At 65.0% G+C, this 55841-nt stretch carries 57 protein-coding genes, 1 tRNA gene and 1 pseudogene (1 of these 59 running past the window's edge); 22 read left to right on the top strand and 37 right to left on the bottom strand.

The annotated features are described in order from the left end of the window. The 15 genes from nuoL to CI41S_RS27885 form a co-directional block, all read right to left on the bottom strand. Window positions 1–610, bottom strand: the 5' portion of a protein-coding gene (gene nuoL, locus CI41S_RS27955; protein WP_139862510.1) for an NADH-quinone oxidoreductase subunit L. It extends 1472 nt beyond the left edge of the window; only the first 610 of its 2082 coding nucleotides appear in the window; its start codon is at window positions 608–610; the stop codon falls past the left edge of the window. A gap of 7 nt (window positions 611–617) precedes the next feature. Beyond that, window positions 618–926, bottom strand: coding sequence for an NADH-quinone oxidoreductase subunit NuoK (gene nuoK, locus CI41S_RS27950; RefSeq protein WP_027537255.1), 309 nt, complete (start codon window positions 924–926; stop codon window positions 618–620). Further along, on the bottom strand, window positions 923–1561 hold the full coding sequence (locus tag CI41S_RS27945) for an NADH-quinone oxidoreductase subunit J (protein ID WP_139862509.1): 639 nt from the start codon (window positions 1559–1561) through the stop codon (window positions 923–925). The genes nuoK and CI41S_RS27945 overlap by 4 nt, the downstream gene beginning before the upstream one ends. A gap of 9 nt (window positions 1562–1570) precedes the next feature. Next, window positions 1571–2065: an NADH-quinone oxidoreductase subunit NuoI gene (nuoI, locus tag CI41S_RS27940; protein WP_139483894.1), complete on the bottom strand. Its 495-nt coding sequence runs from the start codon at window positions 2063–2065 to the stop codon at window positions 1571–1573. Window positions 2066–2072: 7 nt separating this feature from the next. Further along, the gene (gene nuoH / locus CI41S_RS27935) at window positions 2073–3143 is read right to left on the bottom strand and encodes an NADH-quinone oxidoreductase subunit NuoH (RefSeq protein WP_139483895.1); all 1071 of its coding nucleotides are present in this window, start codon (window positions 3141–3143) and stop codon (window positions 2073–2075) included. A gap of 10 nt (window positions 3144–3153) precedes the next feature. Beyond that, complete coding sequence (gene nuoG / locus CI41S_RS27930) at window positions 3154–5229, bottom strand: NADH-quinone oxidoreductase subunit NuoG (RefSeq protein WP_139862508.1); 2076 nt, start codon at window positions 5227–5229, stop codon at window positions 3154–3156. Window positions 5230–5236: 7 nt separating this feature from the next. Continuing rightward, on the bottom strand, window positions 5237–5725 hold the full coding sequence (locus CI41S_RS27925; RefSeq protein ID WP_139483897.1) for a hypothetical protein: 489 nt from the start codon (window positions 5723–5725) through the stop codon (window positions 5237–5239). A gap of 8 nt (window positions 5726–5733) precedes the next feature. Next, window positions 5734–7056 carry an NADH-quinone oxidoreductase subunit NuoF gene (gene nuoF, locus CI41S_RS27920; protein ID WP_139483898.1) on the bottom strand — a complete coding sequence of 441 codons (1323 nt, stop codon included), beginning with the start codon at window positions 7054–7056 and terminating at the stop codon, window positions 5734–5736. A gap of 19 nt (window positions 7057–7075) precedes the next feature. After that, on the bottom strand, window positions 7076–7282 hold the full coding sequence (locus CI41S_RS27915; protein ID WP_139862507.1) for a hypothetical protein: 207 nt from the start codon (window positions 7280–7282) through the stop codon (window positions 7076–7078). After that, window positions 7282–7893, bottom strand: coding sequence for an NADH-quinone oxidoreductase subunit NuoE (gene nuoE, locus CI41S_RS27910; RefSeq protein ID WP_139483900.1), 612 nt, complete (start codon window positions 7891–7893; stop codon window positions 7282–7284). Before nuoE ends, CI41S_RS27915 begins: the two co-directional genes overlap by 1 nt. 40 nt (window positions 7894–7933) lie before the next feature. Further along, window positions 7934–9130 (bottom strand): NADH-quinone oxidoreductase subunit D, encoded by a 1197-nt coding sequence (locus CI41S_RS27905; RefSeq protein WP_139862506.1) that lies wholly within the window; start codon window positions 9128–9130, stop codon window positions 7934–7936. After that, complete coding sequence (locus CI41S_RS27900) at window positions 9127–9744, bottom strand: NADH-quinone oxidoreductase subunit C (RefSeq protein ID WP_139862505.1); 618 nt, start codon at window positions 9742–9744, stop codon at window positions 9127–9129. Before CI41S_RS27900 ends, CI41S_RS27905 begins: the two co-directional genes overlap by 4 nt. Before the next feature lie 11 nt (window positions 9745–9755). Next, window positions 9756–10346 (bottom strand): NuoB/complex I 20 kDa subunit family protein, encoded by a 591-nt coding sequence (locus tag CI41S_RS27895; RefSeq protein WP_139483903.1) that lies wholly within the window; start codon window positions 10344–10346, stop codon window positions 9756–9758. Beyond that, window positions 10337–10702, bottom strand: coding sequence for an NADH-quinone oxidoreductase subunit A (locus CI41S_RS27890; protein WP_139483904.1), 366 nt, complete (start codon window positions 10700–10702; stop codon window positions 10337–10339). Before CI41S_RS27890 ends, CI41S_RS27895 begins: the two co-directional genes overlap by 10 nt. Window positions 10703–10916: 214 nt before the next feature. After that, window positions 10917–11432 carry a MarR family winged helix-turn-helix transcriptional regulator gene (locus CI41S_RS27885; protein WP_139862504.1) on the bottom strand — a complete coding sequence of 172 codons (516 nt, stop codon included), beginning with the start codon at window positions 11430–11432 and terminating at the stop codon, window positions 10917–10919. 130 nt (window positions 11433–11562) lie between these two features. Here CI41S_RS27885 and CI41S_RS27880 point away from each other — a divergent pair, with 130 nt between their 5' ends. After that, complete coding sequence (locus CI41S_RS27880) at window positions 11563–12753, top strand: aromatic ring-hydroxylating dioxygenase subunit alpha (protein ID WP_139862503.1); 1191 nt, start codon at window positions 11563–11565, stop codon at window positions 12751–12753. A gap of 45 nt (window positions 12754–12798) precedes the next feature. After that, window positions 12799–14091 (top strand): spinster family MFS transporter, encoded by a 1293-nt coding sequence (locus tag CI41S_RS27875; RefSeq protein ID WP_139862502.1) that lies wholly within the window; start codon window positions 12799–12801, stop codon window positions 14089–14091. Between the two features lie 8 nt (window positions 14092–14099). Here the strand turns inward: CI41S_RS27875 and CI41S_RS27870 are convergent, their stop codons facing one another. Then, complete coding sequence (locus CI41S_RS27870) at window positions 14100–14918, bottom strand: alpha/beta fold hydrolase (RefSeq protein ID WP_139862501.1); 819 nt, start codon at window positions 14916–14918, stop codon at window positions 14100–14102. Window positions 14919–15384: 466 nt separating this feature from the next. On the opposite strand from CI41S_RS27870, the gene CI41S_RS27860 reads away from it, so the two are divergent. The 4 genes from CI41S_RS27860 (at window position 15385) to CI41S_RS27845 (ending at window position 17674) form a co-directional block, all read left to right on the top strand. Next, entirely contained in the window at window positions 15385–15588 is a 204-nt protein-coding gene (locus tag CI41S_RS27860; protein ID WP_139483910.1) for a hypothetical protein, read from the top strand. Window positions 15589–15759: 171 nt separating this feature from the next. Then, on the top strand, window positions 15760–15960 hold the full coding sequence (locus tag CI41S_RS27855; RefSeq protein ID WP_139483911.1) for a hypothetical protein: 201 nt from the start codon (window positions 15760–15762) through the stop codon (window positions 15958–15960). 12 nt (window positions 15961–15972) lie between these two features. Then, a complete protein-coding gene (locus CI41S_RS27850) occupies window positions 15973–16167 on the top strand; it encodes a hypothetical protein (RefSeq protein WP_139483912.1) in 195 nt (64 codons plus the stop codon). A gap of 151 nt (window positions 16168–16318) precedes the next feature. Next, complete coding sequence (locus CI41S_RS27845; protein WP_139862500.1) at window positions 16319–17674, top strand: hypothetical protein; 1356 nt, start codon at window positions 16319–16321, stop codon at window positions 17672–17674. A gap of 18 nt (window positions 17675–17692) precedes the next feature. On the opposite strand, the gene CI41S_RS27840 is transcribed toward CI41S_RS27845, so the two are convergent. Both CI41S_RS27840 and CI41S_RS27835 read right to left on the bottom strand, forming a co-directional pair. Further along, a complete protein-coding gene (locus CI41S_RS27840; protein ID WP_139862499.1) occupies window positions 17693–18862 on the bottom strand; it encodes a glycosyltransferase family 87 protein in 1170 nt (389 codons plus the stop codon). 97 nt (window positions 18863–18959) lie between these two features. After that, window positions 18960–19036: transfer RNA gene (locus tag CI41S_RS27835), tRNA-Asp, on the bottom strand. Window positions 19037–19335: 299 nt separating this feature from the next. Here CI41S_RS27835 and CI41S_RS27830 point away from each other — a divergent pair. Beyond that, the gene (locus CI41S_RS27830; RefSeq protein ID WP_283810789.1) at window positions 19336–19665 is read left to right on the top strand and encodes an HU family DNA-binding protein; all 330 of its coding nucleotides are present in this window, start codon (window positions 19336–19338) and stop codon (window positions 19663–19665) included. Between the two features lie 161 nt (window positions 19666–19826). Further along, the gene (gene pepT, locus CI41S_RS27825) at window positions 19827–21083 is read left to right on the top strand and encodes a peptidase T (RefSeq protein WP_139862498.1); all 1257 of its coding nucleotides are present in this window, start codon (window positions 19827–19829) and stop codon (window positions 21081–21083) included. Between the two features lie 196 nt (window positions 21084–21279). On the opposite strand, the gene CI41S_RS27820 is transcribed toward pepT, so the two are convergent. Then, window positions 21280–22040, bottom strand: a protein-coding gene (locus tag CI41S_RS27820; protein ID WP_172628217.1) for an IS5 family transposase whose coding sequence is annotated in 2 segments (ribosomal slippage) — window positions 21280–21911 and window positions 21911–22040 — 762 coding nt in all. Because the reading frame shifts where the segments join, the coding sequence is not laid out codon by codon here. A 224-nt stretch (window positions 22041–22264) separates the two neighbouring features. Continuing rightward, window positions 22265–22948 (bottom strand): TetR/AcrR family transcriptional regulator, encoded by a 684-nt coding sequence (locus tag CI41S_RS27815; protein WP_139862497.1) that lies wholly within the window; start codon window positions 22946–22948, stop codon window positions 22265–22267. A gap of 211 nt (window positions 22949–23159) precedes the next feature. Between CI41S_RS27815 and CI41S_RS27810 the strand changes: the two genes are divergently transcribed. The 4 genes and pseudogenes from CI41S_RS27810 to CI41S_RS44645 form a co-directional block, all read left to right on the top strand. Then, window positions 23160–24053: an NAD(P)/FAD-dependent oxidoreductase gene (locus tag CI41S_RS27810; RefSeq protein WP_172628227.1), complete on the top strand. Its 894-nt coding sequence runs from the start codon at window positions 23160–23162 to the stop codon at window positions 24051–24053. 61 nt (window positions 24054–24114) lie between these two features. Continuing rightward, window positions 24115–24915 (top strand): SDR family NAD(P)-dependent oxidoreductase, encoded by an 801-nt coding sequence (locus CI41S_RS27805; RefSeq protein WP_139862495.1) that lies wholly within the window; start codon window positions 24115–24117, stop codon window positions 24913–24915. A 200-nt stretch (window positions 24916–25115) separates the two neighbouring features. Beyond that, window positions 25116–25991, top strand: a complete 876-nt coding sequence (locus CI41S_RS27800) for a class I SAM-dependent methyltransferase (RefSeq protein WP_139862494.1) — start codon at window positions 25116–25118, stop codon at window positions 25989–25991. 28 nt (window positions 25992–26019) lie between these two features. Continuing rightward, window positions 26020–26130: pseudogene (locus tag CI41S_RS44645) on the top strand (efflux RND transporter periplasmic adaptor subunit); the annotation flags it as partial. A gap of 43 nt (window positions 26131–26173) precedes the next feature. Here CI41S_RS44645 and CI41S_RS27795 read toward each other — a convergent pair. From CI41S_RS27795 to CI41S_RS27765, 7 genes are all read right to left on the bottom strand, one after another. After that, window positions 26174–26992, bottom strand: a complete 819-nt coding sequence (locus CI41S_RS27795) for a glucose 1-dehydrogenase (protein ID WP_172628216.1) — start codon at window positions 26990–26992, stop codon at window positions 26174–26176. A gap of 19 nt (window positions 26993–27011) precedes the next feature. After that, window positions 27012–28853 (bottom strand): single-stranded-DNA-specific exonuclease RecJ, encoded by a 1842-nt coding sequence (gene recJ / locus CI41S_RS27790; RefSeq protein WP_139862492.1) that lies wholly within the window; start codon window positions 28851–28853, stop codon window positions 27012–27014. Between the two features lie 136 nt (window positions 28854–28989). Continuing rightward, entirely contained in the window at window positions 28990–29709 is a 720-nt protein-coding gene (locus CI41S_RS27785) for a haloacid dehalogenase type II (protein WP_139862491.1), read from the bottom strand. A 117-nt stretch (window positions 29710–29826) separates the two neighbouring features. Continuing rightward, window positions 29827–30825 carry a class II fructose-bisphosphatase gene (glpX, locus tag CI41S_RS27780; RefSeq protein WP_139483924.1) on the bottom strand — a complete coding sequence of 333 codons (999 nt, stop codon included), beginning with the start codon at window positions 30823–30825 and terminating at the stop codon, window positions 29827–29829. A 90-nt stretch (window positions 30826–30915) separates the two neighbouring features. Beyond that, window positions 30916–32235, bottom strand: a complete 1320-nt coding sequence (locus CI41S_RS27775; protein ID WP_139483925.1) for a homoserine dehydrogenase — start codon at window positions 32233–32235, stop codon at window positions 30916–30918. A 22-nt stretch (window positions 32236–32257) separates the two neighbouring features. Further along, on the bottom strand, window positions 32258–33478 hold the full coding sequence (locus CI41S_RS27770) for an LL-diaminopimelate aminotransferase (protein ID WP_139862490.1): 1221 nt from the start codon (window positions 33476–33478) through the stop codon (window positions 32258–32260). A gap of 212 nt (window positions 33479–33690) precedes the next feature. Beyond that, entirely contained in the window at window positions 33691–33993 is a 303-nt protein-coding gene (locus CI41S_RS27765; protein ID WP_347339273.1) for a hypothetical protein, read from the bottom strand. Window positions 33994–34309: 316 nt separating this feature from the next. Between CI41S_RS27765 and CI41S_RS27760 the strand changes: the two genes are divergently transcribed. Both CI41S_RS27760 and CI41S_RS27755 read left to right on the top strand, forming a co-directional pair. Next, entirely contained in the window at window positions 34310–36118 is a 1809-nt protein-coding gene (locus CI41S_RS27760; protein WP_139862488.1) for a PHA/PHB synthase family protein, read from the top strand. A gap of 73 nt (window positions 36119–36191) precedes the next feature. Continuing rightward, window positions 36192–36590: an MAPEG family protein gene (locus tag CI41S_RS27755; RefSeq protein ID WP_139483929.1), complete on the top strand. Its 399-nt coding sequence runs from the start codon at window positions 36192–36194 to the stop codon at window positions 36588–36590. 41 nt (window positions 36591–36631) lie between these two features. Here the strand turns inward: CI41S_RS27755 and CI41S_RS27750 are convergent, their stop codons facing one another. From CI41S_RS27750 to CI41S_RS27730, 5 genes are all read right to left on the bottom strand, one after another. After that, on the bottom strand, window positions 36632–37225 hold the full coding sequence (locus CI41S_RS27750) for a class I SAM-dependent methyltransferase (RefSeq protein WP_139862487.1): 594 nt from the start codon (window positions 37223–37225) through the stop codon (window positions 36632–36634). Window positions 37226–37238: 13 nt separating this feature from the next. Then, entirely contained in the window at window positions 37239–38228 is a 990-nt protein-coding gene (argC, locus tag CI41S_RS27745) for an N-acetyl-gamma-glutamyl-phosphate reductase (protein WP_139862486.1), read from the bottom strand. Then, window positions 38225–38890, bottom strand: coding sequence for an FMN-binding negative transcriptional regulator (locus tag CI41S_RS27740; RefSeq protein ID WP_139862485.1), 666 nt, complete (start codon window positions 38888–38890; stop codon window positions 38225–38227). Before CI41S_RS27740 ends, argC begins: the two co-directional genes overlap by 4 nt. Window positions 38891–39198: 308 nt before the next feature. Continuing rightward, window positions 39199–40188, bottom strand: a complete 990-nt coding sequence (locus CI41S_RS27735; RefSeq protein WP_139483933.1) for an MBL fold metallo-hydrolase — start codon at window positions 40186–40188, stop codon at window positions 39199–39201. Between the two features lie 151 nt (window positions 40189–40339). Further along, window positions 40340–40870 carry a DedA family protein gene (locus tag CI41S_RS27730; RefSeq protein WP_139483935.1) on the bottom strand — a complete coding sequence of 177 codons (531 nt, stop codon included), beginning with the start codon at window positions 40868–40870 and terminating at the stop codon, window positions 40340–40342. Between the two features lie 191 nt (window positions 40871–41061). On the opposite strand from CI41S_RS27730, the gene CI41S_RS27725 reads away from it, so the two are divergent. From CI41S_RS27725 to CI41S_RS27710, 4 genes are all read left to right on the top strand, one after another. Next, window positions 41062–41430, top strand: coding sequence for a hypothetical protein (locus CI41S_RS27725; RefSeq protein ID WP_139483936.1), 369 nt, complete (start codon window positions 41062–41064; stop codon window positions 41428–41430). 122 nt (window positions 41431–41552) lie between these two features. Continuing rightward, window positions 41553–43613 (top strand): DNA topoisomerase IV subunit B, encoded by a 2061-nt coding sequence (parE, locus tag CI41S_RS27720; protein WP_139862484.1) that lies wholly within the window; start codon window positions 41553–41555, stop codon window positions 43611–43613. A 234-nt stretch (window positions 43614–43847) separates the two neighbouring features. Further along, complete coding sequence (locus CI41S_RS27715; RefSeq protein ID WP_139483938.1) at window positions 43848–44639, top strand: outer membrane protein; 792 nt, start codon at window positions 43848–43850, stop codon at window positions 44637–44639. Between the two features lie 286 nt (window positions 44640–44925). Then, complete coding sequence (locus CI41S_RS27710) at window positions 44926–45696, top strand: SDR family NAD(P)-dependent oxidoreductase (protein WP_139862483.1); 771 nt, start codon at window positions 44926–44928, stop codon at window positions 45694–45696. Window positions 45697–45778: 82 nt separating this feature from the next. Here CI41S_RS27710 and CI41S_RS27705 read toward each other — a convergent pair whose 3' ends face one another. From CI41S_RS27705 to CI41S_RS27695, 3 genes are all read right to left on the bottom strand, one after another. After that, a complete protein-coding gene (locus tag CI41S_RS27705) occupies window positions 45779–46555 on the bottom strand; it encodes an outer membrane protein (RefSeq protein ID WP_139862482.1) in 777 nt (258 codons plus the stop codon). Window positions 46556–46758: 203 nt separating this feature from the next. Next, window positions 46759–48003 carry an FAD-dependent oxidoreductase gene (locus CI41S_RS27700; protein ID WP_172628215.1) on the bottom strand — a complete coding sequence of 415 codons (1245 nt, stop codon included), beginning with the start codon at window positions 48001–48003 and terminating at the stop codon, window positions 46759–46761. Window positions 48004–48070: 67 nt separating this feature from the next. Continuing rightward, window positions 48071–49579, bottom strand: a complete 1509-nt coding sequence (locus CI41S_RS27695) for a caspase family protein (RefSeq protein WP_139862481.1) — start codon at window positions 49577–49579, stop codon at window positions 48071–48073. 218 nt (window positions 49580–49797) lie between these two features. On the opposite strand from CI41S_RS27695, the gene CI41S_RS27690 reads away from it, so the two are divergent. The 4 genes from CI41S_RS27690 (at window position 49798) to CI41S_RS27675 (ending at window position 54629) form a co-directional block, all read left to right on the top strand. Next, complete coding sequence (locus tag CI41S_RS27690) at window positions 49798–50754, top strand: AraC family transcriptional regulator (RefSeq protein WP_139862480.1); 957 nt, start codon at window positions 49798–49800, stop codon at window positions 50752–50754. 157 nt (window positions 50755–50911) lie between these two features. Continuing rightward, entirely contained in the window at window positions 50912–51580 is a 669-nt protein-coding gene (locus CI41S_RS27685; protein WP_139862479.1) for a helix-turn-helix domain-containing protein, read from the top strand. Between the two features lie 253 nt (window positions 51581–51833). Continuing rightward, complete coding sequence (locus CI41S_RS27680) at window positions 51834–53306, top strand: DEAD/DEAH box helicase (RefSeq protein WP_139483943.1); 1473 nt, start codon at window positions 51834–51836, stop codon at window positions 53304–53306. A 255-nt stretch (window positions 53307–53561) separates the two neighbouring features. Next, window positions 53562–54629, top strand: a complete 1068-nt coding sequence (locus CI41S_RS27675) for a GGDEF domain-containing protein (RefSeq protein ID WP_139862478.1) — start codon at window positions 53562–53564, stop codon at window positions 54627–54629. 128 nt (window positions 54630–54757) lie between these two features. Here the strand turns inward: CI41S_RS27675 and CI41S_RS27670 are convergent, their stop codons facing one another. Together CI41S_RS27670 and CI41S_RS27665 are read right to left on the bottom strand one after the other, a co-directional pair. Beyond that, window positions 54758–55222, bottom strand: coding sequence for a TfoX/Sxy family protein (locus CI41S_RS27670; protein ID WP_139862477.1), 465 nt, complete (start codon window positions 55220–55222; stop codon window positions 54758–54760). A gap of 301 nt (window positions 55223–55523) precedes the next feature. Continuing rightward, window positions 55524–55841: transposase (locus CI41S_RS27665; protein WP_139862476.1), on the bottom strand; the 318-nt coding region annotated here is incomplete at its 5' end.

Raw genomic sequence — 55841 nt, 5'->3', positions numbered from 1 at the left:
AGCCGATCAGCAGATAGCTTGCGAGACCGACGCCCTCCCAGCCGAAGAACAGCTGCACGAGGTTGTCGGCGGTCACCAGCATCAGCATCGCGAAGGTGAACAGCGAGAGATAGCCGAAGAAGCGCGGCCGGTACGGGTCCTCGTCCATGTAGCCGATGGAGTAGAGGTGGACCAGCGCGGAGACGGTGTTGACCACGACCAGCATCACCGCGGTCAGCGTGTCGATCCGCAGCCCCCAGCTCACCTGCAGCTCGCCCGAGGTGATCCACGGCAGCAGCACGACGTGCCGCACCTCTTCGTGCAAATAGCCGACGTTGACCAGGGCAAACCAGGACAGCGCCGCGGAGACGAACAATAGACCGGTGGTGATCAGCTCGGCCGCCCGCGAGCTCGCGGCCGGCGGCTCGGCGACGTGATGGTCGTCGTGGCCATGGTCGTCGTGCGCGTGATCGTCATGCGCCGCCGACGCATGAGCATGGGCGTCGCCATGCGCATCGTCGTGGTGATCGACGGTGTCGCCACTCGGGTTGCGCGCATGCGCCCCGACCAGCGAGATAATCCCCGCGAGGATGGCGCCCAGCAGAGGCAGGAATACGATTGCCTGGTACATCGGCGCGCTAGCCCTTCATCAGATTGACGTCTTCAACCGCGATCGAACCGCGGTTGCGGAAATACACCACCAGCACGGCAAGGCCGATCGCGGCCTCGGCGGCCGCCACCGTCAGCACCAAGAGCGCGAACACCTGGCCGACGATGTCGCCGAGGAAGGTCGAGAACGCCACCAGGTTGATGTTGACCGAGAGCAGGATCAGCTCGATCGACATCAGGATGACGATGATGTTCTTGCGGTTGAGGAAGATGCCGAGGATCCCGAGCGTGAACAGGATCGCGCCGACCGCCAGATAGTGCCCGAGCCCGATCGTCATTTCACCCACTCCGCCGCATCGGCGTCCGAAAGCCCCTGCCCCGACGCCACCTTGCGCAGCGCCATCGCCATGTCGGGCGTGCGCGCGTTCTGCACGTTGATGTTCTGGCGCTTGACGTTGGCCTTGTGGCGCAGCGTCAGCACGATGGCGCCGATCATCGCGACCAGCAGCACCATGCCGGCGAGCTGGAAGTAATGGATGTACTTGGTGTACAGCACGAGGCCGAGCGCCTCGGTGTTGCTGACATTGGTCGGGATCGCCGCCGTGATCGTCTTGGTGACCTGTGGGTTGATCACCCAGGCGCCGACCACCAGCAGCAGCTCGAACATGAAGATGCCGCCGATCACGATGCCGATCGGCAGGTACTGGATGAAGCCCTCGCGCAGCTCGACGAAGTCGACGTCGAGCATCATGATCACGAACAGGAACAGCACCGCGACCGCGCCGACATAGACCACGATCAGCATCATCCCGAGGAACTCGGCGCCCATCAGGATGAACAGCCCGGCCGCGTTGACGAAGGCCAGGATCAGGAACAGCACGGAGTGCACGGGATTGCGCGAGACAATCACCATCACCGCCGAGGCCACGCAGACCGCGGCAAACAGATAGAAGAACAGCGCCGGAAGGATCATGCCCTCACCTCACCGGTACGGCGCGTCGAGCGCGATCGACTTGGCGATGTCGCGCTCCCAGCGGTCGCCATTGGCGAGCAGCTTGGCCTTGTCATAATACAGTTCCTCGCGGGTCTCGGTCGCGAACTCGAAATTCGGCCCCTCGACGATGGCGTCGACCGGGCAGGCCTCCTGGCACAGGCCGCAATAGATGCACTTCACCATGTCGATGTCGTAGCGCACCGTGCGGCGGGTGCCGTCGTTGCGGCGCGGGCCGGCCTCGATGGTGATCGCCTGCGCCGGGCAGATCGCCTCGCACAGCTTGCAGGCGATGCAGCGTTCCTCGCCGTTCGGATAACGGCGCAGCGCGTGCTCGCCGCGGAAGCGCGGCGAGATCGGGCCCTTCTCGAAGGGATAGTTCAGCGTCGGCTTCGGCTTGAAGAAATAGCGCATGGCGAGCATGAACGCCGAGACGAATTCCGAAAGCAGAAGCGAGCGGGCAGTTGCGTTGACGTTGACACTCATGACGGCCTCACTTCGGCGCGATGCCGGCGAACTGCAGCACGCCGGCCACAATCACCACCATTGCCAGCGACAGCGGCAGGAACACCTTCCAGCCGAGCCGCATCAGTTGATCGTAGCGGTAGCGCGGCACGATCGCCTTCGCCATCGCGAACATGAAGAACATGAAGAACAGTTTCAGCGCGAACCAGACGATGCCCGGGATCCAGGTGAACGGCGGCAGGTTCACCGGCGGCAGCCAGCCGCCGAGGAACAGCAGCGTCGCCAGCGCGCACATCGTGGTAATCGCGACATACTCGCCGAGCATGAACAAGAGATACGGGGTCGAGCCGTATTCGGTCATGAAGCCGGCAACCAGCTCGGATTCCGCTTCGACGAGGTCGAACGGCGGGCGGTTGGTTTCCGCCAGCGCCGAGACGTAGAACACCACGAACATCGGGAACAGCGGCCACACATACCAGTTCAGGATGGTGAGCTGCGGCAGGCCGATCAGGTGCGCGAGCCCGCGGCTGTTCTGCGCTTCCACCACCGCCGACAGGTTCAGCGAACCGGCGCAGAGCAGCACGGTGATGATGACGAAGCCGATCGAGACCTCGTAGGACACCATCTGCGCCGCCGAGCGCAGCGCCGCCAGGAACGGATATTTCGAGTTCGACGACCAGCCGGCCATGATGATGCCGTAGATCGACAGCGACGAGATCGCAAAGATGTAGAGCACGCCGACATTGATGTCGGAGATCACCCAGCCGAGATCCATCGGGATCACGGCCCAGGCGGCCAGCGCCAGCACGCAACTGACCAGCGGCGCCAGCAGGAACACGCCCTTGTTGGAGCCGTCGGGAATCACCGGCTCCTTCAGCACGAATTTCAGCAGGTCGGCGAACGACTGCAGCAGTCCGAACGGGCCGACCACGTTGGGGCCGCGGCGGATCTGCACCGCCGCCCAGATCTTGCGGTCGGCAAGCAGGATGTAGGCGATCGCGATCAGCAGCACGACCAGCAGCAACAGGCTCTCCGCGACCATGATGATCAGCGGCCAGAGGAAGCCGGTCCAGAACGAGCTTGCGAAGAAATCAGCCATCAGGTCACGCTCACTCCGCTGCCGTCAGCAATTTGCCCGATGCCAGCCGCGAGCATTCCGCCATCACGGCGGAGGCCCGTGCGATCGGGTTGGTCAAATAGAAATCCTCGACGGTCGGCTTGAATGCCGCCTTGTCGACACTGCCGCCCTTGCCCGCCAGCGCCTTGACGTCGTCGGCCTTGCCGGCCTCGATCTGGTCGAGCCGCATCAGGTGCGGGGTGGCCTTGAACAGCGCCTGGCGCAGCGCCTGCAGCGAGTCGAACGGCAGCTTCTTGCCGAGCACATCCGACAGCGCGCGGATGATCGCCCAGTCCTCGCGGGCTTCGCCCGGCGGGAAGGCGGCACGGTTGGCGAGCTGCGCCCGCCCTTCGGTGTTGACGTAGATGCCGGACTTCTCGGTATAGGCCGCGCCCGGCAGGATGACGTCGGCGCGATGCGCGCCACGGTCGCCATGGGTGCCGATATAGACCACGAAAGTGCCGTCCGGCACCGTGACCTCGTCGGCGCCGAGCAGGAACAGCACGTCGAGCGTACCGAAGGTGGTCATCTGCGCCGTGGTCAGGCCGCCGGCCGCCGGCGAGAAGCCGATATCGAGCGCGCCGGCGCGCGAAGCCGTATCCTGCAGCACGGCAAAGCCGTTCCAGCCGTCCTTGATCGCGCCGACATCGAGCGCGAGCTTGGCGGCCTGCGCCAGCACCGCCGCGCCATCGTGCCGCGTATAGGCGCCGGCGCCGACCAGGATGATCGGGTGCTTGGCGTTCTTCAGCACGTCGGCGAAGGAATGCTTGCCGGCGGCGAGATCGGCCAGCGTCTCGGTGCCCGCCCCGAGATATTCGTGGGGATAGGTGAACTCGGCCTTGCTGCCGATCAGGCCGACCTTGAGCCCGCCATGGCGCCAGCGCTTGCGGATCCGCGCGTTCAGCACCGCGGCTTCCTTGCGCGGATGCGAGCCGACGATCAGGAGCGCATCGGCCTGGTCGATGCCTGATATGGTCGGGTTGAAGATGTAGGAGCCGCGACCCGCCTTGGCGTCGAAGGCGTCGCCGCCCTGCACCGCCAGATTGACCGAGCCGAACTTCGCCAGCAGCTCCTTGAGCGCGTACATCTCCTCGACCGCGGCAAGATCGCCGGCGATGGCGCCGATCCGCTTGCCGTCGGTGCGGCCGGCCTTGGCGGCGATCGCGGCAAAAGCCTCTTGCCACGAGGTCGGGCGGAGCTGGCCGTTCTGGCGCACATAGGGCCGGTCGAGGCGCTGGGTGCGCAAGCCGTCGACGACGTGGCGGGTCTTGTCGGAAATCCACTCCTCGTTCACCGCTTCGTTGATGCGCGGCAGAATGCGCATCACCTCGCGGCCGCGGGTGTCGACGCGGATCGCCGATCCGACGCCGTCCATGACGTCGACCGACTGGGTCTTGCCGAGTTCCCAGGGCCGCGCCGCGAACGCGTAGGGCTTCGAGGTCAGCGCACCGACCGGGCAGATGTCGACCAGGTTGCCCTGCAGCTCCGAGCTCAGCGCCTGTTCCAGATAGGTCGTGATCTCCATGTCCTCGCCGCGTCCGGTCGCGCCCATTTCCGGCGCGCCGCAGACCTCGGCGGAGAAGCGGACGCAGCGCGTGCACTGGATGCAGCGGTTCATCGAGGTCTTGACCAGCGCGCCGAGATACTTGTCCTCGACCGCGCGCTTGTTCTCGGCGAAGCGGCTGGTGTCGACGCCGTAGCCCATCGCCTGATCCTGCAGGTCGCACTCACCGCCCTGGTCGCAGATCGGGCAGTCCAGCGGATGGTTGATCAGCAAAAACTCCATCACGCCTTCGCGCGCCTTCTTGACCATCGGCGAACGGGTCGAGATCTCCGGCGGCTCGCCCTTCGGGCCCGGACGGCAGTCGCGCACGGCCCAGGCGCAGCTCGCGACCGGCTTCGGGCCGCCCTTCACTTCGACGAGGCACATCCGGCAATTGCCGGCGATCGACAGCCGCTCGTGATAGCAGAAGCGCGGAATCTCGGCGCCGGCCTCCTCGCACGCCTGCAGCAGCGTGTATTCCGGCGGCACATCGATCTCTTTGCCATCGATGATGATCTTGCTCATGTCTGTCTCAGGTCTTTCCGAGCTTGCAGTCGGGCGGTGCAACGCCGGCGGTTTTCAGTGAGGTCTTCACCCATTGCTGGGTCTCGGCGCCGTAGGTCGCGAGATACGCGGGCTGCGCCTGGTTCTTCTCGCAGAGGAACGCCAAATGCGGTTTCAGCTCGTAGTCACAGGATGCCTGCCATTCGCGCTTGTCCGCAAACGCGGCAAAGGTTTCCTCGCAGGCATAGAGGAAATACGAGACGAAGCTCTCATATTGCGACCGCTCTTCGCGGCTGCCGGCCTTGATGGCCTCGTAATCGGGCTGCGCGAATTTCGGGTTCTTGAAGGCGAGATCGGTGTAGCCGAGATACGCCGTGCGCGCAGCGGAGGCGCGGTTCGACCAACGGATCTCGTTGATCTGCAGCAGGACGGCGCCAAAGCCGAGCAGCGCCACGGTCGCGTGCGCCATCTGCGCCAGCGTCCCGTATCTCTGCCACCATGCGGCCTGTTGCGCCATCGCCGTCATTACTCCGCCGCCATATGCATGGGATCTCGAACGCCCTGATCGTCGAGATCGGCCTTGTGCGAATACTGGTCGATGCGCTCTTCAATCTCGTGACGGAAGTGCGCGATCAGGCCCTGGATCGGCCAGGCCGCAGCATCGCCGAGCGCGCAGATGGTGTGGCCCTCGACCTGCTTGGTGACCTCCAGCAACATGTCGATCTCGCGCTTGTGGGCGCGGCCCTCGGCCATGCGGGTCAGCACCCGCCACATCCACCCGGTGCCCTCGCGGCACGGCGTGCACTGGCCGCAGCTCTCATGCTTGTAGAAGTAGGAGATGCGGGCGATCGCCCGGATCAGGTCGGTCGACTTGTCCATCACGATCACGGCCGCGGTGCCGAGGCCGGAGCGCAGCTTGCTCAGCGAGTCGAAATCCATCGGCGTGTCGATGATCTGCTCGGCCGGCACCATGCGCACCGACGAGCCGCCGGGGATCACGGCCTTCAGATTGTCCCAGCCGCCGCGGATGCCGCCACAATGCTTCTCGATCAGCTCGCGGAACGGAATCCCCATCGCCTCTTCGACGTTGCAGGGCCGCTCGACATGGCCGGAGACGCAGAACAGCTTTGTGCCGACATTGTTCGGCCGGCCGATGGCGGCAAACCAGGCGGCGCCGCGGCGCAGGATGTCGGGCGCAACCGCGATCGATTCGACGTTGTTGACGGTGGTCGGGCAGCCGTAGAGGCCGACATTGGCCGGGAACGGCGGCTTCAGACGCGGCTGGCCCTTCTTGCCCTCGAGGCTCTCGAGCAGCGCGGTCTCCTCACCGCAGATATAGGCGCCGGCGCCGTGCGCGACATAGAGGTCGAACGGCCAGCCGTTGATGTTGTCCTTGCCGATCAGCCTCGCGTCATAGGCCTGGTCGATCGCGGCCTGCAGGTGTTCGCGCTCGCGGATGAACTCGCCGCGGACATAGATGTAGCAGGCATGCGCGCCCATCGCGAAGCTCGCGAGCAGGCAGCCTTCGATCAGCAGATGCGGATCGTGCCGCATGATCTCGCGGTCCTTGCAGGTGCCGGGCTCGGACTCGTCGGCGTTGACGACGAGGTAGCTCGGACGGCCGTCCTTGGACTCCTTGGGCATGAACGACCACTTCATGCCGGTCGGGAAGCCCGCCCCGCCGCGGCCGCGCAGGCCGGACGCCTTCATCTCGTTGATGATCCAGTCGCGGCCCTTGTCGATGATTGCCTTGGTGCCATCCCAGGCGCCTCGGCGGCGCGCGCCCTCGAGGCCCCAGTCATGCAGGCCGTAGAGGTTCTTGAAGATGCGGTCCTTGTCGTCGAGCATGCTCAAAACTTTCCGAACATCACCGATTGGCTTGGGAATAAGCGAGCCCGGCGGCGCAGCCGCCGAACACGATGGCCCACAACAGGCTGGATTCCAGCGTGGCGCTCAGGCCGTAGCGCTGCAGCAGGAACATGAAGCCGGCCGCCAGCGCGCTGTGCAGCGCGACGTTGCGCCAGTTCTTCATCGCAGCGCCCGTCCCCGTCCCGCTGACCTGAAAGCCTTGCATCAGGTGACCTCCTTCAGCGTGGTCGGCCCGCCGGCGGGAGCCGAGAACTGACGGTCGACCTGCGGACCCGGCTTCGGCGGATTGCCGGCGGCAAAGCCGTCGAGCACCTTGCCAAAGCTTTCCTTGGTCAGATCCTCATAGGTGTCCTTCCAGATCAGCACCATCGGCGCATTCACGCAGGCACCCAGGCACTCGACCTCCTCCCAGGAGAAGTTGCCGTCCTTCGACAGCTGGAACGGATCGTGATGGATGCGATGCTGGCACACCTCGATCAGGTCGGCGGCGCCGCGCAGCCGGCACGGCGTGGTGCCGCAGACCTGGACATGCGCCTTCTTGCCGACCGGCGAGAGCTGGAACATCGTATAGAAGGTCGCGATCTCCAGCATGCGGATATGCGGCATCTCGAGCAGGTCGGCGACCGCGCGGATCGCCGCCTCCGACACCCAGCCCTCGTGCTGCTCCTGCACGCGCCACAGGATCGCGATCGCGGCCGAGGCCTGACGGCCCGGCGGATACTTTGCGATCTCCTTCTTGGCCCAGGCGAGATTCTCGTCGGTGAACGTGAAGCTCGCGGGCTGCAATTCCTTCGGGGCAAGGCGGCGGACGGACATCGATCAAACTCTCAATTCAGCGGTGCGGATGCGGCCATCATCACCGGTCGACCTCGCCGAACACGATGTCCAGCGAGCCGAGGATGGCGGAAACGTCGGCCAGCAGATGGCCCTTGCAAATGTGATCCATCGCCTGCAGGTGAGCGAAACCCGGCGCGCGGATCTTGCACTTGTAGGGCTTGTTGGTGCCGTCGGCGACGAGATAGACGCCGAACTCGCCCTTCGGCGCCTCGACCGCGGCGTAGACCTCGCCGGCCGGCACGTGGACGCCCTCGGTGTAGAGCTTGAAGTGGTGGATCAGCGCTTCCATCGAGCGCTTCATCTCGCCACGGCGCGGCGGCGCGATCTTGTTGTCCTCGACCACGACCGGGCCCTGCCCGTCCGGCGCTTTGAGCTTCTGGATGCACTGCTTCATGATGCGCACCGACTGGCGCATCTCTTCCATGCGGATCAGGTAGCGGTCGAAGCAGTCGCCGTTCTTGCCGATCGGGATGTCGAACTCCATTTCGGCGTAGCACTCATAGGGCTGCGACTTGCGCAGATCCCAGGCCGCGCCGGAGCCGCGCACCATCACGCCCGAAAAGCCCCACTCCCAGGCTTCCTTCAGCGGCACCACGCCGATGTCGACGTTGCGCTGCTTGAAGATGCGGTTGCCGGTGAGCAGCGTATCGAGATCGTCGACCACCTTGAGGAACGGATCGCACCACGCCTCGATGTCGTCGATCAGCTTCGGCGGCAGGTCCTGGTGCACGCCGCCGACGCGGAAGAACGCCGCGTGCATGCGCGAGCCGGAAGCGCGCTCGTAAAACACCATCAGCTTCTCGCGCTCTTCAAAGCCCCACAGCGGCGGGGTCAGCGCGCCGACGTCCATCGCCTGCGTCGTGACGTTGAGCAGATGCGAGAGAATGCGGCCGATCTCGCAATAGAGCACGCGGATCAGCTGGCCGCGGCGCGGCACCTCGATGCCGAGCAGTTTTTCGGCCGCGAGGCAGAACGCATGCTCCTGATTCATCGGCGCGACGTAGTCGAGCCGGTCGAAATAGGGAATCGCCTGCAGATAGGTCTTGTGCTCGATCAGCTTTTCGGTGCCGCGATGCAGCAGGCCGATGTGCGGATCGACACGCTCGACGACTTCGCCGTCGAGCTCCAGCACCAGGCGCAACACGCCGTGCGCCGCCGGATGCTGCGGCCCGAAATTGATGGTGAAGTTGCGAAGATTTTGCGGTTGCTCGTTCATGCCTTCGGCTCCGCCTTGGCCTTCTCGTCGCCGGGCAGCGGATAGTCAGCGCCTTCCCAGGGCGAGAGGAAATCGAACTTGCGGAATTCCTGGTTGAGCCTGACCGGCTCGTACAGCACCCGCTTCTCCTGGTCGTCGTAGCGAACCTCGACGAAGCCGGTGAGCGGGAAGTCCTTGCGCAGCGGATGACCGTCGAAACCGTAATCGGTCAAGAGCCGCCGCATGTCGGGATGGCCGATGAAAATCACGCCGTAAAGGTCGTAGGTCTCGCGCTCGAACCAGTCGGCTCCCGGGAAGACGCCGATGATCGACGGCACCTGCGTGGTCTCGTCGGCCTGCCCGCGCAGCCGGATCCGCGCGTTCAGCGTCGGCGACAGCAGATGGTAGACGACGTCGAAGCGCTTTTCGCGCGACGGATAATCCACCGCGGTGACGTCGGTGATGTTGACGAAACGGCAGTTCGGATCGTCACGCAAAAACGTAACGACCTCCACGATTCTGCCAATCTCGACATCGATAGTGAGCTGGTTGAACGCGACCGAGTGCGAAGTGGCCGCGCCCGGAAGCGCGCTCACAATCGTCTGCCCAAGGGCGTCGAGCTTGCCGTCGTCCATGACGTAAAACCTTAGCGTTCGATAGTGCCGATACGGCGGATCTTCTTCTGCAGCAGCAGGACGCCGTAGAGCAGAGCTTCCGCCGTGGGCGGGCAGCCCGGCACGTAGATGTCGATCGGCACGATGCGATCGCAGCCGCGCACCACCGAATAGGAATAGTGATAGTAGCCGCCGCCGTTGGCGCAGGAGCCCATCGAGATGACGTAGCGCGGCTCCGGCATCTGGTCGTAGACCTTGCGCAGCGCCGGCGCCATCTTGTTGGTCAGCGTGCCGGCAACGATCATCACGTCGGACTGCCGCGGCGAGGCGCGCGGCGCGAAGCCGAAGCGCTCGACGTCGTAACGCGGCATCGAGACCTGCATCATCTCGACCGCGCAGCAGGCAAGACCGAAGGTCATCCACATCAAGGAGCCGGTGCGGGCCCAGGTGATGAGGTCGTCGGCCGCGGCGACGAAGAAGCCCTTGTCGGACAGCTCGTGATTGACCTCGAGGAAAAACGGGTCATTGGCGCCGACCGGCTTGCCGGTCGACGGATCGAGAATGCCCTTCGGAGCTTGCGCGATCGCAGGCTGCGAGGTTGCGGCGGTGGGGCTCAATCCCATTCGAGCGCGCCTTTCTTCCATTCATACGCAAACCCGACCGTCAGCACGGCCAGGAACACCATCATCGACCAGAACCCGGTTGCGCCGAGCTTTCCGAACGCCACCGCCCACGGGAACAGGAACGCCACTTCGAGGTCGAAGATGATGAAGAGGATCGCCACCAGATAGAAGCGGACGTCGAACTTCATGCGGGCGTCATCAAAAGCGTTGAATCCGCATTCATAGGCGGAGAGCTTTTCCGGATCCGGCTGCTGGAACGCGACCAGGAACGGCGCCACCAGGAGCGCCAGGCCGATCAGGCTGGCGACCCCGACAAAGACCACAAGTGGAAGATAATTCTGCAGAATGCCGGTCATCGGCGATGGCCTTCTTGCTGCGGTTTCGGACGTGCCGCAGATTCGTTGATTGGAATTATTCTGAGGCTTTAGCGCAGCGCAACAGAGGGCGCAAGACAAGCTATTTTGACGCTTTTACCGTCGTCTCCGCGGGCTCGCGGCCTTGTGAGGCGGATGCGCTTGCCTCACGGGGCAACGCCATGCAGGCCATCCGGTGCCCTGCCCCGCCGCCATATCAGCCCAGCTCTTTCTCGTCGGCGAGCATTTCCGCGGCGGTCGCGGTCAGCCGGTCAATATGTCCGAGCAGAACCTCAAGATCCTGGGGATCGAGCTGTTCCAGCAGACGCCGGTTGCGCTCCTGCGCGCCGGCCACAATTGCGTCATGGGCGGCAAGGCCTGCCTTGGTCAGGGAGACCAGGGTTTCCCGGTTGTCGCGCGGGTTGATCGCCTTGGCGACCAGCTTGCGCGCCACGAGCTCGGCCAGTGCCCGGCTGATCTGGCCCTTGTCCATGCCGACGGCTTCCGCCAGCCGCACCACGCTCATCGGCGGTCGCCGGCCAAGCGAGGCCACCAGGCCGAACTCCACCGAGGACAGCCCGGCGAGCCGCTTGTAGCGCAGGATGGCGCCGCGCTTGAGCAGATTGGCCACCACCATCAGCCGCGACGACAGCATCGCGGTGATCGGCGCCTGCTCGGCGTCGACGGCGATCGCCGGCGGCAAAGCCTTCGCAGTCTTCAGCTTCTCGGTCATCGCCAACCTCTGCCAACAAAGCAGCCCGCTGCCAAGCTAAACGAGATAGTTGACATTGTCATCGATCTATCGTTGACTTCATCAACGATAGGCGATCGCGGGCAGCAGTCCGGCGGCGGGAGGAAACGATATGACGATCACCCAGCGGGACCGCGACCTCGGCACGGCCTACGCCATGAAGCCGGCCGCAAGGCGAACCGAGCTGACCTCGGTGGGTCGTGGCACGCCGATGGGTGAATTGCTGCGCCGCTACTGGCACCCGATCGGCCTCGCCGGCGACGCCACCGATATCCCCAGGAAAGTCCGCGCGCTGGCTGAGGACCTGATCCTGTTCCGCGACAAGCATAACCGGATCGGACTGCTGCATGCCCGGTGCTGCCACCGCGGCACCACCCTTTACTACGGCAAGGTCGAGGAGGACGGCATCCGCTGCTGCTATCACGGCTGGAAATTCGACACCGAGGGCCGTTGCCTCGAGCAGCCCTGCGAGCCCGAGGGCGGCCGCTTCAAGGACAAGGTGCGGCAGCCCTGGTATCCGGTGCAGGAGCGCTACGGCCTGATCTTCGCCTATATGGGCCCGGCCGAGAAGCAGCCGGTGCTGCCGCGCTACGAGTGCCTGGAGACCATGGACGACGGCGAGTTCGTCGAGGCCGACGATTCCTCGATCGGCGGCGGCGGACCCGCCGTGATCCCCTGCAACTGGCTGCAGCATTTCGAGAACGTGGTCGATCCCTACCACGTGCCGGTGCTGCACGGCTCGTTCTCGGGCCCGCAGTTCACCACCATGATGGCCTCGATGCCCGAGGTGAAGTTCGAGATGACGCCGCGCGGCGTCGCGGTGCGCTCGATCCGCAACCAGGACGACGGCCGGGTGTTTTACCGCGTCACCGAGGCCGCCCTGCCCACGCTGCGGGTGGTGCCCAACCCGCGGGTCGCGCAATTCGCCCGCGTCGAATCAATCGGCTGGACCCTGCCGATCGACGACACCTCGTTCCGGATCTACGTCGCCGGCCGCGTCAAGAATGCGGGCGACATCGGCCGCATGCGCTCGAAGTTCAACGGCAAGTTCTGGTGGGACATGACCGAGCGGGAGCACCAGCAATTCCCCGGCGACTACGAGGCGCAGGTCGGCCAGGGCCCGGTGACGGTTCATTCCGAGGAGCATTTTGGCCAGAGCGACCGCGGCATCCTGATGATCCGCCGCATGCTCACGGACCAGCTCGAGGCGCTGGCCGCCGGGCGCGACCCGATCGGGGTGTCGTTCGACGCCGCGGCCGAGCCGGTCAAATTCGAGGCGGGGAATTACATTCGCGAGGCCTGACGGCCCGCGCTCACAAACAACAATAAAGACATCGGGGGGAATGCCATGGTCGATCTCGCACCGCAGGCAGCCGCGCCGGCCGAGGCCACAGCCCGGCCCTCGGCCCGGCGCTATTACGTGCTCGCCCTGCTCACCATCGTCTACGCCCTGAACTTCCTCGACCGCACGATCTTCAATGTGCTGATCGAGCCGATCAAGAAGGCGTTCGTGCTCAGCGACACCACGATGGGCCTGCTCGCCGGCTTCGGCTTCGTGCTGTTTTATTCGCTGCTCGGCATTCCCATTGCGCGAATGGCCGACCGCCTCAACCGCCGCAACATCGTTGCGATCGCCTTCGCGTTCTGGAGCGCCATGACCTATCTCTGCGGCCTCGCCATCAGCGTCACCACGCTGGCGCTGGCGCGGATCGGCGTCGGCATCGGGGAATCCGCCGGCACCCCGGCGTCGCAATCGATGATCGCCGATCTCTTCAGCAAGAACGAACGGCCGCGCGCGCTCGGCATCTACGCCATCGGCACCTATCTCGGCGTCTTCCTCGGCTATTTCATCGGCGGCTATGTCAACCAGCACTACGGCTGGCGCACCGCCTTCTTCACCGCTGGCCTGCCCGGCATCGCGCTCGCCGCGGTGCTGTGGCTGACCATCTCCGAGCCGAAGCGCGGCGCGATGGCCGAAACGTTCAAGGCCGAGCCGATCGGGCCGACGCTGCGCTTTCTCAGCCTCCAGCCAAGCTTCGTCATCGTGCTGATCGGCTTTTGTCTCACCACCTACACAAACTACGCCACCGCGGTGTGGATCCCGCCGTTCCTGGCGCGCATCCATCATCTGACCAGCGCCGAGATCGGCACCTATGCCGGTACCTTCAAGGGCCTCGCCGGCATGGCCGGCACCCTGGTCGGCGGCCTCGTGGTGGCGCAGATCAGCCGCCGCGACGACCGCTGGAAATTATGGGCGCCGGCGATCATGTCCGGCCTCGCCGGCCCTGTGTTCGCGCTCTGCATGCTGACGCCGAGCTTTGCGCTGATGGTCGCAACCCTGGCGCTGACCTCGTTCATGGTCGGCTTCCATCTCGGCCCGATCTTCGCGATCGCCCAGACCGTGGCAAAGCCGAGCATGCGGGCGCTGGCCTCGGCGATCGTGCTGCTCACCGCGACCTGCTTCGGCCAGGGCGTCGGCCCGCTCGCCGTCGGTATCATCAACGACGCGCTGAAGGGCGCTTACGGCGTCGACGCGGTGCGCTACTCGCTGCTGTCGGCCGCGGTGACCACCACGCTCGGCGCCCTGCTTTTCGTCTGGGCCGCGCGCTGGATCCGCTCGGACATCGCGCGCGCGAGTTAGCCGCCGTCTCAGCTCGCCATGAACGCGAGCATATCGGACAGCAGGCGCTCGCTGTGCGTCAGCGGCAGCGCGTGCGGGGCACCGGCGTAGACGGTGAGCCTGCTGCCTTTGATCAGCTTGGCCGTCCTCGCACCGGTCAACGGCAACGGCGCGCTGGCATCGCTGTCGCCATGCACGATCAAGGTCGGACGATCGATGCCGACGACCGCGGCGCGAAGATCGGCATGCGCAATGGTCTTGCGGCACGCCAGCACCACCGGCAGCGGCACGCGCAGCATCATCTGGCGGATCCAGGCGCGCGTGATCTCCGGCGTCTCGGGCAGGAAGAACGGCGGCTCGTTGGCCGCGATCCAGGCCGGAAAATCCCGCGCAATCGCGGCGAGGTCGGCCTCGATCATTGCCTTCGGGATCGCGTCCGGATTGTCGTCAGTCGCAACCAGACACGGTGTCGTCGGCGCCACCAGCACCAGCTGCGCAATCCGCTTCGATCCGTAACGCGCCAGATAGTTCACGGCCTCGGCGGTTCCCATCGAGAAGCCGACCAGGGTCACGTCGCGCAGATCGCGCCGCTCGAGCACATCGGCGACGTCGTCGGTCAGCGTATCCAGATCATAGCCATGCGACGGCATCTCGGATCGACCGTGCCCGCGCCGGTCGGGCGCTATGCAGCGAAAGCCCCTGTCGTTGAGTGCTGCGATTTGGCTGCCCCAGGTGCTCGCGTCGAACGTCCACGCCGACAGCAGCAGCACCGGGCGGCCGGCGCCCCAGTCCTGCACGAACAGTTTTGTGCCATCTCTCGCGGACGCGTAGAGCGGTCGGCTGTCCATCACGTATCTCCCTTGCAGATCGATCGGCGCCGTCGCTGCCGATGAGCCGAGCATCGCAAAGGGAGATCACCGGTGCGATTACGCGTCAGGTAACGCGCCGACGTGCCTCGGCGGCCTCGGTGAGGCGGAACATTGGCGGATGGGTTTCCGGCGTGTTGACGCCGAGCTTGAAATCGAACTCGGCCGCGGCAAGGGCAGGTTTACCAAGCATTGCGGCGGCGACCGTCGCGGAGCCCGTTCCCAGCACACCCTGCGGGTCATGACCATTGTTTTCATTACTGTTTTTCTCCCAGGCCCGGTTTGGGCCTGGGCCAGCTGGCGGGCCGCCGGCCGCGCCGGTAAGCCGCCCGCGAAACCAAACCGCCCGCGGGATGAAACCATTTCGGGGAACCCACGAAACGATCCGGAAACAGATGGGCCTTACGAATCCATGCAACAGACGGCGCGTAGACGCCCGGAGGCGATCATGAACCACTCGATCCATTCAGCGGACCGCTCGACCCACCTCAAGATTGTGGTCGTCGCGCTCGTGGCCGGCATCGCGGTTGCAGCTCTCGGCATTTCGGCCCGCAACAACGCGGACTTCACCCAGACCGCGCAGTCCACCCAGGTTATCAAGGCCGGCAAACCGGTCGCGATCACCTCGTCGGGGACCTCGACCGTCCGCTAAACGTTTTCCAGGCATCGGCAGCAGGACGGCCGCCCCTGGGCGGCCTTTTGCGTTTCGCCGGGCGCGACTCTTAACTGCCTCCTAATGCGGTCGCTCGATTGCGATCCACTCCGCGACCCCAGTCTTAAAAGTTGTTCCGTAAGGTTGGCGTCAACAGGGGCTCAGGCCACAATGAATTTGCAGCAGCAAACCATTTCATCCGGTTTCAAGATTGTCTGTACCGATTGCGGCGGCTTGTCGATCAAGGCGACCGATCCGGCGCATACGTCCGACGACACCATCATCGAATGCCGCCGTTGCAGCGCAGTCCGCGGCACGATGGCGGACCTGCATGTGCTGGCGCAGCGCAGCAGCGACCTGTTCGAATTCTAGGACGGACGGACGATGCTGTCAGATCCGAAAGCCGCCCAGCTCAGCGACAACGTGCCGATCGACACGATCTGGTCGATCCTCGATGCCGCCAACGAACTGGGTGACGCGCACACGGTAGAAGCCTGCCGCCGTGCCATCGACGCCAACCTGCGCGGCGATGCCGCGGTGGAAGCCGACCTCGCAGCGATCGCCGCGTTCTTCGCCTGAACTTGTGCGACGATGCGCCGGGTCGCTGCGCGTCGCGCTTCAGTCAGAAACAAATCAACACAGAACGAGACCTAGCTTAACCTGGTTTAACTTGCCCGGTTCCGAGCTTTGCTGACTAGCTGTCACGCAGCTTTCGGAATCGGACCGGCCGATGAAACTGACGCAAGACGACCTGATTGTCGGAAGTTCACTTCTCGGATTTTTCGTCGTCAGCATCGTGTCGATGATCGCCTGCGGGCACGCGTTTCCCGCGATGCATTTCTGGCGCTCCGACAATTTCACTGCGCAGGCCGTGCTCGGCACCGCGATCATGCTCGCCTTCATTCCGGCGTTTGTCGCCGGACGATTTAGCTTCGGCTACATCGTCGCCTTCGCGCTGCTGTCGGCGGTGTTTGGCTTCGTCTGGCTCAGCCATTTCAGCGCGTTCGACTATCCCCATGCGATCGCGCGCTGGGCCATGATCGCCGCGCTGGCCGCGGTGATCATCCCGCTCCTGTTCCAGGATATCCCGATCTGGCGACCCGAGCTGTCGGAAGCCGTGTTGCGTCGCATCGTGATGCTGCTGCTCGGGACGGCGTTCGCCGTGCTGATTGCCGACCTGTCCTACGGGGCCAGCCTCGGCGATCCCTACGGCGCAGCTCGCAACATCGTGACGCGACCGGCGCTGCTGAACTATCTCACCGGGATCGTCATCGGAGCCGTGCTGCCGTATCTGTTCGCGCATTTTGCGACGCGCAGGCAGTCGATGCACGCGATCGGCGTGCTGCTGTTTGCGGTCTGCTTCTATCCTGTCGTCAACAACAAGACCATTCTGCTGTTGCCGATCTGGCTGCCGTTTCTGTTCTGGCTGTTCGGCCGCTTCGACCCGCGGCTCGCAACGGTGCTGGCATTTCTTGTGCCGATCATGATCGGTCTCGCCGCCTTCTTCGTCCTCCCGGACAAGAGCTACGTCGTATTCAGCGCCATCAACCTGCGCTTCATCGCGATCCCCTCGCTGGCGCTTGATCACTATGCCGACTTCTTCGCGCGCCGCGAGCTGACGCATTTCTGCCAGGTATCCGTCCTGCGACATCTGCACGGCTGCGCCTATGGCGAGCTCGGACCGACGCTTGCGGCGGTCTATCGCGACGGCAATTTCAACGCCTCCTTCCTCGCCACCGAAGGCATTGCGTCGGTCGGCATTGCCTTCGCACCGGTCGCAGCGTTCGTCTGCGGCCTGATCCTGTCGGTCGGCTCGATCGCCTCGCGCCATCTGTCGCCGCGCTTCGTCGCGGTCTCGTCCGGCATCGCGGTCCAGGCGATCCTGAACGTGCCGCTCACCACCAGCATGCTGTCGAACGGAGTGGCCGTGCTGTTCCTGCTGTGGTGGCTGACGCCCGAATGGCGTCCCGAAATTTCCCACAGCCCCGAACCGATCGCCCGGCCGATCAGTGCTGTTGGTCTTGCAGCGTCCTGGTCGTCGCCGACGGCGCAGCGGAGTTCTCAGGGAACAGGGATCGGAGCTTGAGTCCACGCCGCCCGAGCTTCACTGGCTGGCGTTGTGAACGAGCACCGGCCGACGGTGAAGCACGAGCACGATCAGCGCCACCGTCAGCAGCGGCGCGGGCCTGCTCACCGGGATCAGAACGGGCGGGCTGACCAATGGCACCAGCCAGATCAATAGCGCCAACGTCCAGCACCACAGCGGCGGGCGCGGCGCATCCAACACCGTCAGCCAAAGGACTGCGGCCAGCATGAGCAGTTCTTGATCGTAGGGTCCGGAGTGCGGCGCCGCGAGCAGCGTGGCGGCCAGAAAGACCGCCATCTTCTCTCTCACGCCCAGCTGAGACCGGAACGCGATCACAACGGAGGCCGCGGCAAACAAGGCTGCGAGCAGCTGGAGCCCGGACGCCAGGCCCTGCGGCGCGCCAAGCAGCATCGCGCACGTATAGACACTGTTGCCCCATATCCTGCCGACCTCGATCCATTTGGTGTTGGAGCCGGTCAGATTCTCGACCATCAGGGGAAACCAGCGCAGCCAGAGCTCCCATCCGAATATCGCCCCGCTCGCAGCCGCCAGGGCCAACGCGGACAGGCCGGCGGCCCAGAAGGCGCGCCATTGCCCGGCGGCGATCAAGGCCAGCGGCACCAGAATGCAGAACTGCGGCTTGAAGGTCAGCAATCCGAGGATCAATCCCCCCAGCACGGGACGAGACTCGAGCAGGCGCAGTCCGCCGACAATCAACGCGGCCACCAGAAAGACCGCTTGGCCATCGATCACATTGATGAAGGCCGCAGGACAGAGCAGGACGATCGCAAGCAGGACTTCGGATGTCGCCCGGTCATCCGCTCTGAACCGCAGCGCGACAGCCAGCAGGCCGGCGGTCGCGAGCTGGAACGCAACATAGGAGGCAAAGAAGCCGAGCGGGGCAAATGGCAGCAACAGCAGCAGAAAGCTTGGCGGATAGGCCCATGGCCGCAGGTCGAGCGGCTTGGAGAGCCAACCGGCAAAAGCCGCGTTGAGGAAATCGGTGAAGCGCTCGGCATCGAAAATCAGCGATGCGTGGCCATCCAGCACCGAGCGGATGGCACCGTAGAACACCATCCAGTCGGTGCCGAGGGTATTGTAGTTGACCCCGATCTTGCCGGGATAGGGAATGGTCGTGAGCAGAACTGTCAGCGCATAGATCGACGTGATCAGTCCGCCGACCAGCACGCCCCTCGGCGGACGCAACACTGTCTGCCTGGCGTCGGAGTGCCCGTCCCTTGTGACACTTCTCAAAGCTGGAACTTGGGCTAAGCCGTTGAAAATATGGCGCGAGAGACGGGACTCGAACCCGCGGCCTCCGCCGTGACAGGGCGGCGCTCTAACCAACTGAGCTACTCCCGCGGATGCCGATCATCGGATTGATCCGCGCAGGACCGAGGGCATAATGGTCCTCATCTCGTTAGTCAAGGACGTTGCGGAAGTCCGCACGGGACAGGCGTTTTTGCGCCGGCGATGCAAGTTGCGCCCTATTTTCGGGCAAAACAGCGGTGTCGGCAAAGCCCCGAATCAAATAAGGCCTGATACGTCTTGGTTTCCTGAGCCGGCCTAGGCGCTGACCCTGTTCATAACTGGTGGTTTCAGGACTCTTGCAGACGGATTTTGCTGACGCGAACGGGTTTGCCATTCGCGCGAAAACACCAATCCAGCCATTCAGCAACGAGGAGGGACACATGGCGAAGAAAGCAGCGACCCCGGCGACGATCACGCTGAAGCATCTGGCGGCGGCGATCGCCGAAGAGCAGGAGCTGTCCAAGAAGCAGGCCGAGGCGATCCTGACCGACATGGTCACGCGGATCACCAAGCACCTGAAGAAGGGCGAGCGGATCAGGATCGTCGGCCTCGGCATCCTCCAGGTCCGCAAGCGCGCCGCCCGCATGGGCCGCAATCCGGCGACCGGCGAGCAGATCCACATCAAGGCCAGCAAGAAGGTCGCCTTCCGTGCCGCCAAGGAGCTGAAGGAAGCCGTCTAGGCTGCTTCACCACCCGCTAAACAAAGCGTCATTCCGGCCCGCGACGCGGCCCCGGAATGGCGCTTTTCTGTTAGAGAGCCGGTATATTCCTGGCTTCGACACGTTTGACGCGAACCGCCTTCGCTCGAAAACGTTACCCCCTCATCCTTTGCGCGGTTTTCATGCTGGCACCGGTCCTCGACTTCAAGCACACCGTCACCGAGCGCTTCCTGCGCTACGTCGTGATCGACACCCAGTCCGATCCCGATTCGCCGACCTGCCCCTCGACCGAGAAGCAGAAGAATCTCGGCCGCCTGCTGGTCGCCGAGCTGCAGGCGATGGGACTGGCGGACGCCCATCTCGACGAGCACGGCTATGTCTACGCCACGATCCCGGCCAACACCGACAAGACGGTGCCGGTGATCTGCTTCTGCTCGCATATGGACACCTCGCCCGACTGCACCGGCAAGGACGTCAGGCCGCAGATCGTGAAAAACTACCGCGGCGGCGACATCGTGCTGCCGGCCGATTCCACCCAGGTGATCCGCGCCGCCGAGCATGCGGCGTTGGCCGAGCAGATCGGCAACGACATCATCACCACCGACGGCACCACCCTGCTCGGCGCCGACAACAAGGCCGGCCTCGCCGAGATCATGGATGCCGCGCATTTCCTGGTCAGCAACCCGCAGATCAAGCACGGCACCATCAAGATCCTGTTCACGCCGGACGAGGAGATCGGCCGCGGCGTCGACAAGGTCGACATCAAAAAGCTCGGCGCCGATTTCGGCTACACCATGGACGGCGAAAGCGCCGGCCATATCGAGGACGAGACCTTCTCCGCCGACGGCGCCAGCATCATGATCGAGGGCGTCGCCACCCATCCGGGCTTCGCCAAGGGCAAGATGGAGCACGCGATCAAGATCGCGGCCGCGATCGTCGACCGCCTGCCGAAGGACACCTGCTCGCCCGAGACCACCGAGGGCAAGGAGGGCTTTCTGCATCCGGTCGCGATCTCGGGCGCGCTGGAGAAGGCGCGGATCGACTTCATCGTGCGCGACTTCACCGAGGTCGGCCTGAAGCAGAAGGAGGCGCTGCTCGAGACCATCGTGAAGGACGTCATGACGGCCTATCCGCGCTCGAGCTATCGCATGGAGGTCAAGCAGCAGTACCGCAACATGAAAGAGGTGATCGACCGCCATCCCGAGGTCGTCGCCAACGCGATCGAGGCGATCAAGCGCGCCGGCCTGACCCCGGTGAAGACCTCAATCCGCGGCGGCACCGACGGCTCGCGGCTGTCGTTCATGGGACTGCCCTGCCCCAACATTTTCGCCGGCGAGCACGCCTTCCATTCCCGGCTCGAATGGATCAGCCGCCAGGACATGGAGAAGGCGGTGCAGACCATCGTCCACCTGGCGATGATCTGGGAAGAGCGGGCCTAGGGCGCGACGAAGTCAGGTTGGAACCAGGGCTGACCGCCACACGCGCTCGCCGTCGCAGGGCGCACCGCCAAACCAGCGAAAACAACCCCATGCAAAGTAGCCGTTCGGGCAAAACAGCGGTATTATTCTACTATTCCGAACCCAGGCTCGCCCCGCGTCCCGCAACCGGGAGAGGCGAAGCGGGCCTGTGGTCCGACTAGGACGTGGACTCATTAACGCGAAGCCATAGCCTGATCGAGGCGAGCTGAACGAAAGCAAGATAGTTCGCTGCCAGCTTGTCATCGCGAGTTGCCACGCGACGGCACTGTTTGATCCTGTTGAAGAACCGCTCGACCTGGTTGCGAGCGCGATAGAGATACGGGCTGAAGCAGATCGGATCGCTGCGATTGCTCTTTGGCTGGATGTTGGCCCACGCCCCCTTCTTCATCGCAAGTTCTCTGATCCAGTCGGCGTCATAGCCACGGTCGGCGAGTAACATTGCCCCGGATTTCAGACGAGACAGCAGTTTTCCGGCTAGTCGAACGTCGTGCGCCTCACCGGGGCTCAGCGCCAGCCGTACCGGCAGACCATTGCTATCGACCACCGCATGAATTTTGCTCGTCGAACCGCCGCGTGACCTTCCCATCGATTGGCGCTGGTTTCTCGTAACGCAGGCTCCATGCTGGTGCACGCGGACAATAGATGTGTCGATCATCTGGACAGCGGCATCATGAGCAGTGGCAAGTGCGTCTATGATGCGGCCCCAGACACCAGCCCGCCGCCAACGGACGAAACGGTTATAGCAGGTCGTGTAAGGGCCAAAATGATCCGGCAGATCGCGCCAAGGTGCCCGGATCGCAGGACCCAGAAGATGCCGTTTAAAACACGTCGGTCGTTTACCCGAGGAACGCCACGAGGCTTGTTTGGCAGCATCGGCTTGATGGCAAGCCATTCATAGTCGGCGAGTTCGTAGCGCATGATTCGTCCCCCCGGTTTGGGAGTTTGAATCATGGGGGGCGGTCCAAGCGCAACGCTTCTGGCCTGGCTCGGCGCTCTCTGGGCAAAGCTTCAGCTAGCGACAGCCCTCGTTGAGTCCGTCGAAAATGACCCAAGCGGACGTTAGTCGGACCATGCGGCCGGCTCGTCAATTTTCATGATCGGCTGCCTGCCTTGACCTGCTGGCCGACTAGGTCACGCACGATTCAAATTTTGTTTTTTGACCTTGAGGCAGGCAAATCTCCGCCCACTTGGTCGTTGTCACGGTGCGCGGCGATGAACATGGCGACGGCCGACCGGCAATAGGATTCGATTTCGTTGTCGTCCTCTGCTTTCGCCTGATCGAAGCGTGCGATCATCAGGAGATCGGATCCTTTGAAAAGCGCGGCGAACAAGCGGGCGGACCGGAGAGGATCGGGCACGTTCAGAACCGCCTTCGCGTGCAACTGACGCAACAGGGCCTCGATTTCGGCGATGACATGGGCGGGGCCGGCTTCGAAATGGAGCTTGCTTAACGCATTTTGACTCGTCTTGTCGGCCGTGACCATGGCTTCGAGGCTGCGGACGTCTGATCTCAACAGCGTGCGAAGCAGTGATGATCCCACCGCCACGAGCTGCTCTTCGACCGAACCGTCGACGCCTTCAAGAAGGGCCTGTGGTGCAAACAACTGATGGCAGCCGGCCGCCATGGCCGCGCCGAACAGCGCCTCCTTGTTCTCGAAGTGCCTGTAGATGCTGAGCTTCGATATCTTCGCTCGCTGGGCGACCTTGTCCAATGTCGTCGCTTGAAAACCCAGTTCCACAAAGAGCTCGCGCGCGGCGTCGATGATGGTTTGGCCAAGCGCCTCGTTGGCGGGCCGGCCGCGCCGGCCCTGGCTGTTTTCGGTCACGGCAATTCCAGTACTTGACAGTATCCTAATTCTTGAATTACGATACCATGAAGTATCTGAAATGTGCAAGCCAGGGGGTAGGGTGACTCCTTCAATGCAACGACGAGCCCTGCTGAAGCTGGCTGCGCTTTCCACCATCGGCCTCGCCCGCGCTCAGGCCGCCGCCAAGTCCAACTCGTCTCCCTCCATCTACAACACGGAGCCCATCACCATGGATGACGTCATCATCATCGGCGGCAGCTTTGCCGGTCTCGCCGGCGCCTTGCAGCTCGGCCGCGCCCGCCGCAAGGTCACCGTTCTCGATACCGGTCTGCCACGCAACCGCTTCGCCGGCCACTCGCATGGACTGCTCGGCCACGATCACAAGCCGCCGCTGGACATCCTGGCGGAGGCGCGTCGGCAGTTGGCGCGTTATCCCGCGATCAAGCTTGTCAGTGCCCGGGCCGACAGCGTCTCCGGCGCCATCGACAATTTCTCTGTCCTTACTGGCGATGGTGAAAGCCTTGCGGCGCGTCGTCTGATCCTGAGCTATGGCGTCGCCGACCAGATGCCTGATGTTCCGGGCTACGCCGAAAGCTGGGGCACGTCCATCGTGCCATGCCCCTATTGCGACGGCTTTGAAGTCGCCGGCCAGCATTGGGGCCTCGTCTGGTCCAGCCCGCAGTCGCACAATCAGGTCAGGCTGTTCCACGATTGGACTGACAAGTTGACGCTCTTCGCCGATGGTCACGACATTCCGCCCGATATCCAGGCCGATCTGGCGCGCCGCAACATACCTCTCGTCGATGGCCGGATCGTCGAGATCGCCCGTCACCAGGGCCGTATCGCCACCGTCAATCTCGATACCGGCCGCAATGTCGCGGTCGACATCCTGTTCGCCAATCCGCGCAACGAGCCGTCCGCAAGCCTGCATGAAGCACTGGGCCTTGCCACCGTGGCTACGCCCGCCGGCATCGTCCTCAAGGTCGACGAACGCCGTCAAACCAGCACGCCTGGCATCTACGCCGCCGGCGACCTCACCACGCCCTTTTTGCCCTCGGTCACCCAGGCATCATCGCAGGGCGCGATGGCGGGTATCTTCGCCCAGCAGTCGATGGTGGTTTGAGAGCGCAGATTCCCTTCTCCGGTTGCCGCGTGCCATCGAATTGGAGTTGAGGAAGAGAACGATGCCGAAAGAACCAATGAACAGCTTCGCCTCAAAATGGGCTCTGATCACCGGGGCGTCGAGTGGCCTCGGCCTCGACTTCGCAGATCTCCTGGCTGCGCAGAAAGTCAATCTCGTATTGGCGGCCCGAAGGCGGGAGTCGATGGAAAAGCTTGCCGCCGATCTCCGCCGCAAATACGGGGTGGACGTGGTGGTCGAGGCGATCGATCTTGCCGCGCCGGGCGCGGCCAGCCACTTGAAAAGCAGTCTCGATGCGAGGTCGGTGACGATCGACGTCTTGCTGAACAATGCCGGATACGGCTTGCACGGCGCTTTGTTGAACACGCCTATCGAGCGCACGACAGACATGATCCAGCTCAACATCACGACGCTCACAGAGCTGACCTACCTGTTCGGCCGTGACATGGCCGCGCGGCGCTCTGGACATATCCTTCTCGTCGCCAGTCTCATGGCCTTCCAAGCCGTTCCTAGCTACGCGGCCTATGCGGCGACCAAGGCATATGTACTCGCCCTTGGCGAGGCCCTGCACGACGAACTCCGCTCGCATGGTGTGGTTGTTACCACTCTCTGCCCGGGGCACACCGCGACGGGTTTCGATGCGGCAGCCGGCGCAGCCACAACGGCCTTGCTGCGCCTCCTCACCATGAAGCCTCGTCCGGTCGCCGCGAGCGGTGTTCGGGCGCTTATGGAAGGAAAAGCCATGGTGATCGCCGGCCTGGCGAACAAGATGGCAGCCTTTTCAAATCGTCTGACGCCGCGATCAATGCAAAGGGCCACGTTGAAAAGAATAGTGGACGGTTAACTGCAGGGGCGCTGGCGTGCGGAGCTCATCGAACAAGCGGTGCTCTGAAGGCTGACGATGCACACGGAGCTTCGATCCGGATCTTGTCGTTCCTCTGAAGGATCAACGGAGAATGGATCGCTTCATCCCGTTCGCCCTCGCTGCTTGCTGGAGACGATGCGCGCTTTGGCATCGGACAGTTTAGAGAACAAGGATATGTCATGGCACAGCACAATGCCGATCGAGCCGCTGGCTGGAATGACCAAAGCGGGGAGCGCTGGGTCGCCCACCAGGCCCGGCTCGACGCCATAGCGGCCGTGTTCGGTCAGGCCGCGATCGAAGCCGCCGCGCCCGCGACGGGCGAGCGCGTGCTGGACGTCGGCTGCGGCGCGGGCGCGTCGAGTCTGGCTCTGACCGACCGCGTCGGCGCGGGGGGCCAAGTGCTGGGCGTGGACATATCCGAACCGCTGATCGCCCGAGCGCGCGCGCTCGCGCCACAGGACGCGCCAACCCTGTTCCGCGTCGCCGACGCCAGCAGCGCCGAGCTGCCCGAGGGGGCGTTCGACATCCTGTTCTCGCGTTTCGGGGTGATGTTCTTCGACGATCCGACAGGCGCGTTCGCCCATATGCGCTGCGCGCTCAAGCCGGGCGGGCGGGTCGCTTTCGTCTGCTGGCGTGGCGCGGCCGAGAACGATTGGATGCGCCTGCCGATGGGCGCGATTAAGGGCATCGTCCCGGCGACCGCGCCGCCCGATCCCGAAACGCCCGGCCCGTTCTCGTTCGGCGACCGGGGGCGGGTGGCGCGCATCCTGACGGGGGCCGGCTTCAACGATATCGCTATCGCGCCCTTCGATGCTTCCGTCCCGTTTGGCGAGGGCGCGACGCGGGACGCGGCGATCGACGACGCGGTGAAGATGACGTTCGAGGTCGGCCCGCTGTCGCGCGCGCTTGTTGATCAGCCCGACGACATCCGCGCCCGCGCCTCGGCCGCGGTTCGTGCCGCCTTCGCGGACTGCCCCGGCGAGCGGTCGGTGATGATCGACGGCGCGACGTGGATCGTCACGGCGCGCAATCCCGCGCAAGCTGATAGCGATTAGCAGGGGGAGACGCCCCTCGCTGGCCTTGATGGCCGCTGCGCTGGCCGGGTGCAAGGACACCGTGGCGCAAAAAGCCGAACCGCCGCGGCCGGTTGTGGTTGCGACCGCGCATTTTGACACCGAGACCCCGGAGCGCAGCACAGCTGCTTAATGAGTACACAGCCTAATTCAGCCGCTTTGTCTCATCGCGCCTGCGGCGTCCGCACCACGCCGCCGGCATTCATGCCGCCGTCGATCACGAGCTCGGTGCCGGTCACGTAGCGCGAGGCGTCGGAGGCGAGATAGAGCACGCCTTGCGCGATCTCGATCGCCTGGCCGGCGCGGCCGAGCGGCGTTGCGAATCTGGCGCGCTCCTCGGGATCGATCGGCGCGTTCTGGCCGGCGCCGGTGGCCGCGGTCGGAATCTTGCCCCAGATCGGCGTGTCGATGATGCCGGGATGCACCGAGTTGACGCGGATGCCGTCGCCGATCTGGGCGCATTCCATCGCGATCGATTTGGCGAACAGCCGCACCGCGCCCTTGGTGGCGCTATAGCCGGCAAGGTTCGCCGCGCCACGCAGGCCAGCCAGCGAGGACATCATGATGATCGAGCCGCCACCATGCTTGCGCATCAGCGGCAGCGAATGCTTCACCGACAAAAACACGCCGTCGAGATTGATCGCGGTCTGCCGGCGCCAGTCCGCCAGCGTCATGTCGACGATCGAGGGCGCGCCGACGCCGATGCCGGCGTTGGAGACCATGATGTCGAGCCGGCCGTAACGCTTGCCGACCTCGCCGACCACCTCGATCCAGCGCTCCTCGCTGGTGACGTCCTGCGGCAGGAAGATCACCTTGCCCCCGGCCTTCGCGAGCCGTGCGGCGAGTTCGGGTCCGTTCAGCTCGTCGATATCGGTCGCGACGACAATCGCGCCTTCCTGCGCCAGCAATTCGACGATGGCCGCGCCGATCCCCGAGGCGCCGCCGGTCACCAGCGCGACCTTGCCTTCAACCTGTCCTGCCATGTCCACTCTCGCTCGTTTCTTATCGGATCACCGCCGGGCCCTGATCCGGGACCGCGACGTCGTGGACACGGAATTGCACACGTTCGGTGCCTTGCCAACGGTCGACTGCGAGCGAGCCCGCGACATGCAATTGCTGACCGCGATTTTGCGTCAAGGCGCTGCCGAGCTTTTGTCCCACCGCACGGAATGCGATCCCGTTGACGATGGAGCCGTCGCCGGACTTGAAGCGCAGCCGCAAATGCGCCTGCCCGACCTCGTCGGCATAGACCAGCTGGTGCGACGGCAGCGCGATCACGGGCTCCGGATTGGCGCTGCCGAATGGACCGGCGCGATTGAGGATCGCCGCGAATTCCGGCGTCACCGCACGCGCGGTCACCGCACCGTCGATGAACAGCTCGTTCTCGTGGCGCGAGTTGGCGACATCCGCGGCGAGCGCGCTCTCCATATAGGCGCGGAATTCGGCGAGCTTCTCCTTGCGCAGCGTCACGCCGGCGGCCATGGCGTGCCCGCCGCCTTTCATCAGCAAGCCGTCGTGCACCGCCTGCCGCACCGCGCGGCCGAGATCGACGCCGCCGATCGAGCGGCCCGATCCGGTGCCGATGCCGCCGGGCTCGAGCGCAATCGCAAACGCCGGCCGCGCGAACTTCTCCTTCAGCCGCGCGGCGACCAGCCCGACCACGCCGGGATGCCAGCCCTCCGCCGCGGTGACGATCACCGCGCCCTTGTCCTCGAGCCCGAGCGAGGCCAGCGCCTCGGCTTCGGCCTGCGCTTCCGCCGCCTGCTCGATCACGCGGCGCTCGGTGTTGAGGCGGTCGAGTTCGGCCGCGATCCGCGCCGCCTCCGACACATCGCCCTCGAGCAGCAGCCGCACGCCGAGATCGGCGCGGCCGATGCGGCCGCCGGCATTGATGCGCGGCCCCAGCATGAAGCCGAGATGCCAGGCCTCCGGCGGGCCATTGAGCCGCGCCACATCCATCAGCGCGGTGTGCCCGACATGGTCGCGGCGGCGCATCGCGATCAGCCCTTTGGCCACGAAGGCGCGGTTCAGCCCGATCAGCGGCGCGACGTCGGCGACGGTGCCAAGCGCAACGTGATGCAGCATGCCGAGCAGGTCCGGCTCCGGCATCTCGGCGGTCCAGAAGCCGCGCTGGCGCAGGTCGCGATTCACCGCCACCAATGTCACCAGCACGAGGCCGACGGCGGCGAGATGGCCGAGCCCCGAGAGATCGTCCGGCCGGTTCGGATTGACCAGCGCGTCGACCACGGGCAGTTCGTCGCCGGTCTGGTGATGATCGATCACGACCACCGATAGGCCGAGCCGCTTCGCTTCTGCCAAAGGCTCGATGCTGGTGGTGCCGCAATCGACGGTGACGAGCAGCGTCGCGCCCTTCGCCGCCAGCGCACGGACCGCCTCGGTGTTCGGGCCGTAGCCTTCAAACAGGCGGTCGGGAATGTGGATCAGCGGATCGAGCCCGCAATGCCGCAGATGCCAGGCGAGCAGCGCCGCCGAGGTCGCGCCATCGACGTCATAGTCGCCGAAGATCGCGACCTTCTCGCCGCGCACCGCCGCGTCCGCGATGCGTTTGGCGGCAGCCTCCATCTCGGTGACCGTGTGCGGATCCGGCATCAGCTTGCGGATGGTCGGATCGAGGAAGTCGGCGACCGCGTCGATCTCGACGTCGCGCCCGGCGAGCACCCGCGCCAGCATTTCCGGCAGATTGTGGCGCTGAACGATCGCGAGCGCCCGCGCCGCCCCGCGCGCATCCAGCCGGTCGCGCCAGAGTTTTCCGGTCAGCGACCGCGTCACGCCGAGGAACGCCTGGGGCGCCTCGACGGGCAATGCGGATGCGTGCAGCGTCATGATTCCTTCCACGGCATGATCCGGAAAAGTGTGAAGCGGTTTTCCGAGAAGATCATGCTCAAACGAACTCCCAAGGCGGTGACGAGTCATCGCCCTGGGAGGGAATCGTAATGCTTCAGATATTCGCGGGCCAGCGCTAGCAGCCCATCCGGTCGGCTATTTCCCCGAAATCCTTGGCGACGATGTCCCACTGCCCCGTGGCCTCGAAATCGTATTTCTGCAGCGGACCGTATTCCTGCGGGCGCACCACGAAGGCGGTCTTCAGGCCGTGCTTCTGCGCATGCTTGAGGTCGTAATTGTGCGCGGCGACCATCATCACCTGCTCCGGCGGCAGGCAGAGCAGCTTTGCCGCGCCGAGATAGGTTTCCGGATCGGGCTTGTAGTGCTCGAACAGCTCCGCCGACATCACGAGGTCCCACGGCAGCCCTGCGAACTTCGCCATGTTGGTGAGGAGCGCGACGTTGCCGTTCGACAGCGGCGAGATGATGTATTTCGTCTTCAGCCGGGTCAGGCCGGCGACGCTGTCCGGCCAGCCATGCAGGCGGTGCCAGCCGGTGGTCAGATGCTGCAGATCGGCCTCGGTGAGTCCCTTGATGTCGAACTGTGCGACCAGCTTCTCCAGCGAGCGGCGGTGCAGCACGTCGAGGATGACGTAGCCGTTCTGCGGGTTCTTGCGCACCTCGTCCATCGAGGCGGCATAGACCGCACGCCAGCCGTCGACCAGCGCGGTCCAGTCGGCCTTGATGCCGCGCGTCTCGCCCCATTTCGAGAAATCGTTGATCAGGCTGGTGCGCCAGTCGACCACCGTTCCGAACACGTCGAACACCAGTGCCTTGACGCCGGAAAGATCGGACATGTTTGGGCTCCCTTTTTTGTTGTTGTTCTTGCCTTGTCGTTCCGGGGCGATGCGAAGCATCGAACCCGGAACCTCGAGATTCCGGGTTCGCGCTACGCGCGCCCCGGAATGACGTCCTCAATCCAGATAAAACTTGTCGAGCTGCCGGTGCTCGGCCTTGATGTAGCGCACGGTGCCGGTGACCGAGCGCATCACCACGGTCTCGGTCTCGATCACGTCCTTCTTGAACTTCACGCCCGACAGCAGCGAGCCGGTGGTGACGCCGGTGGCGGCGAACAGGCAGTCGCCCTTGGCCATGTCCTCGATGCCGTAGATCATCTTCGGATCGGTGACGCCCATCTTGTGCGCGCGCTCCCGCTTCTCCTCGCTGTCGAGGATCAGGCGGCACTGCATCTGGCCGCCGATGCAGCGCAGCGCCACCGCGGCCAGCACGCCCTCGGGCGCGCCGCCGGTGCCGATATACATGTCGACGCCGGTCTCATCGGGCTTGGCGCAGTGAATGACGCCGGCGACGTCGCCGTCGGTGATCAGCTGCACGGCTGCTCCGGTCGAGCGCACGCTGTTGATGATGTCGGCGTGGCGCGGACGGTCGAGCACCAGCACGTTGATCGCGGTGGGGTCGACGCCTTTCGCCTTGGCGAGGCGGCGGACGTTGTCGGCGGGCGGCGCATCGAGCTCGATCACGTTCTTGTCGAAGCCCGGACCGATCGCGATCTTCTGCATGTAGACGTCGGGCGCGTGCAGCAGCGTGCCGCCATCGGCCATCGCCATGGTGGCGATCGAGCCCGGCATGTTCTTGGCGCACAGCGTGGTGCCTTCGAGCGGGTCGACGGCGATGTCGACCTTGGGACCGGCATTGAGCCCGACCTTTTCGCCGATGAACAGCATTGGCGCCTCGTCGCGCTCGCCCTCGCCGATCACGATGGTGCCTTCGATCGGCAGCCGGTTGAGCTCGCGGCGCATCGCGTCGACCGCGGCCTTGTCGGCCGCCTTCTCCTGGCCGTGGCCGCGCAGCCGCGCGGCCGACACCGCCGCACGCTCCGTCACCCGCACGATTTCGAGCGTCAGGATGCGCTCGAGCAACATCTGGGGCGGAACGGAAATATGGGTCGACATCGGCGTACTCCTTAGGCCTCTAGGCGCGGGCAAAGTTGCCCGCCTCAATCGTCTTCACGCGAACCGGTACCCACTTCGCTCGAAAACGCGCTAGTTCTTCTCGATCCGGATCACCTGCGGCCGGCCGCTGATGACCTTGTCGCGCTGCACTGCAGCCAGCGCGCGATGCACGGCATCCTCACTGGTCGCATAGGTAATCAGAATGACCGGGACCGGTGAAGGTTTTTTGGCCGAACCGTTCACATCAACGCCATCCGGATGCCGCTGCACGATCGATTCCAGGGATATCTTCTGTTCCGCCAACCGGGTGGCGATTGTTGCAGCAGTGCCTGCCAGATCGCGCGCCATCAGGCGAATATAATAGCCACCCTCGTGGCGTTCCATCGGCGCCTTGGTGGTATCGCCCAATCGCTCCACCGGACGGCCGAACGGCCTGGCGCGGATGCCGCGCGCGACGTCGGCGATGTCGGCGACCACGGCGGAGGCCGTCGCGCCGCCGCCGGCGCCGGGACCGACCAGCGTGATCGGCGGCATGCCCTCGCCGTCGATCGTCACCGCATTGGTGACGCCCATCACCTGCGCGATCGAGGATGATTTCGGCACCATGGTCGGGTGCACGCGCTGCTCAATGCCCTTTGCAGTGCGTACGGCGACGCCGAGCAGCTTGACGCGGTAGCCAAGCTCGGCGGCGGCCTTGAGGTCTTCCGGCGTGATCGAGGAGATGCCTTCGACATAAACCGCGCTCTCCGCAACCTTGGTTCCGAAGGCGAGGCTGGCCAGGATCGCGAGTTTTTGCGCGGTGTCGTAGCCGTCGACGTCGAACGACGGATCGGCCTCGGCATAGCCGAGACGCTGGGCGTCCTTCAGACATTCCTCGAACGAGATGCCCTCCTGCTCCATCCGGGTCAGGATGTAGTTGCAGGTGCCGTTGAGGATGCCATAGACGCGATTGACGCTGGTGCCCGCGAGGCCCTCGCGCAGCGTCTTGATGACCGGGATCGCAGCGCCGACCGCGGCCTCGAAATTCAGTGCGCCGCCATGCTTCTCGGCGGCGGCGGCAAGACGCAGGCCGTGCTTGGCGATCAGCGCCTTGTTGGCGGTGACGACGGACTTGCCGGACTTCAGCGCGGCCTCGATGGCGGAGAGTGCGGGATCGCCGGCGCCGCCCATCAGTTCGACGAAGCAATCGACGTCGGGATCCTCGGCCAGCGCCTGCGGGCTCTTTGCCCATTCGATGCCGCGCAGATCGACGCCGCGCTTCTTGGCCTTGGAGCGCGCGGTGACGGCGACGACGCGCACGCCGCGGCCGGAGCGCTCGGACAACAGGCGCTGCTGCGTTTCGATCAGACGGACGACGTCGGCACCGACGGTGCCGAGCCCCGCTATGCCCACTCTGAGGGGTGCGACCATGATAATTGGGAACCTGGAAGGATTAGCGTCGGTTGGCGAGAGGAACCACGTTGTGCAACGTTTCGATGCCGCTTTCAAGGAAGCGGCGCACGCCGCGCGCGGCCTGCCGGATCCGCTGCTCGTTCTCCACCATCGCGATGCGGACGTAGCCTTCGCCATGCTCGCCGAAGGCGACGCCGGGCGACACCACGACGCCGGACTTCTCCACCATCAGGGTTGCGAACTCCATGCTGCCGACCGCCTCGAACGCCTTCGGCAGCGGTGCCCAGGCGAACATCGAGGCCTGCGGCGGCGGAATGTCCCAGCCGGCGCGGCCAAATGACTCGACCAGCGCGTCGCGGCGCTTGCGGTAGGTGTCGCGCATCTCGCGGATGCAGTCGTCGGGCCCGTTCAGCGCCGCGGTCGCCGCCACCTGGACCGGCGTGAAGGCGCCGTAATCGAGATAGGATTTCACCCGCGCCAGCGCCGCGATGATCCGCTCATTGCCGACCGCAAAGCCCATGCGCCAGCCGGCCATCGAGAACGTCTTCGACATCGAGGTGAACTCGACGGTGACGTCGATCGCGCCCGGCACCTGCAGCACCGACGGCGGCGGATTGTTCTCGTCGAAATAAACTTCGGCGTAGGCGAGGTCCGACAGGATGAAGATCTCGTGCTTCTTCGCGAAGGCGACGAGGTCCTTGTAGAAATCGAGGTCCGCGACATAGGCGGTCGGGTTCGAGGGATAGCAGACGATCAGCGCGATCGGCTTCGGGATCGAATGGACGATCGCCCGCTCGACCGCCTCGAAGAATTGCGGCGTCGGCTCCGACGGCACCGAGCGGATCACGCCGCCCGCCATCAGGAAGCCGAAGGCGTGGATCGGGTAGCTCGGGTTGGGACACAGTACGACATCGCCCGGCGCGGTGATTGCCTGCGCGACATTGGCAAAGCCCTCCTTGGAGCCGAGGGTCGCCACCACCTGGGTGTCCGGATTGAGCTTCACCCCGAAGCGGCGGGCGTAATAGCCGGCCTGGGCCTTGCGCAGGCCGTTGATGCCGCGCGAGGCCGAGTAGCGGTCGGTGCGCGGCTTGCCGAGGGTCTCCTTGAGCTTCTCGATCACATGCGGCGGGGTCGGCAGGTCCGGGTTGCCCATGCCCATGTCGATGATGTCGGCCCCGGCGTTGCGCGCGGCCGCCTTGGCCTGGTTGACCTTCTCAAAGACGTAAGGCGGCAGACGGCGAATGCGGTAGAAATCTTCCATGGGACCCTTGCTCCGACAACCGCCATGCCAGAATCGACCACCCCGTCGGTTGCCGAAGCCGGAACAGGCCTCATCCGGAAATCGCACTAGATCAATGACTTAGGGCGAATTCAGGCGCGCGATCTGGGGCGACGGCCGGATCTGCGGTTGAATTGAAGTTCTTTTACCACGGACGCTCCGTAGCGCCAGCGCAGATCGGCCCCGTCCGGCGGCTACTTCCCGGCCGCGGCGTTCGCCGCAGCCGCGTCGCCCGCCGCAGCCGCGTTCTGGGCCGCCGCCGTCGCCTGGCGCTCCCGCGCCGCCTTGAGCTCGGCTTCCATCTTGGCCTGATCCGCCGGCTTCATGGTCTGCTCGCTGCGGTCGGGCGGAAGGTCGTGGACCGGCAGGTAGCCGCTCGAATCCCTGGCGCGCGCCGGAGCATCGGCCGGCAGAGTGTAATCCGCGATCGTGCTCGAACAGCCGCCCAGCGCCGCAATCGACGCAAACAGCACTGCGGCCGCAAGGCCTCTTTTCATTCGATCGATCGGCATGTGCCGAAATGTCCCCAACAAGCTAGCGCGCAGGTCGCACGTTGCCGACACGGGTCGCACTGGTACGAGCCTTTGGTACGAGCCTTGCAGCCTCCGCTGCGTCAATTCTCGCCTTGACCGTTCAAACCATTGTCGCCCGAAACGGTTAAAGCGGGAACAGGAAATGCGAGCCGTAAGGCTTCAATATGTCAGAACGAAGATTTTTATCGCGGTGCAACAGAAGGAAACATTGGAATTTGACTGATTATCGTTACCGCACCGCGCGATGACGCCCACCAAACGACGCGATATTGTCCATCAGATGAGCAACGTGACTACCGAACCCGAGACCGCCCCCAAATTCAACGCCGAAGCCTTTGCCATGAACATCGCGCGCGCGATGGAGAGCAGCGGCCAGGCCCTTGCCGCCTACCTCAAGCCGCGCCAGAGCGGCGAGCTGCGCGACAAGACCCCGAACGAGCTCGGCGAGGTCATCAAGACCTTCAGCGTGGTTGCAGAGTACTGGCTGTCCGACAAGGAGCGCGCCTCCGAGCTGCAGATGAAGCTCGGCAAGGACTACCTCGATTTGTGGGGCGCGGCAGCACGCCGCATGGCCGGCGAAGCCGACGCCAAGCCCACGATCGAGCCGGCGCCGCGCGACAAGCGGTTCCAGGATCCGGAGTGGAAGTCGAATCAGTTCTTCGATTTCATCCTGCAGCTCTATCTGCTGACCTCGAAATGGGCGCAGGAACTGGTCCGCAACGCCGACGGGCTCGATCCGCACACCCGCAAGAAGGCCGAGTTCTACGTCCAGCAGATCACCAACGCGCTGGCGCCGTCGAATTTCATCCTGACCAATCCGGAGGTGCTGCGCGCCACCGTCGACAGCAATGGCGACAATCTGGTGCGCGGCATGAAGATGCTGGCCGAGGATATCGAGGCCGGCCACGGCACACTGCGGATCCGCCAGTCCGATCCGACCAACCTCGAGGTCGGCGTCAACATGGCGACGACGCTGGGCAAGGTGATCTTCCAGAACGATCTGATGCAGCTGATCCAGTACTCGCCGGCAACCGAGACCGTGCTGCGCACGCCGCTGCTGATCGTGCCGCCGTGGATCAACAAGTTCTACATCCTCGATCTGCGGCCCGAGAAATCCTACATCAAATGGTGCGTCGATCAGGGCATCACGGTGTTCGTGATCTCCTGGGTCAATCCGGACAAGGAGCTCGGCAAGAAGACCTGGGCCGACTACATGACCGAAGGCCCGCTCACCGCGATGGACGTGATCGAGAAGGCCACCGGCGAGATGAAGGTGCACACCGCCGGCTACTGCGTCGGCGGCACCCTGCTCGCCTCGACGCTGGCCTATCTCGCCGAGAAGCGCCGCCAGCGCGTGACCTCGGCGACGTTCTTTGCCGCGCAGGTCGACTTCACCCATGCCGGCGACCTTCTGGTGTTCGTCGACGAGGACCAGATCTCGGCGCTGGAACGCGACATGTACGAATCCGGCGTGCTCGACGGCGGCAAGATGGCGATGGCCTTCAATATGCTGCGCTCGAACGACCTGATCTGGTCCTATGTCGTGAACAACTATCTGAAGGGCCAGTCGCCCTCGGCGTTCGACCTGCTGCACTGGAATTCGGACGCCACGCGGATGCCGGCGTCCAACCATTCCTACTATTTGCGCAACTGCTACCTGGAGAACCGGCTGTCGACCGGCACCATGGTGCTCGACAACACGCTGCTCGACCTGTCGAAGGTCAAGGTCCCGGTCTACAACCTCGCCGCCCGCGAGGACCACATCGCGCCGGCGGAATCGGTGCTGTACGGCTCGCAGTTCTTCGGCGGCCCGGTGCGCTACGTGCTGGCGGGCTCCGGCCATATCGCCGGCGTGGTCAATCCGCCGGCGTCGAACAAGTATCAGTACTGGACCAACGACAACATCAAGGACGTCAAGCTCGCGGACTGGCTGAAGGGCGCCGAGGAGCACAAGGGCTCGTGGTGGCCCGACTGGCGCGAATGGCTGGCGAGCCACGATCCGGAGACGGTGCCGGCGCGCGATGTCGGCTCGGTCGCGACGCCGCCGCTGGAGGACGCTCCGGGCAGCTATGTCCGCGTCCGCGCGTAGCGAAAGGCCTCCCGCTCAGCTATAAACAGACCATCCCGGCGGTCGGGAATCGAAATCATTTGAGGGGGATACGATGACGCGCGAACTGTTCTGGCTGTCGCTGACGGTAATCCTGACCGGGCTGCTGTGGATCCCCTACATCCTCAACCGCTGTCAGGTGCGCGGCCTCTCCGGCGCCATGGCCAACCCCTCGCGCAACGACAAGCCGCATGCCGAATGGGCCAACCGGCTGATGTTCGCGCACGACAACGCGGTCGAGAATCTCGTGATCTTCGCGCCGCTGGTGCTGATCCTCAACGCCGCCGACTATTCCACCAAATGGACCGTGCTCGCCTGCGCCGTCTATTTCTGGGCCCGTGTCGCGCATCTGATCGTCTACACGCTCGGCCTGCCCGTGTTCCGCACGCTGGCGTTCACGATCGGCTTCCTCGCCCAGGCCGTGCTGGCGCTCGCGATCTTCAAGGTGCTCTGAACCTCCCTTTCCGCCGGTTGCGGCAACGGCCCGACCGGCGGCTACCTCTCCCCCTTGCGCACGACGATATGCAGCATCGTCGCCGGCGCCTCGTCAAAGCTCTTGATCTCGCTGGTGTCGCGCGACACGTCGGTCCACGCCCCCGACGCGGCGTAGGTCGACGCCAGCCAGTCCGGCGAGGGATAATTGTAGTAACGGCCGATGCTGTCGCGGCCGTCGTCGTGGCCGATCTTGTAGCTCGCGTAGAACAGCCCGCCGGGCTTCAACGCGCGGTGGATGCGGCCGAGAATGCCGGCCAGTTCGTCGCGCGGCACGTGCAGCAGACAGGCGCTGGCCCAGACGCCGTCATAGGCCTCTTGGTCCTCGAGCTCGTCGAACCGCATCGCTTCAACGGGATGATTGATGCGACGCGATGCGACCTCCGCCATCTCGGGCGAACCATCCGTCGCGCGCAGCGCAAAACCGTCGGCGAGCATCACCGCGGCATGATTGCCGGCGCCGCAGCCGAGTTCGAGAATCGCGCCGCCGGCCGGGAGCAAGGCCAGAAAGCCTTTGAGCCGGGTGGACGGAGCTTTCGCCCACCCGGCATAGGCCTCGGCATTGCGCCGGTAGAATTGCAGCGTGTCCTCGTCCACGATGCGCGCGGCGTCAGGCGTCGGCCAGCCCGAGCATCAGCCGCATGTTCTGCACGGCCGCGCCCGAAGCGCCCTTGCCCAGATTGTCAAGCCGGGCCACCAGCACCGCCTGATGGTGCTTGTCGCTGGCAAAGACATAGAGCTCGAGCTGGTTGGTCTCGTTGAGCGCTTCCGGCTCGAGCTTGCCGCCCTTGCCCGGCTCGTTCAGCGGCATCGCCGTGACGTACTTGCTGCCGGCGTAGCGCTTCGCCAGCGCGGCCTGCAGGTCGGCGCCGCTGGGCTTGCCCGGCAGCGTGTCGAGCTGCAGCGGCACCGAGACCAGCATGCCCTGCCGGTAGTTGCCGACCGACGGGATGAAGATCGGCCGCCGCGTCAGCCGCGAATAGAGCTGCAGCTCCGGCACGTGCTTGTGCTCGAAGCCGAGGCCGTAGAGCTCGAAGGCCGGCGCCGAGCCGTCCTCGAAACTCGCGATCATCGACTTGCCGCCGCCCGAATAGCCGCTCACCGCGTTCAGCGTGAGCGGATAGTCCGGCGGCAGCAGCCCGGCATCGACCAGCGGCCGCAGCAGCGCGATGCCGCCGGTTGGATAGCAGCCCGGGTTGGAAACCTTCGCCGCGGTCCGGATCTTGTCGGCCTGGTCGGGCGCGAGTTCGGCGAAGCCGTAGGCCCAGTCGGGCGCGACCCGATAGGCGGTCGAGGCGTCGAGCACCTTCGGCGCCGAGTTGCCCATGGTGTCGATCAGCGCCACGGTCTCCTTGGCGGCCGCGTCGGGCAGGCAGAGGATCACGAGATCGACCTCCTCCATCAGCGCGCGCTTGGCGCCGGCATCCTTCCGCTTGTCCTCGGCAATGTGCTTGACCTCGACGTTGTCGAGCAGGCGCAACCGCTCCTGGATGCCAAGCCCGGTGGTGCCGGACGCACCATCGACGAACACGGTCGCCTTGGTCGCACCGCTTTTGGGCTGGTTAACGCTCTTGGGCTGGTTGGTGTCGGTGAGGGTCATGGCACGCTCCTTTCGAGTTCGTTCGCTTGGTTTGCAAAGACGTCCGGCCGCGCCTGCCGCATCAGCTGCGCGATTGCTTGCGCGCCGGCATCGGTCTGCGCGGCAAGGTTGCCCGCGACCGCGGCAAAGTCGGTCTCGGATTTGTGCTGGTTCAGCTTGAAGCTGCCCTCCACCTCTTCCACCGTCATCTCGAAGCCGACGATGGCCTTCTTCATGGCATCCAGCCGCGCGGCTGTCATCTTGGCGGCCGTCCACGGCCTCTTCGGCGCCAGCCGGCTCTCGAACTTGGCGCTCAGCGCCTCGATCTGGGCGGCGAGTTCCTCACCCGACAAGGTCCGCACCGGCCCGGTCAGATGCACGGCCTGATAGAGCCAGGTCGGCACCTGGTCGGGCGACACGTACCAGTCCGCCGACACATAGGCATCGGCGCCGGTGACGGCCAGCAGCCAGGGGCCGGCATCGGCCAGCTTTACCAGCGGATTGTGACGGGCGACATGAAACAGCGCCTGCGGCGTGCCGTCGGCGGCGTAGGTCAGGTAGAACGGCAGCGCGGAGGCGATCGGCCGCGCGCCGTCCCACGCGCAGGCAAGGCCGAAGCCGCGCGCTTCCGCAAAGCCGAGGCTTGCGGCGCGGTCAGGCTTGAATACCGGTGGCGTATACATGGTCGAAACTCCTGCATGACGTAGGAGCCGCCAGATCGTACCGCGTGTCTTTTTTCAGGAGAGCGCCGCGGGACAAGATCCGGCGGCAGAGGCGATGATCGTTAAACGCGAACGACCGCCCGTACCGCAGAGGTACGGCGGCGGCGGGCGATGATGATGGTCGCGGCGTTGATCATGGGCGCGGCTATAAGGCCGCGCCCGTTTCGCGTCAAGATGCTGTCTCGTCATTCCGGGGCGATGCGCCAGCATCGAACCCGGAATCTCGAGATTCCGGATTCGCCCTTCGGGCGCCCCGGAATGACGGGCGGCTAGATGGTCGGATTCCACGCCGCCGGGACGACGCGGTAGCCGTCGCCGTCCTTGACGATGTTGCCGACGCCCGGGAACGGATAGTGGAAGCCCTGCACCTGCAGCTTCTCGGCGACCAGCATGTCGTAGACGCGGCGACGGGTCTTTTCCGCCACGCCCGCGTCCTGGTCGAAGAAGGCGTGCCAGCCGGGATTGGCGGCGAACAGGTTGGGATGGTTGGTGACGTCGGACTGGATGAAGACCTTCGCCGAGCCGGACGACAGCACATAGGAGGTGTGGCCCGGGGTGTGGCCGACGGTCTCGACCGAGGTCAGGCCCGGCGCGATTTCCTTGCCCCATTCATAGGGTGTGACCTTCTTCTTCAGGCCGGCCTCGAAGATGTTGCGGTTGTTCTTGAACAGGCCCTGCATGCGGCCGGCCGGCGCGCGGCTCATCTCGCCGTCGTCCATCCAGAACTTCCACTCGGTGGCCGGCACCAGCACTTCGGCATTTGGGAACGCCGGCGTGCCCTCGGCGGTCAGCAGGCCGTTCACGTGGTCGCCGTGGAAATGCGAGATCACGACCATGTCGACAGCCTTGGGATCGAAGCCGGCGGCGACGAAATTCTCCGCGAACAGGCCGTTGGCGCCCTTGCTGTTGGCCTTCGACGTCGCGCCGTTGCCGGTGTCGATCACGACCAGCTTGCCGCCGGTGTTGAGCACGAGCGGTGCGAAATAGATCGTCATCATGTCAGGCGGCATGAAAGCCTTTTCTAGTGCCGCGTTGACATCCTCGCGCTTCGCATTGGTGACAAAGGAGTCTTCCAGCTTGAAGACGTTCTTGCCGTCGGAGACCACGGTGACCTGGATGTCACCGACCTTGTAGCGATAGAAGCTCGGCGCCTGCTTGTCGGCGATCGGCGCAGCCGCCTTGGCAGAAACGGACGGCAACAATGGCGCAGCGGCGAGGCCGGCCGCGCCGGCGAGAGCGTGACGACGTGTCAATTCCATGTCATGTCCTTCCAGTGAGCGGTAATGGCGCGTGGTGACGTCAGCGCCTGTTGGGCGAGATCTTGGCAGGGTTCAATGGTTCCGCGATGACAGCGACGCAGCCTGCTGTCATCCCGCGTAACCCCTGCATCATAGCGTTATTCCCCACCCGTCACACCGCCCGCCACATCCATTCGGCGGCATGGGCGATGATGTCGCCGAACAGCAGCAGCGCGGCCGACCAGACCAGCGCGGAGACGAAATTGGCGATCTGGAATTGCCAGTACGCCATCTCGAAAATGCCGGCGGCGAGCGGCACCGAGGCGCGCAGCGGACCGAAGAAGCGGCCGATGAAGATGCTGGGCACCCCCCATTTCCTGACGAATTCCTCGCCGCGCGGCAGCAACTCAGGGTAGCGCGACAGCGGCCACATCTGCGCGACATGCTCCTTGTAGCGATAGCCGAACCAGTAGGAGACCCAGTCGCCGAGCGCAGCCCCGATGCCGCCGGCGATCCACACCGGCCAGAAGCTGATGCCGCTGACCCCGATGAGTGCGCCGATCGCGATCAGCGCCCCCCAGGCCGGCACGAGCAACGAGATGAAGGCGAGCGATTCGGCGAACGCCAGCAGCATGACGATTGGAGCGGCCCAGACCTGGTGGTGGCGCACGAACTCGGCCAGGGCGCGCGCAAAATCTTCCATCTCGTCGAGTGCCTTCCCGCTCCGTTGAACGTCCGTGAATGAACCTTTCTAGCGGCCTTCCGCCTAAGAAGAGGTAAGCCAGCCCTCCACGTGACATCAAGTCACAAAGGCGGGGGATCGCACGTGATTTCCCGAAAGACCGCCTCGGTTCAGGCTGGCTGGCATCTCCCCCACAAGAAAAGGAAATACGGATGATCGGATCACTGATGATGTGCGTCAGCGTCGTCGTCTTGCTGTTCGGAATGCTCGCGGGCATCGCCATGGGTATCCAGCACGACTTCACGCTCGGGCCCGCACACGCGCATCTCAACCTCGTCGGCGGCGTACTGCTATTCCTGTTCGGCCTCTACTACCGCATGGTGCCGGCGGCCGGCACCATGCTGCTGGCGAAGATCCAGGGTTGGCTGCACATCGTGGGCGGCATCCTGTTTCCCGCCGGCGTGGCGGTGGTGCTGCTGAAGGGCCCCTCGCTCGAGGCCGCCCCGATCGCCGGATCGCTGCTGGTGGTTCTCGCCATGATCCTGTTTGCGATTGTTGTCTTCCGCACCTCGCGGGCGTAAGCGGACTTCCTATCTGTGGGGCGGCCGGGCGCTGCCTTCGGCCGTCCCCATTTTCAGCCCATCCGTGGCATAGTCAGAAGCAACCGATTCGCGGCGCGGTTTCGCGCCATACTTGAAGAAACATGTCCAAGCCTCAGAAATCAAACACTAAAACGAAGTCAGCCGACGATCTGTTCGGAGCCCCGGAGTCGAAGGGGCGCGCGCCGTTGAAGGTCGCCGCCCGGTCCGGCGGCAGTGCCGAGGACGGCTATACGGCGGCTGACATCGAGGTGCTGGAGGGGCTGGAGCCGGTCCGCAAGCGGCCCGGAATGTATATCGGCGGCACCGACGAGAAGGCGCTGCACCATCTGTTCGCCGAGGTGATCGACAACTCGATGGACGAGGCGCTGGCCGGCCACGCCACCTTCATCGAGGTGGAGCTGACCGCCGACGGCTTCCTCACCGTCACCGACAATGGCCGCGGCATTCCGGTCGATCCGCACCCGAAATTCCCGAAGAAGTCGGCGCTCGAAGTCATCATGTGCATGCTGCACTCCGGCGGCAAGTTCGGCTCCAAGGCCTACGAGACCTCGGGCGGTCTGCACGGTGTCGGCGTCTCCGTGGTCAACGCCCTCTCCTCACGGCTCGAGGTCGAGGTCGCGCGCAGCCAAAAACTCTACCGCATGACCTTCGAGCGCGGCATTCCCAAGGGCAAGCTCGAGGAGCTCGGCAAGATCAACAACCGCCGCGGCACGCGCACCCGCTTCAAGCCGGACACCGACATCTTCGGCGCCAAGGCCGCCTTCAAGCCGCAGCGCCTGTTCAAGATGACGCGCTCGAAGGCCTATCTGTTCGGCGGCGTCGAGATCCGCTGGCGCTGCGATCAGGAGCTGCTCAAGGGCGTCGAGGATGTGCCGCCGGAGGCGACCTTCCATTTCCCCGGCGGCCTGAAGGATTATCTGACGGCGGCGATCCACGCCGACACGCTGGTGCATCAGGATATCTTCTCCGGCAAGTCCGGCCGCAGCGGCTCGCACGGCGCCTGCGAATGGGCGGTGGCCTGGACCGCCGATGCCGACGGCTTCCTGTCGTCCTACACCAACACGGTGCCGACGCCGGACGGCGGCACCCATGAATCGGGCCTGCGCAGCGCGCTGCTGCGCGGTTTGAAGGACCATGCCGAGCGCGCCGGGCAAGGCAAGCGCGCGGCCTCGATCACCTCGGAAGACGTGATGGTCGGCGCCGCCGTGATGCTCTCGGTGTTCGTGCGCGAGCCTGAATTCCAGGGGCAGACCAAGGACCGCCTCGCCACCGCCGAAGCGCAGCGCATCGTCGAACAGGCGATGAAGGATCCGTTCGACCACTGGCTGTCGGGCAATCCGAACCAGGCCAACCGCCTGCTGGATTTCGTGATCGATCGCGCCGAGGAGCGGCTGCGCCGCCGCCAGGAAAAGGAGACCGCGCGCAAGTCCGCCGGCAAGAAGCTGCGCCTCCCCGGCAAGTTGACCGACTGCTCCAACGCCGGCACCGAGGGGTCGGAGCTCTTCATCGTCGAGGGCGACTCGGCCGGTGGCACCGCCAAGCAGGCGCGTAACCGCGAGACCCAGGCCATCCTGCCGTTGCGCGGCAAGATCCTCAACGTCGCGTCCGCCGGCAAGGACAAGCTCACCGCCAATGCACAGATCGCCGACCTCGTTCTGGCGCTCGGTTGCGGTACGCTGACGCATTACCGCGAAGAGGATCTGCGCTATTCGCGCATCATCATCATGACCGACGCCGACGTCGACGGCGCGCATATCGCTTCGCTGCTGATCACCTTCTTCTACCGCCAGATGCAACCGCTGATCGACCAGGGCCATCTCTATCTGGCGGTGCCGCCGCTCTACAAGCTGACCCACGGCACCAAGACGGTGTACGCCCGCGACGACATCCACAAGGATGAGCTGATCAAGGCCGAGTTCCACGCCAACGCCAAGGTCGAGATCGGCCGCTTCAAGGGCCTCGGTGAAATGAACCCGACGCAGCTCAAGGAGACCACCATGGATCCGGCCACGCGCACCTTGCTGCGCGTGAAGCTCTTGACCGAAGACCGCGAGGGCACCGCCGATTCCGTGGAACGGCTGATGGGCACCAAGGCGGAAGCTCGATTTGCCTTCATCTCCGACAAGGCGGAATTCGCCAGCGACGACCTGCTGGACGTCTGAACAGGCCCGTAGCCGATTGATTTCGAAGGATTTTCCGGCCGCCTCCGATCGGGGGCGGCCGTTTTCATTCGCCTTTTCGGAGCACCCCGCCCACTTCGTTTTCGGCTGGTTGTGTCTCACCCGCAACAGCATTTCCGGCGGAACTGCGTATAGTCCGACCATGAGTTTCGGGAATCGGTGCCAGCGCGCCTCCGTCAAGCGACCCGATCGAACGCTAAAGTCGAGGATTTGGATATGAAGAAGTTTCTGCTCGCTCTGACCGCGGTTGCTGCGATGACGGCATCGGCGTCGGCGGCTGACCTCGCCGCCCGCCCCTACACCAAGGCTCCGGCCCCGCTCCCGGTGGCGCCGAGCTGGACCGGCTTCTACATCTTCGGCGGTGGCGGCGGCGGCATCTGGGACGCTGACACCCACACCCAGACGACCATCGGCGGCCTGCCGCTCGTCGGCATCAATCAGCGCCAGGGTGGCGATGGCTGGTTCGGCACCGTTGGCGCCGGTTACGACTGGCAGGTCTCCCCGACCTGGGTGTTCGGCGTGTTCGCTGACGGCCAGTTCGGCAGCCTGAAGGGCACCATTCAGGATCAGGCCATCTTCGTCGCGGGCAACATCAAGAACGACTACTCTTGGGCCGCCGGCGCACGCCTCGGCTATCTGGTTGCGCCGAACGTGCTGTCCTACGTCAACGCCGGCTACACCAACTCGCACTGGAAGGGCACTGGCCTGTTCAGCACGATCAGCGGTCTGGACGCTGGCCTGCACACCAACGATTTCGACCGTGGCGGCTGGTTCGTCGGCGGCGGCGTCGAGAACAACCTGAACATCTTCGGCATCACCGCGCCGGGCTGGTTCATGAAGACCGAGTACCGTGCCGCCTACTACGACCGGAAGAACGTCTCCGAGCTGATCAACGGCACCAACGTCTCGAACGGCACCGACATCAGCTTCAAGCCCTTCGTGCAGACCATCAGCACGTCGCTGGTCTACCGCTTCAACTGGAGCGGCCCGGTTGTCGCCAAGTACTGATCTCTGCTGATATCGTAGACCAAAGCCCCGGGCATCGCCCGGGGCTTTTTCGTTTGAGCTAACGCCCGGAGATTGCCGCCTTGAGCAGCCCGTAGGCGCGGCCTGGCTGCCGGCGCATTTTTCCGGTCCTCCATGCGCGATTCCGGCCTTGCCGATCGCGGCGGCATCGTATCCGATCAGGAGGTACGGGCGCTCCCTGGAACGGTTTCTGGTGGCCCGCGCCGGCGCGCGCGAGGCTCTCACCGTTCGGCTCGCGCGCCCTTCCCTCACACAGCGGACAACAACAATGAAAAACCAACTGTTTGATCTCTCCGGCAAGGTCGCTGTCGTCACCGGCGGCAATGGCGGCATCGGGCTCGGCATGGCCCAGGGCATGGCGGATGCCGGCGCCGCGATTGCGGTGGTCGGCCGCAACGAGGCGAAATCGAAAGCAGCGGTCGAGGATCTGCGGCAGCGCGGCGTCAAGGCGATCGCGGTGGCAACCGACGTGACCGATTCGTCGGCGGTGACCGCCATGGTCGAGCGTGTCGCCAATGAGCTCGGCCGCATCGACATCCTCGTCAACAATGCCGGCATGAGCATCCGCAAGCCGCCGCATGAGCTCGAGCTCGACGAGTGGAGCAAGGTGATCGACACCAACCTGACCAGCGCCTTCATGTGCTCGAAGGCGGCCTATCCGGCGCTGAAGGCATCCGGCCGCGGCAAGATCATCAATATCGGTTCGATGATGTCGATCTTCGGCGCCAGCTTTGCTGCGGCCTATGCCGCGAGCAAGGGCGGCATCGTGCAGTACACCCGCGCCTGCGCCAACGCCTGGGCGCCCGACAACATCCAGGTCAACGCCATCCTGCCCGGCTGGATCGACACCGACCTGACGCGCGGCGCGCGCCAGCAGGTTTCAGGGCTGCACGATCGCGTGCTGGCGCGCACGCCGGCCGGACGCTGGGGCGCGATCGACGATTTCGCAGGGATCGCCGTGTTCCTGGCCTCGCCGGCCTCCGACTTCGTCACCGGCACCGCGATTCCGGTCGACGGCGGCTACTCGGTGATGGTCTGAACTCTCCGAAGAGATCGTGCGCAAACAAGAAAGCCCCGGCGCATTGCCGGGGCTTTCGCAACTCTGTGGGTGCGAACGAGACTCAGTAGCGCGCGATCGCCGGCGCGTCGAACTTGTAGTTCAGGCGCACCACCGCCCACTGGATGTCGCGCGGCTTGGCGTCGAACGTATAGGTGCCGCCCGAGGTGCCCGCGAGCTGATAGGTCGCACGCTCGAAGGCGGCGTAGTTGTACTCGACGCCGACGGTCCAGTTGCGGGTGATGCCGTATTCCCAGCCGCCGCCGACGGTCCAGCCGCTGGCCCAATGGGTCTGGCTGCCCGAACCGGTTGCCGGGTTGGCGACGTTGTCGACCACCGACAGGCGGTTGTTCACGCCTGCATAGCCGCCCTTGAAGTACAGCAGGTTGTTGTTGATCGCGAGGCCGGCGCGGCCGACGATGGTCGCCATGAAGTTCGCGCGCCAGCTGAACTGATCATCGAGACCGCCGAACACCGCGTTGTTGAGCCGGCCGGAATTATCGAGGCCGGAGAACGTGCCCTCGACACCGAACACGAAGTTGTTGGCCTGCCAGTTGTAGCCGATCTGGCCGCCGCCCATGAAGCCCGAGCCGCGCTGACGGAAGCCCTGGCCCGGAACGAGATCGCCGAACGCCGTGGTGTTGGCGCTGTTGACCCACTGCTCGTTGGTCCAGGCGCCGCCGAGATGGCCGCCGATGTAGAAGCCGGACCAGTTGTAGACCGACTCAACGTAAGCCGGCGCCTTGGTGTAGGGACGCGCGCCGAGGTCGGCCGCGGATGCGACGCTGACGCCGAGGGCGGTCGTGACGGTCAGCGCGGCAATGAATTTGGTACGAAACATGGTGGCACCCCAAATTGTCTGATGGGCGTTGTCTGATGGGTGCCAGCTTTCCCAGAGAGACCCTTACCAAAAGAAAACTCGAGCGCCGGGCGACGCCGAATCCGCGCGCGGCGGATTCGAATCCTGCCCCGCTGTTGCAGCCGCGCAACTTTTCATAGTTAATTTAAGCCACTGTTATCCTTGACGAATTCCTACCTGCGCGGTCAGCTTCGGGCCGGCGAATGGACGTGCTCGGGCCGCACGCCGAGGCCGAGCGCGCGCGCCGTAAGTCCCTGCAGCCACGGGACCGCGGTGATGAGCCGCAACGCCAACGGCATCGGCTGATCGCCCGGCTTGAGCGCGGCGGTGATGATGTTGTTCTGCGCGACCACCTGGATGCGCTGGGTCGCCCGCACCGGAAATTCGCGCCGCCGCCTGACCGCATCGAGCTCGTCCTCCGACGGGCAGCCATCGGCAAGCTTCGCCGCCAGGATGTTGGCGGTCGCCACCGCGTCCTGCACCGCGAGGTTGACGCCGACGCCGCCGATCGGCGACATCGCATGCGCGGCATCGCCGATGCAAAGCAGGCCCGGACGGGTCCAGCGCGTCAGACGGTTGATCGCCACCGTGAGCAGCTTGAAGTCGTCAAAGCTCTTCACGTCGGCCATGCCCGCTTTCAGGATCGGCGCAAGCTGCAGAATGTCGTTGATCAGCGCCGGCAATCCCCTCGCCTTCACCGCTTCATACTGTCCCTTGGGGATCACATAGGCGCATTGCCAATAGTCGCCGCGATCGAACGTCACCATCATCTTGCCGCGCTCGACGCGGGCGAACAAGTTCTCGGTCTCGTCCGGCCGCCGCGGGACGCGAAACCACAGCACGTCCATCGGCACGCCGATGTCCTCCACCGCAAGGCCGGCGCGCTCGCGCACCGTGGAATGACGGCCGTCGCAGGCGATGGTCAGATCCGCGGCGATCTCGATCGGGCCATCCGGCGTCGTTGCACGGACACCGGTGATGGTGTCGCCGCGCCGGAGCAGATCGGTGGCTTCGGTGTTCATCAGCACCTTGAGCGACGCAAAGCGCTTGCCGCTCTCGCGCAGGAAATTGAGGAAATCCCACTGCGGCATCATCGCGATGAACGGATATTTCACCTTGAGGCGGCTGAGGTCGGCGACCCGCACCGATTGGCCGCCGAAGATGCCGTCCATCTTCTGGATCCGCTGGTGCGGCAGCTTCAGGAAGCCGTCGATCAGCCCGAGCTCGTCCATCACCTGCAAGGTCGAGGGATGCACGGTGTCGCCGCGAAAATCGCGGAAGAAATCGGCGTGCTTCTCGAGCACCACGACGTCGACCCCGGCGCGCCCGAGCAGGTAGCCTAGCATCATGCCGGCCGGTCCGCCGCCGACCACGCAGCAGCGCGTCTTCATCGTCCGCGCATCCGGTTGTTGCAGATCGCCAGCATTCATGGCGTCATCCCTCCGCTCGACCTCACGTCCGCATTGTAACGCGGATCGAACAGGAACGCTGCAAGGGCTAGCGCCTGAAGGTCTTGATCTCCGACACGCTGCCGTCGCGATAGGTCAGCTCCACCGAGACCGATTTGGTCTGCGGCGCGAGCTTCAGATAGGGTTGCGCGTCGGACGGAATAGCGCTCGGGTCGCGCGAATTGCAGGCCGGCATCTTCAGGACCTTGTCCGGCACCGCGCTGTCGATGCCGATCCGCACCTCGCGGATCGCGCAGCGGTACGACATCAGATGCGTGTAGTAGACCAGCAGGCCGTTGAACTCGCGGAACGACAGCCAGCTCGTCGCGGTCATGTCGAGGATCTTGCGCTGGTCGCGGATCAGCGCGGCGTCGGGATCGAACCTGATCGGGAACGGCCCCTGCATTTCGCCCAGCGTATCGACATAGCGCAGCTGGATGGTGCCGGCGGGCGCATCGGCCGGCAGCTCGATCGACGGGTTGGGCATCCGCTTGCGGGTGCGCGGATCGAGCGTGTCGATGAAGCCGGTCTCGCGGAAATCGCCGGCATCGCCCATCCGCCAGGAAATCCCGAGCGTCGGGTCGGCGATCGAGAACACCACGGTCCAGCCGCCATTGTGCCGCGAGAAGCTCGCGATCGGCGCGTTGACGGAATCCTCCTTCGGCAGTTTTGGCACCGAAACCGGTGGCAGCGCCGCAACCTGCTGCGGCGGGGCCGAAGGCTTGATTGCATCCTTGGCAGCGTCGGCGAGCTCCTTGACCGCCCCGTTCAGGAAGACGTCGTCGACCATCTGGTCGAAATACACCGGGATCTGCTTGTGCTTGACGGTCTCGGCCGCCTCGCTGACCAGGCGCCGCGTGCGCTGCGCGACCTGCACCAGGTTTTCGCCGGGCTGCAGCAATTCCCTGGCGAAGGTCCGCGTGAACACCGAATTGGGATTGGTGTCGTCGTTCGACAGGCGGTCGAGCGCGGTCTGCCGCGGCCCCGCCGAAAACACCGAGAACACACCCTCCGGCAGCTGCGTCATCGGCGCGAGCCCGCCGCCGCCCGCCACCGCGCGGGTGCCGGCACGCTCGAACGGGTTGTTGCGGCAGGCGTCGAACACCAGGATCGAGGTGCGCGCCTTCTTGTTCTGCAGCCGCTCGACGATGCGGTCGGCCAGCACCGAGGCATCACGCACCAGTTCCTCCTGCCCTTCGGTCGCGGCCGGCACGTCGGTCGGCAGCAGGAAATTCTGGCCCATGATCTCGAAGCCGTGGCCGGCATAGAAGAAGAACGCGGTGTCGCCGGGCTCGACGGTGCGGTCGAAGGCCAGCAGCGTTTCGGAGAACGCCTGGCGGTTCAGGTTCTCGGCCACCATCACGGAAAAGCCGAGCTGTTTCAGCGTGTCGCCCATGGTGCGGGCGTCGTTGACCGCCTTCTGCAGCTTCGGCACGTTCCTGTAATCATTGTTGCCGATGACCAGCGCAACGCGCTTGGCGGCATGCGCCGGCACCGCAAAGGCCAACAGGGCCGCCGCGACGATTATTGCCGATAATCCCGAAAGCCAGCTCTTCATCCTCGTTCCCGCATGCACGGCGCGCCGGCGACCCACGACCGCCGCATAATAGTCGGACGAGCCGTTTGCCCGGTTCAAGCCCCGACGGTGATACCGGCGCATCGTTCTGACCGGCGACCATCCGCCAAAATGAGCAGGCCGCGCAGCCGCCGGTCACGTTCCCTTTTCGCATCTGCATGATAGGTTCTGCGTCTCCGCGAGTCCAAGGGCTGCCTCCCGTGTTCACATGGTCTACCGAACAAATCGATCCGCGCGATCGCTTTGATTATTGGCGTGAAGTGCGCGCCAAGGGATTGTTCGGCGTCACCGCGGAGCTCGAGCCCGAGCATCGGCAGGATTTCTTCGGCAGATTCTCGCTGCGCAAGCTCGGCAATGCCGGGCTCGTCGAGCTGCGCGCCTCGCCCTACCGCGTCGAGCGCCGCGACGGCGACATCGCCGATGCGCGCAGCGACAGCCTGTGCATCTACCAGCAGCTTGGCGGCGGCGGCTGGTTCAGCGGCGGCCGGCTCGAGGACTTTGCGGTGCGCGACGGCATGTTCGCGACCAGCTATGCCGACCTGCCGTACCGGACGGTGCCGCTCCGCGACGACGGCTTCAACCTGCGCATCATCAAGGTCCCGGTCGCCGACATTCCCCTGCCGCGCCGCGCCACGCTCGACGAGCTCGTCCCCAAGCCGGTGCAGGATCAGGCCGCGCTGCGGCCGCTGCTGGAATCCTGCTTCCACGACCTCGTCGAGGGCGGCGATGCCGCGCATGCGGACACCGCGCCGCTGGTGCAGGCGCTGGCCCATATCGCGCTGATCGAGCGCGGCGTGCTCCGCTCGGCCAGCCGGCTCGGGCAACAGGCGCTACGAACCGGCCGCCTGTCGCTGGCGCGCCGTCTGATCGCGCGGCAGCTCGCGCAGCCGACGCTGTCACCAACCCTGGTGGCCTACACGCTCGGCATCTCGGTTCGTCATCTGCATGTCCTGTTCGAAGACGCGGAGATGAGCTTCTCGGAGACGCTGACACGGCTCCGGCTCGACCGCAGCCGCCGCCTGCTGCGCGAGCGGCCGGACTGGACCATCGCCGACGTCGCCTTCGCCTGCGGCTTCGAGAGCCTTGCGACATTCTACCGGCTGTTCAATGCGGCCGAGCAGATGACGCCGGGCGACTACCGGGCTCGATCCGCCTGAAGCCGGCAAAGCGCCGGCGCGCTGCCGAATTGATCGGCGTGCGCGCAATGAGAAGACGCCCCGCGACCGCTGCGCCAAGACTACGCCGGCGACGTGCAGGGCGAGATCATGGCGGTGATTGGCGGCAGGCGGGGAATGAGGCGTGGCGCGCCGTGCGATGCGCAGCGCGCCGAACCTGGCAACGGCATGGTGCGCCATGCGTGCTGATGCTGGACCGCCACCCACCGCTCCCGGCTCGCCCGCGGCCCAGGTTCGTTTCGATCAGCGCCTCGACCAGAGCTGGCGCGGATGGGCGCCGTTGAAGGAGGCCTGCGCGGCCGATCTCAAGAACGCGATGGAAGCCGACGATGCGGCGAGGATTCCGCCGCTGGTCAGGGCCGTGGCGGACTTCACGCTGATCGAGCGCGGCGCGATCGGCCCGGGCAGCCGGCGCGCGCAGCGGACGCTGCGGATCGCCCGGCTCAGCCTGGCGCGCCGCCTGATCGCGCGGCATCTGTCGAAATCATCGCTGTCGCCGACCTTCGTGGCCGGCCTGCTCGGCGTCTCGGTGCGCTACCTGCACGTGCTGTTCGAAACCACCGGCACGAGCTTCTCGCAGACCGTGGCCATCAAGCGCATGCAGGAGAGCCGCCGGCTGCTCCGCGAGACGCCGCCGCGGCCGATCGCCGAGATCGCCCATGCGTGCGGGTTCGGCAGCCTTGCAACGTTCTACCGGATCTTCAACGCCTCCGAAGGCCTGACGCCCGGCGAGTTCAGGGCTCGCGGCAGCGGTGCCGACGCCTCGTCCCCCGCTACCGAGGCCACGGGCCATTTGACCGTAAAATGACGGAAAAGCCGCCCATTTAGGCGAAAACATTAAGCTTTTTCGGCCATCGGACCGGTTCCCTGATTGACTTTGCCGGTTTGGCCCCTATGTTGCGGGGCAACGCGGCCTCGGATCGAAGCACGATTCGTCAGGTTTGCCGCCCGTCAGCGTCCTTTAGCAGCCCCCGAGCTTTTTTGAGAAGCGAGCCGTTTCGGGGCCGAACGCGACAGCCTTTTACTTTCGATTCCGAACGGCGGTATCGACCAGAGGCTCAATGTCCTTTTCCAATCTCGGCCTGTCCGACAAGGTCCTCGCCGCAGTCGCGGCCACCGGCTACACCCAGCCCACTCCCATCCAGGAACAGGCAATCCCGCACGTCCTCGCCCGCCGCGACGTCCTCGGCATTGCCCAGACCGGCACCGGCAAGACCGCTGCCTTCGTTCTCCCGATGCTCACCATCCTCGAAAAGGGCCGCGCCCGGGCACGCATGCCCCGCACCCTGATCCTCGAGCCGACCCGTGAGCTCGCCGCCCAGGTCAAGGAAAATTTTGACAAATACGGCGCCGGCCAGAAGCTCAACGTCGCGCTCCTGATCGGCGGCGTCTCGTTCGGCGACCAGGACTCCAAACTGACGCGCGGCGTCGACGTCCTGATCGCAACCCCCGGCCGCCTGCTCGACCATACCGAACGCGGCGGACTGCTGCTCACCGGCGTCGAGCTCTTGGTGATCGACGAAGCCGACCGCATGCTCGACATGGGCTTCATCCCCGACATCGAACGCATCTGCAAGCTCGTCCCGTTCACGCGGCAGACCCTGTTCTTCACCGCGACGATGCCGCCGGAAATCAGCCGCATCACCGAGCAGTTCCTGCACAACCCGGCCAAGATCGAGGTCTCGAGGCCCGCAACCACGGCGGTGACCGTGACCCAGTCGCAGGTGCCCGCCGGCCGCGAGGCACACGAGAAGCGCGAGATCCTGCGCCGCCTGCTGCGCGAGGCCAAGGACCTCAACAACGCGATTATCTTCTGCAATCGCAAGCGCGAAGTCGCAGTGCTTCACAAATCGCTGCAGAAGCACGGCTTCAGCGTCGGCGCCCTCCACGGCGACATGGATCAGAGCGCGCGCATGGCCGCGCTGGATCAATTCCGCAAGGGTGAGCTGCCGCTGCTGGTCGCCTCCGACGTCGCCGCGCGCGGCCTCGATATTCCGGCCGTCAGCCACGTCTTCAATTTCGACGTGCCGCATCATCCCGATGACTACGTCCATCGCATCGGCCGCACCGGCCGCGCCGGCCGCACCGGCACCGCGATCTCCATCGTCACCCCGCTCGACAACAAGTCGATGGCCGCGATCGAAAAGCTGATCGGCCAGCAGATCCCGCGCGCCGAGGGCGACTACACCGTGCACAGCGACGCCTCCGACGAGGCCGACGCGCCGCGCCGCTCGCGCGGCCGCGATGGATCACGCGAGGGCGGCCGTGGCGGCCGCAAGCCGCGCCGCGAGCGCGAGCCGCGCCACGACAGGGAGCCGCGCCAGGAGCGGACGCAAGAGCGGGCTCAGGAGCGTGAGCCGCGCCAGGAGCGCGAACCGCGTCACCGCCGCAATGCACCGCCGCAGGAGCCGTCGCACGTGCCGTCGATCGGCCGCGCCGAGCCGCGGCGGCAACAGCGCGAGGCGGACCACGAACCCGCCGATCATTCGCATCTGCCGGCCTTCCTGCTGCGCCCGGTGCGCGCACGCGCATAAGCCCCGGCCGGCTTCAAGCGGACGCGCACGGCGAGCTGTGTTGCTGCTGTCTTGCGACGGATGCGCGCGGTGCTGCGTGTTTGAAGCAAATGCGCGCAGAATTCGACGGGATCCGGCACGCTGCGGCGACCGCGGCCGGCTCCCGTAGTTCTACTGTTTACCTCGCCTTCACTCTCGTCCCGTACCCTCGCCCCAATAGTTTAGTTATTGCTGCCGGGCGATGACCCGGCGTTGCTGCGCATTGGGGACGTGACAGTGGTCAAACTGCTGGACGAGCACGAACGTACATTGGCCTTTGCCGACGTCGCACTTGGTCAGATCCGCTCGCTTCGCCAGACCGCCGTGCCGCGCAACTACGAAATCTGGTACGTCTACGCGACCGGCTACAACGCTCCGCTCAACAAGGTCATCAACGAGACGCTGGCGCGCAGCGGCAAGCTCAGCGAATCCGATCTCGAGCAGATCTACGAGACCTATCTTTCGCACATCAAGACCTCGGACAGAATCGACAAGGTCGGCGCCCGCGTCATCGGCGAGATCGACGATGTCATGAAGCTGATCACCGACGCGCTCGGCGTGTCGGCGACCTATGATGCGAGCCTGATCGGCGCCCGCGACAAGCTGGCGACCGCCACCTCGCGCGACCAGATCAAGGCGATCGTCGAGGGCCTGGTGAAATCGACCCGCGAGATGCGCGACACCAACATGGCGCTGGAGAACCGGCTGGCGCTGTCGAAATCCGAGATCAGCGACCTGCAGCACAGCCTGGAAGCGATCCGCGCCGAGAGCCTGACCGATCCGCTGACCGGGCTCGGCAACCGCAAATATTTCGATCGCTCGATCGACATGGCGGTGCAGACCGCGCTCGCCTCTAGCGAGCCGCTATCGCTGCTGATGTTCGACATCGATCACTTCAAGTCGTTCAACGACTCCTACGGCCACCTCACCGGCGACCAGGTGCTGCGGCTGGTGGCGCAGTCGCTGAAGCAGACCATCAAGGGCCAGGACATCACCGCCCGCTACGGCGGCGAGGAGTTTGCGGTGGTGCTGCCCAACACCGCGCTGCGGCAGGCGCTGACGGTTGCCGACCACATCCGCCGCGCCGTGATGGCCAAGGAATTGAAGAAGAAGTCGACCGGCGAGATCCTCGGCCGCGTCACGATCTCGGTCGGCGTCTCGATGCTGAAACCCACCGACGACACGGATTCGCTGATCGAGCGCGCCGATGCCTGCCTCTACGCCGCCAAGCGCGCCGGCCGCAACCGCGTGATCTGCGAAGCCGACCCAGAGTACAGCAGCGAGACGCAGACCCGCGTGGCGTGATCTTTCGCCCTTCGCCTCCCTCAGCCGTCATTGCGAGCGAAGCGAAGCAATCCATAGTCCCGCACGTGCGGAGCTATGGATTGCTTCGTAGCTACGCTCCTCGCAATGACGTGGATGTAGTCGGACGCTCAGGATGAGGATCTTTTCCTCGGCGCGCGCTTCTTCTTGGCCGCAGGTTTCCTTGCGGCCGCCTTCTTCACGGCCACCTTCTTGCCCACTGTCTTCTTGCCCGCAGCCTTCTTCGCTGGCGCCTTCGCCTTCCTTGGCCGCTTGCGCAGCGCGGCGCGTTGCGCAGCCGCGAGCGCCGAGCGCGCCCACACCGCAAGCTCCTCGGTATCGTCGAAGAGCCGTGCCGGCAGCTGCCAGTATGAGTTGACCAGCACGGTCTTCGACCGCGTCTGATACTGGAAGGGTTTTGAACCCTCCGCCTCGAATTGCGGAATGGTCTCTTCGTCGGCGCGGAAGTAGAGCCCGGCCCGCAGCGCCAGCGCGAAATTGGTGCCGTCAGCGGAGATGCCGTAGCCGGAGAACATCCGGCGCAAGGTCACCGGGCCGAAGTCGGCAAACAGGTCTGTCAGGAATTCGCGGTCCATGTCCCGTCGCCCCCATGCACTGCCCTATCCACGTCATGTATGGACGGCCCCCTGTCGGCAAGGGCTTTCTTGATGTTTCGGCAAGCGGATCGGGGAGCGGTCATGTATACGGCCTCGAGATGCGGCCATTGACCGCGGGCCCTGATGGAGATCGCTGATCGAATTCCAATCATTGCGGCGCGCTGTGACGCGCGATGACGTGGCGGAGTGTTTCGATCCCGGTTTCCTGACCATTTGCCATCACACCTTGATTGCCCTTCCGATAGGAATGAGCGCGAGCGCGGCGGCTGTCGCCCCTCGACTAGGCAGCAGCCGGCGCGCTCGCGCGGTCGCGGTAAGGTTCTCCTTTGACCAGCATGGCCCAGATGATGCGCGCGGTCTTGGCGGCGAAGGCCACCATGGCGACCTTGTAGGGCCGCCGCGCCAGCAAATCACGCAGCCATGGATCGCTGACGCCGCGCGCCTTCTGCTGCCGCAGATGGGCGCTGGCGCCGTTGATGAAGAGCGCGCGCAGCACGCGATCGCCCTGCTTGGAGATGCGGCCTGGGCGATGCTTGCCCCCGGTGCCGTGATCTTTGCCGGTGAGCCCGATCCAGGCGGCAAAGTCCCGGCCGGAGCG

The organism is Bradyrhizobium ivorense (assembly GCF_900696085.1).
Taxonomy (GTDB): domain Bacteria; phylum Pseudomonadota; class Alphaproteobacteria; order Rhizobiales; family Xanthobacteraceae; genus Bradyrhizobium; species Bradyrhizobium ivorense.
This window is presented reverse-complemented; position numbering and strand designations above follow the sequence as displayed.

Excerpts from the sequence above, each read along its gene's own strand:
- CI41S_RS27785 (WP_139862491.1), bottom strand. The coding sequence starts at position 29,709 with ATGTCCGATCTTTCCGGCGTCAAGGCACTGGTGTTCGACGTGTTCGGA.
- CI41S_RS27765 (WP_347339273.1), bottom strand. The coding sequence starts at position 33,993 with ATGAAAAGAGGCCTTGCGGCCGCAGTGCTGTTTGCGTCGATTGCGGCG.
- CI41S_RS27755 (WP_139483929.1), top strand. The coding sequence starts at position 36,192 with ATGACGCGCGAACTGTTCTGGCTGTCGCTGACGGTAATCCTGACCGGG.
- CI41S_RS27705 (WP_139862482.1), bottom strand. The coding sequence starts at position 46,555 with ATGTTTCGTACCAAATTCATTGCCGCGCTGACCGTCACGACCGCCCTC.
- CI41S_RS27890 (WP_139483904.1), bottom strand. The coding sequence starts at position 10,702 with ATGACCGGCATTCTGCAGAATTATCTTCCACTTGTGGTCTTTGTCGGG.
- CI41S_RS27730 (WP_139483935.1), bottom strand. The coding sequence starts at position 40,870 with ATGGAAGATTTTGCGCGCGCCCTGGCCGAGTTCGTGCGCCACCACCAG.
- CI41S_RS27945 (WP_139862509.1), bottom strand. The coding sequence starts at position 1,561 with ATGATCCTTCCGGCGCTGTTCTTCTATCTGTTTGCCGCGGTCTGCGTG.
- CI41S_RS27915 (WP_139862507.1), bottom strand. The coding sequence starts at position 7,282 with ATGCAAGGCTTTCAGGTCAGCGGGACGGGGACGGGCGCTGCGATGAAG.
- nuoK (WP_027537255.1), bottom strand. The coding sequence starts at position 926 with ATGACGATCGGGCTCGGGCACTATCTGGCGGTCGGCGCGATCCTGTTC.
- nuoE (WP_139483900.1), bottom strand. The coding sequence starts at position 7,893 with ATGTCCGTCCGCCGCCTTGCCCCGAAGGAATTGCAGCCCGCGAGCTTC.
- nuoH (WP_139483895.1), bottom strand. The coding sequence starts at position 3,143 with ATGGCTGATTTCTTCGCAAGCTCGTTCTGGACCGGCTTCCTCTGGCCG.
- CI41S_RS27905 (WP_139862506.1), bottom strand. The coding sequence starts at position 9,130 with ATGAACGAGCAACCGCAAAATCTTCGCAACTTCACCATCAATTTCGGG.
- CI41S_RS27715 (WP_139483938.1), top strand. The coding sequence starts at position 43,848 with ATGAAGAAGTTTCTGCTCGCTCTGACCGCGGTTGCTGCGATGACGGCA.
- CI41S_RS27845 (WP_139862500.1), top strand. The coding sequence starts at position 16,319 with ATGAAACTGACGCAAGACGACCTGATTGTCGGAAGTTCACTTCTCGGA.
- CI41S_RS27700 (WP_172628215.1), bottom strand. The coding sequence starts at position 48,003 with ATGAATGCTGGCGATCTGCAACAACCGGATGCGCGGACGATGAAGACG.
- CI41S_RS27885 (WP_139862504.1), bottom strand. The coding sequence starts at position 11,432 with ATGACCGAGAAGCTGAAGACTGCGAAGGCTTTGCCGCCGGCGATCGCC.
- CI41S_RS27855 (WP_139483911.1), top strand. The coding sequence starts at position 15,760 with ATGAATTTGCAGCAGCAAACCATTTCATCCGGTTTCAAGATTGTCTGT.
- CI41S_RS27875 (WP_139862502.1), top strand. The coding sequence starts at position 12,799 with ATGGTCGATCTCGCACCGCAGGCAGCCGCGCCGGCCGAGGCCACAGCC.
- CI41S_RS27670 (WP_139862477.1), bottom strand. The coding sequence starts at position 55,222 with ATGGACCGCGAATTCCTGACAGACCTGTTTGCCGACTTCGGCCCGGTG.
- CI41S_RS27680 (WP_139483943.1), top strand. The coding sequence starts at position 51,834 with ATGTCCTTTTCCAATCTCGGCCTGTCCGACAAGGTCCTCGCCGCAGTC.
- CI41S_RS27775 (WP_139483925.1), bottom strand. The coding sequence starts at position 32,235 with ATGGTCGCACCCCTCAGAGTGGGCATAGCGGGGCTCGGCACCGTCGGT.
- CI41S_RS27685 (WP_139862479.1), top strand. The coding sequence starts at position 50,912 with ATGCGCAGCGCGCCGAACCTGGCAACGGCATGGTGCGCCATGCGTGCT.
- CI41S_RS27880 (WP_139862503.1), top strand. The coding sequence starts at position 11,563 with ATGACGATCACCCAGCGGGACCGCGACCTCGGCACGGCCTACGCCATG.
- CI41S_RS27805 (WP_139862495.1), top strand. The coding sequence starts at position 24,115 with ATGCCGAAAGAACCAATGAACAGCTTCGCCTCAAAATGGGCTCTGATC.
- pepT (WP_139862498.1), top strand. The coding sequence starts at position 19,827 with ATGCTGGCACCGGTCCTCGACTTCAAGCACACCGTCACCGAGCGCTTC.
- nuoF (WP_139483898.1), bottom strand. The coding sequence starts at position 7,056 with ATGCTCGACGACAAGGACCGCATCTTCAAGAACCTCTACGGCCTGCAT.
- CI41S_RS27800 (WP_139862494.1), top strand. The coding sequence starts at position 25,116 with ATGGCACAGCACAATGCCGATCGAGCCGCTGGCTGGAATGACCAAAGC.
- CI41S_RS27925 (WP_139483897.1), bottom strand. The coding sequence starts at position 5,725 with ATGGCGCAACAGGCCGCATGGTGGCAGAGATACGGGACGCTGGCGCAG.
- nuoG (WP_139862508.1), bottom strand. The coding sequence starts at position 5,229 with ATGAGCAAGATCATCATCGATGGCAAAGAGATCGATGTGCCGCCGGAA.
- CI41S_RS27770 (WP_139862490.1), bottom strand. The coding sequence starts at position 33,478 with ATGGAAGATTTCTACCGCATTCGCCGTCTGCCGCCTTACGTCTTTGAG.
- parE (WP_139862484.1), top strand. The coding sequence starts at position 41,553 with ATGTCCAAGCCTCAGAAATCAAACACTAAAACGAAGTCAGCCGACGAT.
- nuoI (WP_139483894.1), bottom strand. The coding sequence starts at position 2,065 with ATGAGTGTCAACGTCAACGCAACTGCCCGCTCGCTTCTGCTTTCGGAA.
- CI41S_RS27850 (WP_139483912.1), top strand. The coding sequence starts at position 15,973 with ATGCTGTCAGATCCGAAAGCCGCCCAGCTCAGCGACAACGTGCCGATC.
- CI41S_RS27810 (WP_172628227.1), top strand. The coding sequence starts at position 23,160 with ATGGATGACGTCATCATCATCGGCGGCAGCTTTGCCGGTCTCGCCGGC.
- CI41S_RS27895 (WP_139483903.1), bottom strand. The coding sequence starts at position 10,346 with ATGGGATTGAGCCCCACCGCCGCAACCTCGCAGCCTGCGATCGCGCAA.
- glpX (WP_139483924.1), bottom strand. The coding sequence starts at position 30,825 with ATGTCGACCCATATTTCCGTTCCGCCCCAGATGTTGCTCGAGCGCATC.
- CI41S_RS27740 (WP_139862485.1), bottom strand. The coding sequence starts at position 38,890 with ATGTATACGCCACCGGTATTCAAGCCTGACCGCGCCGCAAGCCTCGGC.
- CI41S_RS27900 (WP_139862505.1), bottom strand. The coding sequence starts at position 9,744 with ATGGACGACGGCAAGCTCGACGCCCTTGGGCAGACGATTGTGAGCGCG.
- CI41S_RS27870 (WP_139862501.1), bottom strand. The coding sequence starts at position 14,918 with ATGGACAGCCGACCGCTCTACGCGTCCGCGAGAGATGGCACAAAACTG.
- CI41S_RS27795 (WP_172628216.1), bottom strand. The coding sequence starts at position 26,992 with ATGGCAGGACAGGTTGAAGGCAAGGTCGCGCTGGTGACCGGCGGCGCC.
- CI41S_RS27695 (WP_139862481.1), bottom strand. The coding sequence starts at position 49,579 with ATGAAGAGCTGGCTTTCGGGATTATCGGCAATAATCGTCGCGGCGGCC.
- CI41S_RS27760 (WP_139862488.1), top strand. The coding sequence starts at position 34,310 with ATGAGCAACGTGACTACCGAACCCGAGACCGCCCCCAAATTCAACGCC.
- argC (WP_139862486.1), bottom strand. The coding sequence starts at position 38,228 with ATGACCCTCACCGACACCAACCAGCCCAAGAGCGTTAACCAGCCCAAA.
- CI41S_RS27725 (WP_139483936.1), top strand. The coding sequence starts at position 41,062 with ATGATCGGATCACTGATGATGTGCGTCAGCGTCGTCGTCTTGCTGTTC.
- CI41S_RS27710 (WP_139862483.1), top strand. The coding sequence starts at position 44,926 with ATGAAAAACCAACTGTTTGATCTCTCCGGCAAGGTCGCTGTCGTCACC.
- recJ (WP_139862492.1), bottom strand. The coding sequence starts at position 28,853 with ATGACGCTGCACGCATCCGCATTGCCCGTCGAGGCGCCCCAGGCGTTC.
- CI41S_RS27735 (WP_139483933.1), bottom strand. The coding sequence starts at position 40,188 with ATGGAATTGACACGTCGTCACGCTCTCGCCGGCGCGGCCGGCCTCGCC.
- CI41S_RS27860 (WP_139483910.1), top strand. The coding sequence starts at position 15,385 with ATGAACCACTCGATCCATTCAGCGGACCGCTCGACCCACCTCAAGATT.